The organism is Variovorax sp. 22077 (assembly GCF_052044195.1).
GTDB classification, from domain to species: Bacteria; Pseudomonadota; Gammaproteobacteria; order Burkholderiales; family Burkholderiaceae_C; genus Variovorax; species Variovorax atrisoli.
This window is the reverse complement of the sequence record NZ_JBQEQC010000023.1, coordinates 1-55,780: the sequence shown is the minus strand read 5'-3', so window position 1 is coordinate 55,780 and position 55,780 is coordinate 1. Positions and strand designations below refer to the sequence as shown.

53 protein-coding genes and 1 tRNA gene (1 of these 54 cut by a window edge) are annotated in these 55,780 nt (G+C 67.7%); 22 read left to right on the top strand and 32 right to left on the bottom strand.

Annotated elements, in window-relative coordinates:
* Together ACTJLF_RS27125 and ACTJLF_RS27120 are read left to right on the top strand one after the other, a co-directional pair.
* A protein-coding gene (locus tag ACTJLF_RS27125; protein ID WP_019656506.1) for a tripartite tricarboxylate transporter permease crosses the window boundary here: on the top strand, positions 1–639 show its final stretch. 873 nt of this gene lie to the left of the window's left edge; the window shows 639 of its 1,512 coding nt (coding positions 874–1,512); its start codon lies off the left edge, out of view; the stop codon is at positions 637–639.
* A gap of 148 nt (positions 640–787) precedes the next feature.
* On the top strand, positions 788–1,267 hold the full coding sequence (locus tag ACTJLF_RS27120; protein WP_244164374.1) for a hypothetical protein: 480 nt from the start codon (positions 788–790) through the stop codon (positions 1,265–1,267).
* 43 nt (positions 1,268–1,310) lie between these two features.
* On the opposite strand, the gene ACTJLF_RS27115 is transcribed toward ACTJLF_RS27120, so the two are convergent.
* Together ACTJLF_RS27115 and ACTJLF_RS27110 are read right to left on the bottom strand one after the other, a co-directional pair.
* A complete protein-coding gene (locus tag ACTJLF_RS27115) occupies positions 1,311–2,891 on the bottom strand; it encodes a hybrid sensor histidine kinase/response regulator (protein ID WP_440884282.1) in 1,581 nt (526 codons plus the stop codon).
* Entirely contained in the window at positions 2,888–4,369 is a 1,482-nt protein-coding gene (locus tag ACTJLF_RS27110) for an ATPase domain-containing protein (protein WP_440884281.1), read from the bottom strand. Before ACTJLF_RS27110 ends, ACTJLF_RS27115 begins: the two co-directional genes overlap by 4 nt.
* Positions 4,370–4,639: 270 nt before the next feature.
* On the opposite strand from ACTJLF_RS27110, the gene ACTJLF_RS27105 reads away from it, so the two are divergent.
* Positions 4,640–4,819, top strand: a complete 180-nt coding sequence (locus tag ACTJLF_RS27105; protein WP_019656510.1) for a DUF3606 domain-containing protein — start codon at positions 4,640–4,642, stop codon at positions 4,817–4,819.
* 56 nt (positions 4,820–4,875) lie between these two features.
* Here the strand turns inward: ACTJLF_RS27105 and ureG are convergent, their stop codons facing one another.
* From ureG to ACTJLF_RS27070, 7 genes are all read right to left on the bottom strand, one after another.
* A complete protein-coding gene (ureG, locus tag ACTJLF_RS27100) occupies positions 4,876–5,526 on the bottom strand; it encodes an urease accessory protein UreG (RefSeq protein ID WP_440884280.1) in 651 nt (216 codons plus the stop codon).
* A gap of 16 nt (positions 5,527–5,542) precedes the next feature.
* Positions 5,543–6,211 carry an urease accessory protein UreF gene (locus tag ACTJLF_RS27095; protein ID WP_019656512.1) on the bottom strand — a complete coding sequence of 223 codons (669 nt, stop codon included), beginning with the start codon at positions 6,209–6,211 and terminating at the stop codon, positions 5,543–5,545.
* 19 nt (positions 6,212–6,230) lie between these two features.
* Positions 6,231–6,869 carry an urease accessory protein UreE gene (gene ureE / locus ACTJLF_RS27090; protein ID WP_440884279.1) on the bottom strand — a complete coding sequence of 213 codons (639 nt, stop codon included), beginning with the start codon at positions 6,867–6,869 and terminating at the stop codon, positions 6,231–6,233.
* Between the two features lie 92 nt (positions 6,870–6,961).
* Positions 6,962–8,680: an urease subunit alpha gene (gene ureC, locus ACTJLF_RS27085; RefSeq protein WP_126183034.1), complete on the bottom strand. Its 1,719-nt coding sequence runs from the start codon at positions 8,678–8,680 to the stop codon at positions 6,962–6,964.
* A complete protein-coding gene (locus ACTJLF_RS27080; protein WP_019656515.1) occupies positions 8,680–8,985 on the bottom strand; it encodes an urease subunit beta in 306 nt (101 codons plus the stop codon). Before ACTJLF_RS27080 ends, ureC begins: the two co-directional genes overlap by 1 nt.
* A gap of 10 nt (positions 8,986–8,995) precedes the next feature.
* Positions 8,996–9,598, bottom strand: a complete 603-nt coding sequence (locus tag ACTJLF_RS27075) for a HupE/UreJ family protein (protein ID WP_126183036.1) — start codon at positions 9,596–9,598, stop codon at positions 8,996–8,998.
* Positions 9,599–9,627: 29 nt separating this feature from the next.
* Positions 9,628–9,930 (bottom strand): urease subunit gamma, encoded by a 303-nt coding sequence (locus ACTJLF_RS27070; protein ID WP_019656517.1) that lies wholly within the window; start codon positions 9,928–9,930, stop codon positions 9,628–9,630.
* 195 nt (positions 9,931–10,125) lie between these two features.
* On the opposite strand from ACTJLF_RS27070, the gene ACTJLF_RS27065 reads away from it, so the two are divergent.
* The 3 genes from ACTJLF_RS27065 (at position 10,126) to ACTJLF_RS27055 (ending at position 15,558) form a co-directional block, all read left to right on the top strand.
* A complete protein-coding gene (locus ACTJLF_RS27065) occupies positions 10,126–13,713 on the top strand; it encodes a hybrid sensor histidine kinase/response regulator (RefSeq protein WP_132799308.1) in 3,588 nt (1,195 codons plus the stop codon).
* A 20-nt stretch (positions 13,714–13,733) separates the two neighbouring features.
* The gene (locus tag ACTJLF_RS27060; RefSeq protein ID WP_026346573.1) at positions 13,734–14,741 is read left to right on the top strand and encodes a response regulator transcription factor; all 1,008 of its coding nucleotides are present in this window, start codon (positions 13,734–13,736) and stop codon (positions 14,739–14,741) included.
* A 166-nt stretch (positions 14,742–14,907) separates the two neighbouring features.
* Positions 14,908–15,558, top strand: coding sequence for a hypothetical protein (locus tag ACTJLF_RS27055; protein WP_440884278.1), 651 nt, complete (start codon positions 14,908–14,910; stop codon positions 15,556–15,558).
* Between the two features lie 13 nt (positions 15,559–15,571).
* On the opposite strand, the gene ACTJLF_RS27050 is transcribed toward ACTJLF_RS27055, so the two are convergent.
* Complete coding sequence (locus tag ACTJLF_RS27050) at positions 15,572–16,492, bottom strand: LysR substrate-binding domain-containing protein (protein WP_019656521.1); 921 nt, start codon at positions 16,490–16,492, stop codon at positions 15,572–15,574.
* A 95-nt stretch (positions 16,493–16,587) separates the two neighbouring features.
* Between ACTJLF_RS27050 and ACTJLF_RS27045 the strand changes: the two genes are divergently transcribed.
* Both ACTJLF_RS27045 and ACTJLF_RS27040 read left to right on the top strand, forming a co-directional pair.
* Positions 16,588–17,820: a threonine synthase gene (locus ACTJLF_RS27045; protein ID WP_440884277.1), complete on the top strand. Its 1,233-nt coding sequence runs from the start codon at positions 16,588–16,590 to the stop codon at positions 17,818–17,820.
* A gap of 19 nt (positions 17,821–17,839) precedes the next feature.
* Complete coding sequence (locus ACTJLF_RS27040) at positions 17,840–18,832, top strand: Bug family tripartite tricarboxylate transporter substrate binding protein (protein ID WP_019656523.1); 993 nt, start codon at positions 17,840–17,842, stop codon at positions 18,830–18,832.
* A gap of 16 nt (positions 18,833–18,848) precedes the next feature.
* Here ACTJLF_RS27040 and ACTJLF_RS27035 read toward each other — a convergent pair whose 3' ends face one another.
* The gene (locus ACTJLF_RS27035; protein ID WP_132799312.1) at positions 18,849–19,478 is read right to left on the bottom strand and encodes a helix-turn-helix transcriptional regulator; all 630 of its coding nucleotides are present in this window, start codon (positions 19,476–19,478) and stop codon (positions 18,849–18,851) included.
* Between the two features lie 117 nt (positions 19,479–19,595).
* On the opposite strand from ACTJLF_RS27035, the gene ACTJLF_RS27030 reads away from it, so the two are divergent.
* Positions 19,596–20,741: a threonine synthase gene (locus ACTJLF_RS27030; RefSeq protein WP_126183040.1), complete on the top strand. Its 1,146-nt coding sequence runs from the start codon at positions 19,596–19,598 to the stop codon at positions 20,739–20,741.
* Positions 20,742–20,849: 108 nt separating this feature from the next.
* Here the strand turns inward: ACTJLF_RS27030 and ACTJLF_RS27025 are convergent, their stop codons facing one another.
* From ACTJLF_RS27025 to ACTJLF_RS27010, 4 genes are all read right to left on the bottom strand, one after another.
* A complete protein-coding gene (locus ACTJLF_RS27025; protein ID WP_440884276.1) occupies positions 20,850–22,847 on the bottom strand; it encodes a YadA family autotransporter adhesin in 1,998 nt (665 codons plus the stop codon).
* A gap of 347 nt (positions 22,848–23,194) precedes the next feature.
* The gene (locus tag ACTJLF_RS27020; RefSeq protein ID WP_440884275.1) at positions 23,195–23,455 is read right to left on the bottom strand and encodes a hypothetical protein; all 261 of its coding nucleotides are present in this window, start codon (positions 23,453–23,455) and stop codon (positions 23,195–23,197) included.
* Entirely contained in the window at positions 23,452–24,438 is a 987-nt protein-coding gene (locus ACTJLF_RS27015) for an ornithine cyclodeaminase family protein (protein ID WP_440884274.1), read from the bottom strand. The genes ACTJLF_RS27020 and ACTJLF_RS27015 overlap by 4 nt, the downstream gene beginning before the upstream one ends.
* A gap of 57 nt (positions 24,439–24,495) precedes the next feature.
* Positions 24,496–24,804, bottom strand: coding sequence for a hypothetical protein (locus tag ACTJLF_RS27010; RefSeq protein ID WP_132799322.1), 309 nt, complete (start codon positions 24,802–24,804; stop codon positions 24,496–24,498).
* Between the two features lie 173 nt (positions 24,805–24,977).
* Between ACTJLF_RS27010 and secA the strand changes: the two genes are divergently transcribed.
* The 6 genes from secA to ACTJLF_RS26980 all read left to right on the top strand — a co-directional run bounded on the left by secA (position 24,978) and on the right by ACTJLF_RS26980 (position 34,571).
* A complete protein-coding gene (secA, locus tag ACTJLF_RS27005; protein WP_019656528.1) occupies positions 24,978–27,755 on the top strand; it encodes a preprotein translocase subunit SecA in 2,778 nt (925 codons plus the stop codon).
* 165 nt (positions 27,756–27,920) lie between these two features.
* Entirely contained in the window at positions 27,921–29,150 is a 1,230-nt protein-coding gene (gene argJ / locus ACTJLF_RS27000; RefSeq protein ID WP_440884273.1) for a bifunctional glutamate N-acetyltransferase/amino-acid acetyltransferase ArgJ, read from the top strand.
* A gap of 82 nt (positions 29,151–29,232) precedes the next feature.
* Complete coding sequence (locus ACTJLF_RS26995; RefSeq protein WP_019656530.1) at positions 29,233–30,108, top strand: ATP-binding protein; 876 nt, start codon at positions 29,233–29,235, stop codon at positions 30,106–30,108.
* Complete coding sequence (locus ACTJLF_RS26990) at positions 30,105–30,566, top strand: NUDIX domain-containing protein (protein ID WP_126183044.1); 462 nt, start codon at positions 30,105–30,107, stop codon at positions 30,564–30,566. Before ACTJLF_RS26995 ends, ACTJLF_RS26990 begins: the two co-directional genes overlap by 4 nt.
* A gap of 7 nt (positions 30,567–30,573) precedes the next feature.
* Positions 30,574–32,541 carry an acyltransferase family protein gene (locus ACTJLF_RS26985; protein ID WP_440884272.1) on the top strand — a complete coding sequence of 656 codons (1,968 nt, stop codon included), beginning with the start codon at positions 30,574–30,576 and terminating at the stop codon, positions 32,539–32,541.
* 50 nt (positions 32,542–32,591) lie between these two features.
* Positions 32,592–34,571: an acyltransferase family protein gene (locus ACTJLF_RS26980; protein ID WP_132799326.1), complete on the top strand. Its 1,980-nt coding sequence runs from the start codon at positions 32,592–32,594 to the stop codon at positions 34,569–34,571.
* A gap of 55 nt (positions 34,572–34,626) precedes the next feature.
* Here the strand turns inward: ACTJLF_RS26980 and ACTJLF_RS26975 are convergent, their stop codons facing one another.
* The 10 genes from ACTJLF_RS26975 to ACTJLF_RS26930 all read right to left on the bottom strand — a co-directional run bounded on the left by ACTJLF_RS26975 (position 34,627) and on the right by ACTJLF_RS26930 (position 44,191).
* The gene (locus ACTJLF_RS26975; RefSeq protein WP_019656534.1) at positions 34,627–34,839 is read right to left on the bottom strand and encodes a DNA gyrase inhibitor YacG; all 213 of its coding nucleotides are present in this window, start codon (positions 34,837–34,839) and stop codon (positions 34,627–34,629) included.
* Entirely contained in the window at positions 34,836–35,591 is a 756-nt protein-coding gene (gene zapD / locus ACTJLF_RS26970) for a cell division protein ZapD (RefSeq protein ID WP_019656535.1), read from the bottom strand. Before zapD ends, ACTJLF_RS26975 begins: the two co-directional genes overlap by 4 nt.
* Positions 35,592–35,621: 30 nt before the next feature.
* Complete coding sequence (locus ACTJLF_RS26965) at positions 35,622–36,656, bottom strand: hypothetical protein (RefSeq protein ID WP_019656536.1); 1,035 nt, start codon at positions 36,654–36,656, stop codon at positions 35,622–35,624.
* A 161-nt stretch (positions 36,657–36,817) separates the two neighbouring features.
* Positions 36,818–38,311, bottom strand: coding sequence for an MBOAT family O-acyltransferase (locus ACTJLF_RS26960; RefSeq protein WP_019656537.1), 1,494 nt, complete (start codon positions 38,309–38,311; stop codon positions 36,818–36,820).
* Positions 38,312–38,380: 69 nt separating this feature from the next.
* Positions 38,381–38,992: a dephospho-CoA kinase gene (coaE, locus tag ACTJLF_RS26955; RefSeq protein ID WP_165940874.1), complete on the bottom strand. Its 612-nt coding sequence runs from the start codon at positions 38,990–38,992 to the stop codon at positions 38,381–38,383.
* A 7-nt stretch (positions 38,993–38,999) separates the two neighbouring features.
* Positions 39,000–39,965 carry a prepilin peptidase gene (locus ACTJLF_RS26950; RefSeq protein WP_440884271.1) on the bottom strand — a complete coding sequence of 322 codons (966 nt, stop codon included), beginning with the start codon at positions 39,963–39,965 and terminating at the stop codon, positions 39,000–39,002.
* Positions 39,965–41,194 (bottom strand): type II secretion system F family protein, encoded by a 1,230-nt coding sequence (locus ACTJLF_RS26945; RefSeq protein WP_440884270.1) that lies wholly within the window; start codon positions 41,192–41,194, stop codon positions 39,965–39,967. The genes ACTJLF_RS26950 and ACTJLF_RS26945 overlap by 1 nt, the downstream gene beginning before the upstream one ends.
* 26 nt (positions 41,195–41,220) lie before the next feature.
* Positions 41,221–42,954, bottom strand: coding sequence for a type IV-A pilus assembly ATPase PilB (pilB, locus tag ACTJLF_RS26940; RefSeq protein ID WP_440884269.1), 1,734 nt, complete (start codon positions 42,952–42,954; stop codon positions 41,221–41,223).
* Between the two features lie 116 nt (positions 42,955–43,070).
* Positions 43,071–43,147: transfer RNA gene (locus ACTJLF_RS26935), tRNA-Pro, on the bottom strand.
* A 51-nt stretch (positions 43,148–43,198) separates the two neighbouring features.
* Positions 43,199–44,191: a polyprenyl synthetase family protein gene (locus ACTJLF_RS26930; RefSeq protein WP_019656542.1), complete on the bottom strand. Its 993-nt coding sequence runs from the start codon at positions 44,189–44,191 to the stop codon at positions 43,199–43,201.
* A gap of 195 nt (positions 44,192–44,386) precedes the next feature.
* Here ACTJLF_RS26930 and rplU point away from each other — a divergent pair, with 195 nt between their 5' ends.
* The 4 genes from rplU to proB all read left to right on the top strand — a co-directional run bounded on the left by rplU (position 44,387) and on the right by proB (position 47,357).
* Entirely contained in the window at positions 44,387–44,698 is a 312-nt protein-coding gene (gene rplU / locus ACTJLF_RS26925) for a 50S ribosomal protein L21 (protein WP_019656543.1), read from the top strand.
* A 21-nt stretch (positions 44,699–44,719) separates the two neighbouring features.
* Positions 44,720–44,980 carry a 50S ribosomal protein L27 gene (gene rpmA / locus ACTJLF_RS26920; RefSeq protein ID WP_019656544.1) on the top strand — a complete coding sequence of 87 codons (261 nt, stop codon included), beginning with the start codon at positions 44,720–44,722 and terminating at the stop codon, positions 44,978–44,980.
* Between the two features lie 71 nt (positions 44,981–45,051).
* Positions 45,052–46,128, top strand: a complete 1,077-nt coding sequence (cgtA, locus tag ACTJLF_RS26915) for an Obg family GTPase CgtA (protein WP_019656545.1) — start codon at positions 45,052–45,054, stop codon at positions 46,126–46,128.
* Positions 46,129–46,217: 89 nt separating this feature from the next.
* Positions 46,218–47,357 (top strand): glutamate 5-kinase, encoded by a 1,140-nt coding sequence (proB, locus tag ACTJLF_RS26910; RefSeq protein ID WP_019656546.1) that lies wholly within the window; start codon positions 46,218–46,220, stop codon positions 47,355–47,357.
* A gap of 62 nt (positions 47,358–47,419) precedes the next feature.
* Here proB and ACTJLF_RS26905 read toward each other — a convergent pair whose 3' ends face one another.
* Together ACTJLF_RS26905 and ACTJLF_RS26900 are read right to left on the bottom strand one after the other, a co-directional pair.
* Complete coding sequence (locus ACTJLF_RS26905; RefSeq protein ID WP_019656547.1) at positions 47,420–48,016, bottom strand: CNP1-like family protein; 597 nt, start codon at positions 48,014–48,016, stop codon at positions 47,420–47,422.
* A complete protein-coding gene (locus tag ACTJLF_RS26900) occupies positions 47,961–48,632 on the bottom strand; it encodes an RNA pyrophosphohydrolase (RefSeq protein ID WP_126024797.1) in 672 nt (223 codons plus the stop codon). The genes ACTJLF_RS26905 and ACTJLF_RS26900 overlap by 56 nt, the downstream gene beginning before the upstream one ends.
* 145 nt (positions 48,633–48,777) lie before the next feature.
* Between ACTJLF_RS26900 and ACTJLF_RS26895 the strand changes: the two genes are divergently transcribed.
* Together ACTJLF_RS26895 and ACTJLF_RS26890 are read left to right on the top strand one after the other, a co-directional pair.
* Positions 48,778–50,523, top strand: a complete 1,746-nt coding sequence (locus ACTJLF_RS26895; protein WP_132754009.1) for a proline--tRNA ligase — start codon at positions 48,778–48,780, stop codon at positions 50,521–50,523.
* Entirely contained in the window at positions 50,520–51,224 is a 705-nt protein-coding gene (locus tag ACTJLF_RS26890) for a lytic transglycosylase domain-containing protein (protein WP_132754007.1), read from the top strand. The genes ACTJLF_RS26895 and ACTJLF_RS26890 overlap by 4 nt, the downstream gene beginning before the upstream one ends.
* 27 nt (positions 51,225–51,251) lie before the next feature.
* On the opposite strand, the gene ACTJLF_RS26885 is transcribed toward ACTJLF_RS26890, so the two are convergent.
* The 5 genes from ACTJLF_RS26885 to prfA form a co-directional block, all read right to left on the bottom strand.
* Positions 51,252–52,562 (bottom strand): hemolysin family protein, encoded by a 1,311-nt coding sequence (locus ACTJLF_RS26885; protein WP_019656551.1) that lies wholly within the window; start codon positions 52,560–52,562, stop codon positions 51,252–51,254.
* A 141-nt stretch (positions 52,563–52,703) separates the two neighbouring features.
* The gene (locus ACTJLF_RS26880) at positions 52,704–53,225 is read right to left on the bottom strand and encodes a cupin domain-containing protein (protein ID WP_019656552.1); all 522 of its coding nucleotides are present in this window, start codon (positions 53,223–53,225) and stop codon (positions 52,704–52,706) included.
* A gap of 17 nt (positions 53,226–53,242) precedes the next feature.
* Positions 53,243–53,569 (bottom strand): Grx4 family monothiol glutaredoxin, encoded by a 327-nt coding sequence (gene grxD, locus ACTJLF_RS26875; protein WP_019656553.1) that lies wholly within the window; start codon positions 53,567–53,569, stop codon positions 53,243–53,245.
* A 29-nt stretch (positions 53,570–53,598) separates the two neighbouring features.
* The gene (prmC, locus tag ACTJLF_RS26870; RefSeq protein ID WP_354412449.1) at positions 53,599–54,453 is read right to left on the bottom strand and encodes a peptide chain release factor N(5)-glutamine methyltransferase; all 855 of its coding nucleotides are present in this window, start codon (positions 54,451–54,453) and stop codon (positions 53,599–53,601) included.
* Positions 54,450–55,538: a peptide chain release factor 1 gene (prfA, locus tag ACTJLF_RS26865; protein WP_019656555.1), complete on the bottom strand. Its 1,089-nt coding sequence runs from the start codon at positions 55,536–55,538 to the stop codon at positions 54,450–54,452. The genes prmC and prfA overlap by 4 nt, the downstream gene beginning before the upstream one ends.
* Here prfA and ACTJLF_RS26860 point away from each other — a divergent pair.
* Positions 55,539–55,780 (top strand): hypothetical protein (locus ACTJLF_RS26860; protein WP_440884268.1); only part of this gene is annotated, 242 nt, incomplete at its 3' end. It abuts the gene before it with no gap.

Here is a 55,780-nt window from a genome sequence, read left to right as displayed (position 1 = left end):
GAGACCGACTTCGGCAAGGGCAACATCCGCGGCGTGGCGGGCCCCGAGTCGGCCAACAACGCCGGTGCGCAGACTTCCTTCATCCCGCTGCTGACGCTGGGCATCCCGCCCAACGCGGTGATGGCGCTGATGGTGGGTGCGATGACCATCCACAACATCCAGCCGGGTCCCCAGGTCATGACCAGCAACCCCGAGCTCTTCTGGGGCCTGATCGCCTCGATGTGGATCGGCAACCTGATGCTGATCGTGCTGAACCTGCCGATGATCGGCATCTGGATCAAGCTGCTGACCATTCCCTACAAGTGGCTCTTCCCGTCGATCGTGCTGTTCTGCGCGGTGGGCGTCTACTCGGAGAACAACAACACCTTCGACGTGTGGATGGTGGCCATCTTCGGCATCGTGGGCTATCTGTTCCTCAAGCTGAAGTGCGAGCCCGCGCCGCTGCTGCTGGGCTTCATCCTCGGGCCGATGATGGAAGAGAACCTGCGCCGGGCGCTGCTGCTGTCGCGCGGCGACTGGAGCGTGTTCGTGTCGCGGCCGCTGTCGGCGGGCCTGCTGGTCGCGGCCGCGCTGCTGCTGATCGTGGTGCTGCTGCCCTCGGTGAAGGCCAAGCGCGAAGAGGCCTTCGTCGAGGACTGACGACCAGGCAAGGGCAGGGGTAGGGCAGGGGAAAGGTGGCGGACCGGAACTCCGCGCGATACTTGCGGTCCCACGCTGCCGCCGCCCCCTTCCTCCGATGCCCGACGTGAGACTTCCCCGCTTTCCGATCATTCTTCGCGCGCTCGCCATGAGCGCGGCCCTTCTCGCCGCAGGCGCCCTGCACGCGCAGGCCCTGCCGCCCGGCGTGCGCCTGGGCATGTCGGCGGAGGAACTGCAGGCCGCCTTGCCTGCCGCCGAACGCGTGCAGAGGCCGCAGCGCCTGGGTGGCGGCCTCGTGGGTTCGTGGCGTGCGGCGCCCGTCGAGATGGCCGGCCTGCTGTTCGAGCCGACCTTCTTCTTCGCCGCCTCGGAGCTGCGGCGCGTCGAGTACGTGGCCTCGGCGCAATCGACGCCCGATGCCGGTGCGGCAGCCTTCGCGGCGCTGGTGCAATGGGGCCGCGGTGCGTTCGGCAACGAGCTTTCGTCGCGCGACCCGGGCAGCGCGTATGCGGCATGGGTGAGCAACGACACCGACATCTACGTGCAGCAGCAGTCGGGCGACCCGCGGCGGGCGAGCGTGCGGCTGGTCTACAAGGCGCGGCAGCTGCGCGACGGCAGCGAGCTCTGAGGAAAAGGGAAGGGCTGCCAGAGCCCTTCCTTCGCGTAGCGTCTCAGCCCGCGGCGCGCCGCTCGAGCTTCTGCAGCGCCAACGTCAGTTCGTCGACATCGACCGGCTTCAGCAGGTGATGGTCGAAGCCTGCCTGCGCGATACGAAGCCGATCGTCGGGCTGGCCCCAGCCCGTGAGCGCGATCAGGCCGATGCCATGCAGCCGCGGATGCGCCCGCAGGCGGCGCGCCAGCTCGCAGCCATCCATGCCGGGCATGCCGATGTCGAGGATGGCGAGCGACGGATCGAAGAGTTCGGCCTTCGCCAGCGCGTCCGGGCCGTTGAACGCCACCGCGACCTTCGCGCCGAGCAGCCCCAGCAGCGTCTCCAGCGATTCGGCCGCATCGCGGTTGTCGTCCACCACCAGGATGCGATGGTTCACCGCCATCGCGGCTTCGGGCGTCGTCGACTCCGTACTGGTTCGCGCGCCGTGGCCGAGCAGGGGCAGGGACACGGTGAACTCGCTTCCGCGATCCGCCCCCTCGCTCCTGGCGCTGACCGTGCCGCCGTGCAGTTCCACGATGCTCTTCACCAGCGTGAGCCCGATGCCCAGCCCGCCCTGCGCTGCGCGCGCGGTGCCGCTGACCTGCACGAACATGTCGAAGATCGCGTCCAGCATGGCGGCCGGGATGCCGGTGCCGCTGTCCTTCACGCGCACCACCGCATGGCCGTGGCCGTCGTGCTCCAGGAAGACGTCGATGCGTCCGCCCTCGGGCGTGTACTTGGCGGCGTTGTTCAGCAGGTTCGAGAACACCTGGGTGAGGCGTACGCCGTCGCCTTTCACCGCCAGCGAGGCGTCGGCGATGTGCAGCCCGAGGGCGTGGCGGCCGGCGTCCATCAGGGGGCGGCTGAGCTCCACCGCGCCGCGGATCACCTTTTCCAGCGCGAGCTCGTCCAGCTGGAGTTCGATCTTGCCGCGCGTGATGCGCGAGACCTCCATCAGGTCGTTCACCAGCCGCACCATGTGGTCGAGCTGGCGGCCCATGAGTTCGTAGTAGGGCAGTGCGGCTTCCGACGTCAGCGGCTTGCGCTTGAGGATGGCCAGCGCGGTGCTCAGCGGCGCCATCGGGTTGCGCAGTTCGTGCGCCAGGGTGGCCAGGAACTCGGTCTTGCGCCTGTCTGCCTCGTTGAGCTCGTCCAGCATGCGGCGCAGTTCGTACTGCCGGCGGCGCGCACGCAGCGCGCTGCGCAACGCGCTGACCAGCGAGGCCACGCGCAGCGGACGCTCCAGCACGGTGACGTTGGCCATGCCTTCCATCGCGGTGGAGATGGCGCGCGAGTCGGCGCCCTGCCGCGCGAGTATCAGCACCGGCAGGTCGGACCACGGGGGCTGGGCCGCCACGGCCGCGGCGAGTTCGGCGGCGCCGCTGCCCGAGAGCAGTTCCTCGGACACCAGCAGCGCGCCGGCGCCCTCGGCCATTTCTCGCAGCACCTCGGGAAGATCGGCGCAGGTACGGGCCTCGATGCCGGCGCGCTCGAGCACGACCGCCGTCATCGCGGCGTCCTTCGCGGTCGCAGGTCTCATCAGCACGCGCAACTGCGGATCTCGCAGCTGCGGCAGCTGGATCGTCAGGCTCTCGGTCACGGCGGGGGTGTGGCGGGGCCGTCGATCGGCACCGGCACGCCGGTCAGGATGCCTCTGAAGCGGCGCAGCGGATCGCCCACGTGCAGGCCGTGCTGGTCCATCGAGAAAGCGCGGATGGAGCGCTCGTGCACGCCGCCGCGTTTCTTGAGCACCGAGATGGCCTGCCGCACTTCCCCCTCGGCCTCGTAGTAGCGCAGCAGCACCACCGCGTCGGCAAGGTAGCTGGCGTCCACCGCCGTCTGCATCTGCGCGCCGATGAGCCCGTGCTGCGCGCCGACCAGCAGCGTCGCCACGCCGGACTGCCCGAGGTAGGTGAGCAGCTCGTGCAGCTGCACGATGAGAAAGCGCTCGTCGGGCATCGCGTTGAGGTAGCCGTTCAGGCTGTCGATCACGATCACTTTCGCGCCGTGCTGGGTCACCGCCTGGCGGATCTCGTGCACCAGCTCGCCGGGCGACAGTTCGGCCGGGTCGACCTGCTTGAGGCGGATGAGGCCCGATCGGAGATGTGGCTCCAGCTTCATGCCCAGGCCGTTGCAGCGCGTGCGCAGGGTGTTGACGCTCTCGTCGAAGATGAAGAGGCCCGAAGCCTCGCCGCGCTCGGCCGCCGCGACGGCGAACTGCACCGCGACCGACGACTTGCCCGTGCCCGGCGCGCCGATGAACAGGGTGCTGGTGCCCTTCTCGAGACCACCGCCCAGCAGCGCATCGAGCGCCTCCAGGCCGCTGGGCAGCTTGGTCAGCGCGGTGTCGTTGAGGTGTTCGGCCGCCACCAGGCGCGGAAACACCTGCAGGCCGCCGCGGCCGATCTTGTAGTCGTGGTAGCCGCCGCGAAACGATTGACCGCGGTACTTCACGACCAGCAGGCGGCGGCGGGCGGCGCCGTAGTCGGAGTTCGACTGCTCCAGCCGCACCACCGCGTGCGCGATGCTCTGAACCTGCAGGTCGTGCTCGGTGGCGGTCATGTCGTCCAGCAGCAGAACTGTGCACTGGCGCCCTGCGAAGAACTGCTTGAGCGCCAGGATCTGCCGGCGGTAGCGCAGCGAGGTGCCCGAAAGCAGCCGCAGCTCGGAGAGCGAATCGAACACGATGCGCGAAGGCTTGATGGCCTCCACGTCGCGCAGCAGGCGCAGCGTGGTTTCGCTCAGCTCCACCTCCGAGGGGTGGAACATGGTGTACTGCTCCTCGGGCTGCAGGCTGTCCTGGGTGGGCAGCATCTCGCGCACGTGGACGCTGGAAATGTCCCAGCCGTGCGAGACGGCGACGCCGCGCAGTTCGTGCTCTGTCTCGGACAACGTCACGTAAAGCACGGACTCGCCGCGCGCCACGCCTTCGAGCAGGAACTGCATCGCGATGGTGGTCTTGCCGGCACCTGGCGTGCCTTCGAAAAGATAAAGCCGGTTCGGCTCGAGGCCGCCGCCGAGCACGTCGTTCAGGCCCGGCACGCCCATGCTTAGCAGCCGCTGGTCATGAGGCTCCATGTCGCTTCTCCGCGAATGAGTAAGGTCACGGGCGAATTCAAGCACCCCGGCCGGGGGCGGCTTGCAGGACGGCACCGCATGGCGCTCCCATGCGTTCGACTATGGCTGTTGTCCTGCAAGGGGGAGCGGATTCGTCCGGCCGGTCCGGCAAGGCAGGCGGAGAAACTCCATTTCCGGCCACCGAAGCGGGCACGCGGCGGCCATTGCAGCCGCGGCCCCTCACTCAGCCATCAACCGGTCAACCAATTTCTTGCTCTTCAGGAGAAGACAATGCGCGAAGACACCGAGATCCGCATTCCAAGGGACGATGAACGGATCGACGTCACCGACCTCAAGGAGGTCGACTACTGGACCCAATGGTTCGGTGTGAGCGAGGAGCGCCTGCGCACCGCCGTGGCCTCCGCCGGCACTGTGAAGGACGACCTGCGGGTCTATCTCGGCCTTCCTTGACTCGATACCGCTGCTTCGGGGCAGGCGCGCGGCCGGCCCGCAGCCGGCCCGATGGCTCAGGCGGCGGTGAGCATGCCCCGCTCCTCGATGAACGCGACCACGTCGGCCACGCCCGAGAGCGTCTTGAGGTTCGTCATCACGTAGGGCCGCTGGCGGCGCATGCGCTGCGTGTCCTGCTCCATCACCTCGAGGTTGGCGCCCACGTAGGGCGCGAGGTCGGTCTTGTTGATCACGAAGAGGTCGCTCTTGGTGATGCCCGGGCCGCCCTTGCGCGGGATCTTCTCGCCGGCCGCCACGTCGATCACATAGATAGTGAGGTCCGACAACTCGGGGCTGAAGGTGGCCGCGAGGTTGTCGCCGCCCGACTCGACGAACACCACGTCGGCGTCCGGAAAGTCTTCAAGCATGCGGTCGATGGCCTCGAGGTTGATCGAGGCGTCTTCGCGGATCGCAGTGTGCGGGCAGCCGCCCGTCTCCACGCCCATGATGCGCTCGGCCGGCAGCGCGCCGGCCACCGTCAGCAGGCGCTGGTCTTCCTTGGTGTAGATGTCGTTGGTGATGGCGATCAGGTCGTACTTGTCGCGCATCGCCTTGCACAGCATCTCCAGCAGCGTGGTCTTGCCCGAGCCGACCGGGCCGCCGATGCCCACGCGCAGCGGCGGAAGTCTCTTGGTGCGGTTGGGAATGTGGTGCAGGGCGGAAGTCATGGCAGTGGTGTCCGGTTCAGCTTCTGAAAAGGCGGGAATATTGTGTTTCATGGCGGGCCGACAGCACCGCCAGCGAAGGCGCGAAGGCCTGGCGCTCGTCGTCGCCCAGGGCCATGGCGCGGGTCACGGCATCGGGAATCTCCTGCGCCAGCCGCCCCAGGATGCGCTGGCCCGCGCTCTGGCCCAGCGGCACGGCCTTGACGGCGGCGGCGACCATGTTCTCGGCCCAGCCGAAGGCGAAGGCCAGGCAGCCGTCGTGCACCGTGGCGCCCGCGCGACTGGCGGCGAAGGCGAAGGCGACGGGATAGCTCGCATCCATGCCGGCGAAGACTTCCGCCGTGTCGGCATGGTGCAGCTTCAGCCATTCGACGAAGGAGCGGCCCATCTGCTCGGTCTGCAGCAGGAACTCGGCCGATTCGCGGGTGGCCATCACCCAGCGGTTGAGCTCGCTGATGCGCGGCAGGTCGCCGGCGCTCCAGGCCGCGATGGCCTGGGCGAAGACGGCGAGGTCGCCGCGGGCGAAGCTCAGGTGCAGCTGGTCGGACAGCCACTCGGCCGCACGCGCTTCGGAATCGATGCCGGCCCACTCGACCGCGGCTTCGACGCCCTCGGAGTAGGAGAAGCCGCCGACCGGCAGCGCGGGAGACGCGAGCCAGATCAGCTGCAGCAGGCTTTGGGCGGACACTTCGGTGGGAGCGGTGGCGTCAGTGGGAATGGCCGCGGTGTCCGTGGCCGTGATCGTGACCGTGCGAATGGCCGTCGTCGTCCAGCAGCTCCGGCGCGAGCACCAAAGGCTTCGGGCCGCTGCCGTGGTCGTGCGAGTGGCCGTGGTCGTGCGAATGCCCGTGGTCGTGGCTGTGGCCGTGACCGCCGCCGTGCGAATGCTCGTGCGACCCGTACGCGCCGCCCTCGGGTTCGAAGGCTTCCTCCGCCGTCACGACGATCAGGTGCATCGAGCGCAGCATGTCGGCCAGCACGTGGTCGGGCTCGATCTTCAGGTGGTCGGGCTTCAGCTCGATCGGCACATGCCGGTTGCCCAGGTGGTAGGCCGCACGCGTCAGGTCGAAGGGCGTGCCGTGGGCGGTGCAGTGCGTGATGCGAAGCACGGGCTGCGGCGCGGCGATCACGCGCACCAGCGAGCCGTCTTCGGCCACCAGCACGTCGCCGCCGCGCACCAGCGTGCCGCGCGGCAGGAACACGCCGATCTGGCGGCCCTGCGAATCGGTGGCGTCGAAGCGGCTCTTCTGGCGGATGTCCCAGTCGAGTTCGATGGTGGCGGCACGCTTGAGCAGCACGGGCGCAAGGCCACGGCCCTGGGGCATGAGTTTGTTGGCGGTGAGCATGGTGCAAATGGAGCGCCCCGGAGGGCGCCCGCTGGCTGGATGAATACCTTCGAGGATACGCAGCCTGTCAAGCAGCCGCGTTCCCCAGGGCTTCAGAACAGGAAATACCGCTGCGCCATCGGCAGCAGCTTCGCCGGCTCGCAGGTCAGCAGGTTGCCGTCGGCGCGCACCGCGTAGGTCTGGGCGTCGATCTCCATCTTCGGCGCGTAGCCGTTGTGGATCAGGTCCTTCTTGCGCACGCCGCGCACGTTCTTCACCGCGCTGAGCTGCTTCTTCAGGCCATAGCGCTCGCCCACGCCCGCGGCCAGGCCGGCCTGCGAGACGAAAGTGAGCGAGCTCTTCGCGAGCGAGCCGCCGTAGGCGCCGAACATCTGGCGGTAGTGCACCGGCTGCGGCGTGGGGATCGATGCGTTCGGGTCGCCCATGGCGGCCAGCGCGATGCTGCCGCCCTTGAGGATGGTGAATGGCTTCACGCCGAAGAAGGCCGGCTTCCAGATCACGATGTCGGCCCACTTGCCGACTTCGAGCGAGCCCACCTCGTGCGCGATGCCGTGCGCGATGGCGGGGTTGATCGTGTACTTGGCGACGTAGCGCTTCGCGCGGAAGTTGTCGTTGCGCGCGCTGTCCTCGGGCAGCGTGCCGCGCTGCAGCTTCATCTTGTGCGCGGTCTGCCAGGTGCGGATGACCACCTCGCCGACGCGGCCCATAGCCTGGCTGTCGGAGCTGAACATGCTGATCGCGCCCAGGTCGTGCAGCACGTCTTCGGCCGCGATGGTCTCCTTGCGGATGCGCGACTCGGCGAAGGCCAGGTCTTCGGCGATGCCGGCGTCGAGGTGGTGGCACACCATGAGCATGTCGACGTGCTCGTCGAGCGTGTTCACGGTGTAGGGCATCGTCGGGTTGGTCGACGACGGCAGGAAGTTCTCCTCGCCCACCACGCGCAGGATGTCGGGCGCATGGCCGCCGCCCGCGCCTTCGGTGTGGAAGGCGCAGATGCCGCGCCCGCCCACGGCGGCGATGGTGTTCTCGACAAAGCCCGATTCGTTGAGCGTGTCGCTGTGGATGGCAACCTGCGTGTCGGTGGCGTCGGCCACGTCCATGCAGTTGCTGATGGCCGCGGGCGTGGTGCCCCAGTCTTCATGCAGCTTCAGGCCGATGACGCCGGCGTCGATCTGCTCGTGCAGCGCGTGCGGCAGGCTGGCATTGCCCTTGCCGAGGAAGCCCAGGTTCATCGGGAAGGCGTCGGCCGCCTGCAGCATGCGCTCGATGTGCCAGGGTCCGGGCGTGGAGGTGGTGGCGAAGGTGCCGGTGGCGGGGCCGGTGCCGCCGCCGAGCATGGTGGTCACGCCGGAGGAGAGCGCCTCCTCGATCTGCTGCGGGCAGATGAAGTGGATGTGGCTGTCGATGCCGCCCGCGGTGACGATGTTGCCCTCGCAGCTGATGATCTCGGTGCCCGGGCCGATGACGATGTCCACGCCCGGCTGCACGTCGGGGTTGCCGGCCTTGCCGATGGCGGCGATGCGGCCGTCCTTCAGGCCGATGTCGGCCTTCACGATGCCCCAGTGGTCGAGGATGAGGGCGTTGGTCAGCACCGTGTCGACCGCGCCTTGCGCCCTGGTGCGCTGCGATTGCGCCATGCCGTCGCGGATCGTCTTGCCGCCGCCGAACTTCACCTCTTCGCCGTAGCCGCCGGCGCGAAGGGTGTAGTCGGCCTCGACCTCGATGACGAGCTCGGTGTCTGCAAGACGAACGCGGTCGCCCACGGTGGGGCCGAAGATTTCTGCGTAGGCGCGTCTGCCGATGGTCGCCATCAGAGTTTTCCTTGGATGAGGCCGCGAAAGCCGTAGACGATGCGATCGCCCGAAAAGTCGACCAGCTCGACCGTGCGCTGCTGGCCCGGCTCGAAGCGCACCGCGGCGCCCGAGGCGATGTTCAGCCGCATGCCGCGCGCGGCCTCTCGGTCGAAGCCGAGCGCGCCGTTGGTCTCGGCGAAGTGATAGTGCGAGCCGACCTGGATCGGCCGGTCGGCGGTGTTCTGCACCACCAGCGTGAGGGTGCGGCGGCCGGGGTTGAGCGTGTGCTCGCCCTCGTCGGTGAAGAGTTCTCCGGGGATCATGCCGGCCGCCTCAGATGGCCTGCGCCAGCAGCGTTGCGCCCAGGCCGACGACCGCGGCGCCGGCCACGCGCGGCAGCCACGCGTTGGCATGGCGCAGCGCCCAGCCGATCGCGATGCCCGCAGCGTGCAGCAGCACCGTCGCGCAGACCATGCCGGCCAGCGTGAGGGCGGCGCCTTGCTCGCTCGCCAGCTCGTAGCCGTGCGCCACGCCGTGGAAGACGGCGAACACGCCCACCACCACCATCGCCGCCACGGCCGGCAGGTGCACGCGCGTGACCACCAGCAGGCCCAGCACCAGCAGCGAGGCCGCGATCATCGGCTCGACCGCCGGCAGCTGCACGCCCGCCAGGCCCGCCAGCGCGCCCGCGAGCAGCATTCCGGCGAAGGCCAGCGGCGCCCAGAGCAGGTCGGGCCAGGCACGGCGCGCGGCCAGCGCGCTCCACAGGCCGACCGCGACCATGGCGGCCAGGTGGTCGGCGCCGGTCAGCGGGTGCATGAAGCCGGTGACGAAGCCGTGGTGCATGCCGCCGTCGACGCCGGTGTGGGCGCTGGCCGCCAAAGGCAGCAGCAGGGAGGCGAGCAGGGCAAGGGTACGGGAGGCGTTGTGACGCATGAGGGCTCCTGTTGTTCTTCGAGTGGAATTCAGACGATGGGCTGATGGACGGTCACGAGCTTGGTGCCGTCCGGAAAAGTGGCTTCGACCTGGATGTCGGGAATCATCTCGGCGATGCCCTCCATCACGTCGGCGCGGGTCAGCACGCTGCGGCCGTCGCTCATGAGCTCGGCGACGCTCTTGCCGTCGCGCGCGCCTTCCATGACGGCGGCGGAGATCAGGGCGACGGCTTCGGGGTAGTTGAGCTTGAGGCCGCGGGCCTTGCGGCGTTCGGCCAGGAGTGCCGCGGTGAAGATCAGCAGCTTGTCTTTTTCGCGCGGGGTCAGTTCCATGGGGTCGGGGTCGGGTGGCAGGAAGAGGCGGCCATTATGGGCAAGCCGGCTTCTTTGCAACAGTCGTGCCGTTGAACGTCCCAGCGGCCGCCGCGCACGGCCGCCCGAAGCGGCCGGCCCGCCCCCGGTTGGGGGTTGGCGCAGCGACACGAAGTGCGCGCAGCCTGGGGGCGAGCAACAGTTCAGGCATGAAAGATGCACCGAAACGGTGTGAACCCTGAAGCCACGACCGCCACCCCCGACGACGCCCCCCAGCGCATCGTCAAGGTGCGGCGCGACTACAACAGTTGGGTGGCCAGCGAGACGCTGGAAGACTACGCACTGCGCTACACGCCGCAGCGCTTCCGCAAGTGGTCCGAATGGCGGGTGGCCAACACGGCGTTCGGGGCGGCATCGTTCCTGATCCTGGAGGCGGTGGGCGCGACGCTGCTGGTGCAGTACGGCTTCGCCAACGCCTTCTGGGCGATCCTGGCGACGGGGCTCATCATCTTCCTGGCCGGCGTGCCGATCAGCGTTTACGCGGCGCGCTACGGCGTGGACATGGACCTGCTCACGCGCGGCGCCGGCTTCGGCTACATCGGCTCCACGCTCACCTCGCTGATCTACGCGAGCTTCACCTTCATCTTCTTCGCGCTCGAGGCGGCGGTGATGGCCTACGCGCTGGAACTGGCGCTGGGCATTCCGCCGGTCTGGGGCTACCTGGTGTGCGCGCTGGTGGTGATTCCGCTGGTCACGCACGGGGTGTCGGCCATCAGCCGGCTCCAGCTGTGGACCCAGCCGCTGTGGCTGCTGATGCTGGTGGTGCCCTTCGCCTATGTGCTCGTGCGCGATCCTGGTGCGTTTGCGGGCATAGTGCACTACAACGGCGTGCGCTCGGGCACGAAGGGCTTCGATCTGCACCTGTTTGGCGCAGCCCTCACGGTCGGCATCGCGCTCATCACCCAGATGGGCGAGCAGGCCGACTACCTGCGCTTCATGCCCGCGCGCACGGCGGCCACGGCGCGCCGCTGGTGGGCCGGGGTGCTGGCCGGCGGGCCGGGCTGGGTGGTGCTGGGGGTGCTCAAGATGCTGGGCGGCGCGCTGCTGGCCTACCTCGCGATCACGCACATGGTGCCGGCCGACCGGGCGGTCGATCCGAACCAGATGTACCTGGCGGCCTACGAGTACGTGTTCCCGCACTACGGCTGGGCGGTGGCGGCCACGGCATTGTTCGTGGTGATCTCGCAGCTCAAGATCAACGTGACCAACGCCTACGCCGGCTCGCTGGCCTGGAGCAACTTCTTCTCGCGCGTGGCGCACAGCCACCCGGGGCGGGTGGTGTGGGTGGTGTTCAACGCGCTGATCGCCTTCATGCTGATGGAGATGAACGTGTTCGAGGCGCTGGGCGACGTGCTGGGCCTGTTCGCCAACATCGCCATCGCCTGGATGATGGCCGTGGTGGCCGACCTGGTCATCAACAAGCCGCTGGGCCTGTCGCCGCCGGGCATCGAGTTCAAGCGCGCGCACCTGTGGGACATCAATCCGGTGGGCGTGGGCGCGATGGCGCTGGCCTCGGGGCTGTCGATCACCGCGCACCTGGGCGTTTTCGGTCCGCTGGCGCAGGCCTTCTCGGCGCTGATCGCGCTGGGCACGGCGCTGGTGGCCTCGCCGCTGCTGGCCTGGGCCACCGGCGGCAAGTACTACCTGGCGCGCGGCGTGCCTTCTTCCGGTGCCGGTGCGGTGCGCTGGGCCAGGGTCGAGCACGAGGGCAGCTACCAGCGGCTGAAGGTGCAGCACTGCGTGATCTGCGAGCGCGAGTACGAGGGGCCCGACATGGCCCATTGCCCCGCCTACCAGGGCCCGATCTGCTCGCTGTGCTGCACGCTGGATGCGCGCTGCGGCGACCTGTGCAAGCCGCACGCGAGCCTGTCGTCCCAGTGGTCGGCGGTGCTGCGCTGGCTGCTGCCGCGGCGCAGCTGGCGCTACCTCGACACCGGGCTGGGGCACTTCCTGCTGCTGATGCTGGTGATCGTGCCGCTGCTGGCGGTGGTGTTCGGCGTGCTCTACCAGCAGGAGCTGCGCGCCTTCGCCGAAGGCGCGCTGGAGCTTGCGACCGAGCCCGACGCGGCGGCCGCGCTCGCGGGCGTGCAGAAGCTTTCGCTGCGCTCGGGCTTCCTCAAGGCGTACATGGCGCTGCTGGTCATCGCGGGCATCGTCGCGTGGTGGCTGGTGCTCGCGCACCAGAGCCGCAAGGTGGCGCAGGAGGAGTCGAACCGGCAGACCCACCTGCTGGTGCGAGAGATCGAGCTGCACCGCGAGACCGACCGCGCGCTGCAGGCCGCCAAGCAGTCGGCCGACGAGGCGCGCGAGATCGCGGAGCAGGCCAAGCTCGCGGCCGAGCTCGCCAAGCAGGCCGCCGACCAGGCCAACCAGGCCAAGAGCCGCTACATCAGCGCCATCAGCCACGAGCTGCGCACGCCGCTCAACAGCATCCTGGGCTACGCACAGCTCATGGGCGAAGACCATTCCGTGCCGCCGCACCGGCAGCAGGCGGTGGCCGTCATCAAGCGCGGCGGGGAGCACCTGCTGTCGCTCATCGAGGGCACGCTGGCCATCGCGCACATCGAGGCGGGCAAGCTCACGCTGCATGCGCGGCCGATGCGCTTTGCCGACACGCTGCGCGAGCTGGCCGACATGTTCGAGCTGCAGGCGGCCGAGAAGGGCCTGCAGTTCCGCTTCGAGGCCGCGGGGCAGCTGCCCGAGGTGGTGCGCGCCGACGAGAAGCGCGTCTGCCAGATCCTCATCAACCTGCTGGGCAACGCGATCAAGTTCACGGCGGCGGGGCAGGTCACGCTGCGGCTGGCCTACGCGCGCGAGTTCGCCTCCATCGAGATCGAGGACACGGGCCCCGGCATGCCGGCCGAGGACATCGAGCGCATCTTCGAGCCCTTCGCGCGCGGCAACGCCACGGGCATGGCCGCCGCGCCGGGGGCGGGGCTGGGCCTGACCATCGCGAAGATGCTCACCGACCTGATGGGCGGCGAGATGAAGGTGAGCAGCACGCCGGGCGTGGGTTCGCTCTTCTGCGTGCGCCTGTTCCTGCCGCGCGTGCACGACACCGTGGCCGGTGCCGGGCGCGCGCTGCCCGTCGCCCGCGCGCGGCGCGGCTACGAGGGTCCGCGCCGGCGCCTGCTGGTGGTCGACAACGAGGAGGCCGACCGCGACCTGCTCGGCCACCTGCTCGCACCGCTGGGCTTCGAGCTGCGAAGCGCCGCCAGCGGCCACGACGCGCTCGACCTCGTCGCCGCCGGCTACCGGCCCGATGCGATGTTCGTCGACCTCGCGATGCCCGGCATCGACGGCTGGGAGACCATCCGCCGCGCGCGCAAGCTGGGCCTGACCGAGGCTGCCGTGGCCATCGTCTCGGCCAACGCCTTCGACAAGGGGCTGGACAACGACGTGGGCATCGCGCCCGAGGACTTCTTCGTCAAGCCGGTGCGCCACACCGAGCTGCTCGACTGGCTCGAGCGCAGGCTCGGCCTGCGCTGGACCGAGACCGCCGCGAAGCCCGCTGCCGTGGCCGAGCCGCGTGCGATGCTGGCGCCCTCGCTGGCACGCCTGCGCGCGCTGGAGGAGGCGGTGGGCCTGGGCTACTTCCGGGGCATCATGAACCAGCTCGACGACATCGACGCCGCGCAGCCCGAGTGCGCGGCATGGACCGAAGCGCAGCGCGTGCTGGCCCGCCAGTTCCAGTTCGAAGCCATGAGCCGCGCGCTGGCCGAGGCCGTCGAGAGCGCAGCATGACCACGAAGCCATCTGCAGCCATGGAAACCTCATCGCTCGCCAGGACCCTGCGCGAACAGCAGGGCGCCAACAGCGACCTCGTGCTCATCGTCGACGACGTGCCCGACAACCTCGCGGTGCTGCACGACGCGCTCGACGAGTCGGGCTACACCGTGCTCATCGCCACCAACGGCGAGCAGGCGCTGCAGCGCGCGGTGCAGGCCAAGCCCGACATCGTGCTGCTCGACGCGATGATGCCGGGCATCGACGGCTTCGAGGTCGCACGGCGGCTCAAGGCCGATGCTGCGACGGCGCACATCCCGATCGTGTTCATGACGGGGCTCACCGAGACCGAGCACCTGGTGGCCGCGCTGGAGGCCGGCGGCGTCGACTACGTCACCAAGCCCATCAAGCCGAAGGAGGTGCTCGCGCGCATGAACGTGCACCTGCAGGGCGCGCGCCGCGCGAGGCAGGACGCGCGGCAGGCCGGCCAGGCGCGCAATGCGCTCGACGCCTTCGGCTATGCGAGCATCACGGTGCGACTGCCCGAAGGGAAGCTGATCTGGCAGACGGCGCTCGCGCGCGACCTGCTGCAGCGCTACTGCGAGACCCGCGCGCCCGAGACGCCGCCGGCGGTGCTCGAATGGCTGCGCAGCCACACGCCCGATGCGCGCGAGCGCGGCATCGAGCCGCCGCCGCTGTCCATCGTGCAGGGCGCCGGCAGCCTCACGCTGCGGCTGCACCAGCAGACCGGCGGCGACGACGACGGCGACGAGTGGATGATCATCATGCGCGAGGTGTCCGACACCGCGGTGATCGAGGCCATGAGCCTGAGCCTGAAGCTCACCGCGCGCGAGGCCGAGGTGCTGTACTGGGTGGTCAAGGGCAAGACCAACAAGGACATCGGCGAGATCCTCGGCAGCAGCCCGGCCACGGCCAAGAAGCACCTGGAGCGGGTGTACGTGAAGCTGGGCGTGGAGACGCGCACGGCGGCGGCGGGCGTGGCCATCAAGCGCATCCGCGAGCTGCAGCCGCAGTTCGAGATCTGAAGGGTACCCATCGCGCGGCGCCGCGTCACGGCGCCTACTTCCCGCGTCCCTAGAATGGTTCGAGGCCCCGGGGACGCGAGCGATGAAGAACACCAGGCACAGCACAACAAGGACCCGACCGCCGTCGCGCGGCCGGATGCTGGCGGCTTCCTGCTTGAAGGCGGGAATGTTCGCAGGACTGCTCGCGGGGCCGGCCGCCCACGCGGCGGGCCATTTCGACGTGGACGACGCCAGCACCCTCGACCCCGGCCAGTGCCAGTACGAGACCTGGTGGGGCCGCACCGGCGTCGAGCCCGTCACGGGCTTCCACTTCGGGCCGGCCTGCCGCGTGGGGCCCTTCGAGCTGGGCCTGAACCTCGACCGCAGCTCGGTGGGCGGCGTCCATTCGGTCACCGGCGGCCCGCAGCTCAAGTGGAACTTCTACGGCCAGGCGGCCGACGCGCCCTTCAGCGCCGCGGTGTCGATAGGCGCGGTGTTCGACTTCAAGCGCGGCGGCCGCGCGGGCGGGCAGTTCGTCGTTCCCGTCACCTGGCGGCCGCTCGGCAGCCTGCAGGTCCACGCGAACGTCGGCGCCGACTGGGCGACCGGGACCGGCGTGCGTACGTCGCGCGGCGGCGTCGGCGTGGAGTGGGCGTTGAACGACACGGTGTCGCTCATCGCCGAGCGCAACCGCGCATCGAACGTCTGGACCTCGCGCGTGGGCGGGCGCTTCAGCATCACGCCGCTGATCAGCGTCGATGTGAGCGCATCGCGCACCGGTCCGCAGGGCGTGCGCGGCTTCGTGATCGGGCTGAACCACGAGTTCAGCTGGAAGTGAATGTCGATTCACCCTAGCGCAGGTGGCGCTGGATGCGCTTCTCGTCCTCGGCCAGCTGCTGGCGCATGAGCGAGATGAAGTCGCGCGCGGTGGCCGAAAGAACCTTGCCCGCAGGCAACGCGAGAAGGCAGGTGAAGTACACGTCGACCGAGAACCGCCGCGCCACCAGGCCGCGCTCCACGTAGTCGAGCGCGGTGATCGGGTTGACCAGGCCCACGCCCAGGCCGCGCAGCGCCATCTCGCACACGCTGGCCGCGTAGGGCGTCTGCACCAGCACGCGCAGCGCCACGCCATGGGGCGCCAGCGCGGCCTCGAGCCGCTGGTGCGAGGGGTCTTCGGGGTTCAGCGAGATGAAGGGCGCCTCGGCAAGCTGCTCGGGCTTGATCGTCTTGAAGCGCGCCAGCGCGTGGCCCTGCGGCATCACCACCACGCCGGGAAAGCGCGAGAAGGTGGAATGGTCGATGCCCTCGAGGGATAGCTCGTCGGCCATCAGCCCGAAGTCGGAGATGCCCATGGCCACGCGGTCGCGCACGTCCTTGGAGCTCAGCACCTGCAGCGACACCTGCGGCCAGGGGCTCGCGCCGCGGTGGGCCTTCAGCCGTGCCAGCGCGCGCGGCATGAAACCCAGGCCGTAGGCCGGAAAGCAGCTGAGCTCGAGCTGGCTCACGCCGAAGTCGCGCAGGCTGCGCATCCGGTGCTCGATGGCGTCCATGCCGATGAAGACCCGTTCCACCTCCACCCACAGTGCGCGGGCCTCGGGCGTCGGCACCAGTCGCCCGCCGGTGCGCTGGAACAGCAGCATGCCGGCCTGAGCCTCCAGCCGCTTGAGCGACTGGCTGATGGCGGGCTGCGTCACGTGCAGCAGGGCCGCGGCCTTGCGGGTGGAGCTGCTGCGCATGAGCGCCCGGAACGTTTCGATTTCGCCGAATCGCATCGATAAGTTTTGTTATCGGTTGAGTATCTGGGGCTGCATAATTTTATTTCCGATTGAATAAGATTTAGTCACAACTTCATCAGACGCTGACCCCCGTGACGACATCGCCCGTTCTGGACTTCAAGTTCGCCGCTCTCCCGCAGGATCCGCCCGGCCATTCCGCAGCGCTGGGCCACCCCCTCGGGCTGGTTCGCGACCGCACCCCCAAGCCCGTGCGCAATCCGAACCTGCGCGGCCTGCAGTGCCTGCGCTGCGATGCGCTCTACCCGGTCACGCTGACGCACGACGGCTGCCCGGCATGCAGGCGCGAAGGCATCCACGTGGCCCTGCGCGCCAGCTACCTGCCCGACAGCGCCGAGCTGATGCCCATGCCCTATACCTCCAGCTTCGCGCTGGGCGAAGGGCAGACGCCGCTGCAGGACATGCCCGAGCTGGCCAGCCAGTTCGGCGTGGCGCGACTGGCCATCAAGGACGAGTCGTGCAACCCCACCGGCTCGCACAAGGACCGCATGACCGCGGTGGGCGTGGCGCAGGCGCTCGACTTCGACGCCCACACGCTCGTGCTGGCCTCCTCGGGCAACGCGGCCGTCTCCGCCGCGCACTACGCCTGGGCGGCCGGGCTGGGCTGCGAGGTCGCGACCTACGAGGGCATGCCGGCCACCTATGCGCGGCAGCTCGACGCGCTGGGCGCGCGTCGCTACGTGTTCTCCGACAACGCCGGCCGCTGGGCCTTCGTGCGCGAGCGCTCTCAGCACCCCGGCTATTTCGCGCTCACCAACTACCGCCTGCCCGCGCTGGGCAGCGCCCCGCTGGCGATCGAGGGCTACAAGCCGATCGCGCTGGAGTGCGTGAACGAGGGCGGCCTGCCCGACCATGTCGTGATCCCGACCGCGCGCGGCGACCTCGCCTGGGGCATCTACGCAGGCTTTCGCGCCCTGCTGGCGGCCGGGCGCATCGCGCGCCTGCCGAAGCTCTGGCTGGTGGAGCCGTTCCCGCGCCTGGCGCGCGTGTTCGCGGGCGGCGCCATCAACGGCAGCTACCCGGGCCACACGGCGCAGTTCTCCACCGCGGGTGCCACCGTCACCTACCTGCAGTGGCAGGCGGCCACCGCCACCGGCGGCGGCGCCGTGGTGGTGAACGACGACGAGGCCCGCGCCGCACGGCGCGTGCTCACGGCAGCCGGCGTGAGCGCCGAGCTGTGCGCCGCAGGCGGCCTCGCCGCATTGCGCCAACTGCGGGAAAGCAACTCCATCGCTGCGGACGCGCATGTGGTGCTGATGCTGACGGCCAATGCGACCGGCGACCCGAGCTGGCCCGATCGCGCGTAAACCCTTCCAGGAACTGAACATGCCGACGATGAATCGCCGGGCCTTCGCGGCCTCCGGCTCTGCAGCCCTGCTCGCTTCTTTTCTCAGCCCGGCTTGGGCGGCCTATCCCGACAGGCCTGTGAAGCTCGTCGTGCCGTGGGCGGCCGGCGGCAGCACCGACGCGATCGCCCGCGCCATGGCGCAGCGCATGAGCCAGACCATTGGCAGCCCGGTGATCGTGGACAACCGGCCCGGCGCCGCCGGCATGATCGGCACCGACGCGGTGGCCAAGGCCGCGCCCGACGGCTACACGCTTGCCATCGTCGAGCTGCCGCACGCCATCGCGCCGGCGGTGACGGCGAAGCTGCCCTACGACCTGCTGCGCGACTTCACGCCGGTGACCATGATCGGCACCTCGCCGCTGGTGTTCTTCTCGGGCATGGACGAGGGCAGCAAGGACTTCAAGACCTTCCTGAAGACAGCGGCTGCGGCCGCGGCGAAGGGCGCGCCTCCGGCCATCGCGCACAGTGGCGCCGGCACCGTGAGCCACCTGGCGGCCGAGCTGCTGGCGAGCCGCACGAAGATCAGGTTCAACATGGTTCCGTACCGCGGCTCGGCGCCCGCGCTCACCGACGTGGCGGCCGGCACGGTGGCAGGCCACTTCGCGACCCTGGCGAGCGGCTCGAGCCTGCTGGGAGGCAACCGCATCCGCCCGCTGCTGGTGACGAGCACGCAGCGCGTGAACCTGCCGGGCCTGCAGAACGTGCCGGCCCTCGCGGAGAGCGGACTCAGGGGCCTGGAGATCGACCAGTGGTGGGCCCTGGTGGCGCCGGCCACCACGCCGCTGGACGTGATCGAGAAGCTGCGCCGCGAGGCCGTCGCCGCGCTGGAGCATCCCTCGGTGAAGGAGCGGCTGTCGGTGCTCGGCGTGCAGATGAAGGGATCGACGCCGACCGAGCTGCGCGCCTTCCTGCGCTCGGAGGCCGAGCGCTGGCAGAAGGCCGCGCAGGAGATCGGGCTGCAGCCGCAGTAGGAGGTCGGCTGCCGGGCTACTTCGCGTCGCTGTAGACGGTGGCGCGCGACACGCCCATGTGCGCTGCCGCGATCTCTGCGCCGCGGCGCACTTCCAGCATTCCCGCCTTCTTCAGCTCCTGCACCAGTTGCTTGCGGTCGGCGGGCTTCAGCGAGCGCGGCGTGGTCGCGCGTGCGGCCGCGAACTCGTCGATGCGCGCGTGGATGCGGTCGGAGTGGCTGCCGCCCCCGGCTTCCAGGTGCTCGTGCACTTCCTGGTCGTCGATGCGCATGAACTGCGAGATCGCGCCCTGGAAGCTCTGGAACAGCGTCAGGTCGACGTTCAGGCACAGCGCGGCCACGTACTCGCCGCTCTCGTCCTTGATGCCGATGGAGGTGCTCTTGACCTTGCGCCCGTCGGGAAAGGTGTTGGCGTAGTTCGCGATCACCGCCGGGAACTCCGGGTCGCGGATGCGCGCGAGGCCCAGCTCGGTGACCGAATCGCCGACCTCGCGGCCGCTCAGGCCGTTCTCGATCGCGTGGATCGCGTTCTTCGGATTGCTCAGGTCGTGCACCACCACCTCGCAGAACGGCGCGAAGGTCTGGCCCAGGCCCTCGGCGATGTTGCTGAGCATGTCGAGCATCTGCTTGTTCGGCTTCTTCTTCATACCGGGGAATGTATCGGGTACGTATCCAGCTCTGGACGAACAATCTGATTTGTACAAAAAGTACAGTATTGGATGTATTATCCAATCCTGTTCGCTTTGATGATCCAGGAGCCACGAATGACAGAACGCGCACGCTACGTCGACCCTCGCACCGGCAGGCACCATGAGCTGTCGGAGCGCCGTTGGCGTTCGGACGACGGCAACCCGATGCTGGTCACGCCGCTGCCTGGCATCGGGCGAGACGACATCGATTCACGCACGCGTTCGCTGTGGCGCTATCGCGCGGCGCTGCCGGTGGCCATCGACCGTCCCGCGAGCATGGGCGAGGGCTGTACGCCGCTGGTGCAGAAGCGCTGGGGCGGCTTCGAGCCGTACTTCAAGCTCGAGTGGTTCAACCCGACCTGCAGCTTCAAGGACCGCGGCGCGGCGGTGATGATGTCCTTCCTGCGCCAGATCGGCGTCGACGCGGTGCTGGAGGACAGCTCGGGCAACGGTGGCGCGGCCATCGCGGCTGCGGGCGCGGCGGCCGGCATGCGGGTGAAGGTGCTTGCGCCGAGCTACACGCCCGCGCCGAAGGTGGCACAGATCCGCGCCTTCGGCGCCGAGGTGCAGCTGGTGCCCGGGCCGCGCGAGGAGTCCGAGTACGAGGCGGTGCGGCAGTCGGAGTCGATCTTCTACGCGAGCCACAACTGGCATCCGTTCTTCCTGCAGGGCACGAAGACGCTGGCGTACGAGCTCTGGGAAGACCTGGGCTTCGAGGCGCCGGACAACGTCGTGATCCCGACCGGCGCGGGCAGCAACGTGCTCGGCTGCTGGATCGGCTTCAAGGAGCTGCTGGCGGCGGGGCAGATCGCGAAGCTGCCGCGCATCTTCGTCGCCCAGCCGCTGAACTGCTCGCCGATCGACGCAAGCTTTACCGCGGGCGTCGACACCCTGGTGGAGCGCGCCGTGCAGCCGACGATCGCCGAAGGCACGGCGATCAAGCGGCCCGTGCGGCTGCCGGAAATCATGCAGGCCCTGCGCGAGACCAACGGCAGGACCGTCGCACTGACCGAGGAGCAGATCGCGGCGGCGGTGCGCCGGCTCGCAGCCTGTGGCCTCTATGCCGAGCCCACTTCCGCATCCGCCGCGGCGGCCATCGACGTGCTGGCGCAGCGCGGCGACATCGAAGGCACGGAGACGACGGTGGCGCTGCTGACGGGCACCGGGCTCAAGTCGACGCAGTTCATGACCGGGCTCTTCGCGGACGCTGCAGCCGGGTAGGGTCGCTTAAAAAAAATGGCCCCCACGCCAATCGGCATGGGGGCCATCCTCTTGCTTGCCGATTCGTTGCCGGCTCGCTCCCTGATTGGCTCTATTTCCTCCGAGCCCTCATTTCCATTTCCAGCCCACGCCGGCGTTCAAACCCCATTCCTTGCCGGTGGTCGAAATGCCCGCGCCCCAGGACGTCCTTCCGTCGCCGGCCAGCGCCTTGAAGGTGAGCGCCACGGCGCTGTAGCCCTTGTAGCTGCCCACCCCGACGCCCACCGTCTTCTCGCCCGGGGCGAGCGTGGGCAGGTAGGTGCCCGACATGGCCATGGCCATTGCCGTGCCCGTGTAGGCGATGCGCGCGACGTCGGCGACCTGGCTGCGCAGCTGGTTGAGCTGGTTCACGTTGACCGCGTCGGTGGGAAGCACGCCCGGCGCCACATTGGAGATGCGCGTGCCGCCCGGTGCCTGACCGTTGCCCAGCACGAGCTGGCTGTGGTCGACCGAGCCATCGGGGTTGGTCGCGTACTGCGCGCTGCTGGCCCGCGAGGCGGCTTCGGATGCCTTGAGCTGTGCCACGTTCGCCGCATCGCTGTCCGCCGTGCCGGCAGCCAGGCCGGTGATCTGGCGGAGCCGGCCGCCGGACGCGTCGCCGACCGAGACCGCCGCCTGCGTGCTGGTCGTCGCCTTCACGGCAGCCTGATGCTGCGCCGATGCATTGCGAGACACGTATCCGGCCACGCCGGCACCGGTGGCGGCCACCGAGCCGGCGCCCAGCGCCACGCCCTCGCTCTGCTGCACCACCGCGCCGAAGCCGATGGCGGTGCCCCTGGCGATCCGCGGTGCCTGGCTCAGCGAGGTTCCACCGGCATCGGCACCATCGCCCAGAGCGGTGCCGCCGCCCCCTGCGCGCGAATCCGCGCCGATGGCCTGCGAGCCCGCGGCCAGCGCGCCGGTGCCGATGGCGATCGCGTTCGCGCCCGTCGCGAGGGCGTGGGAGCCCACGGCCACTGCGCTGTTGGCTGCTGCCTTGGCACCCGTGCCGGCCGCAAGGGAGTTGGAACCGCTGGCTTCCGACTGCGGGCCGATCGCCACGGAACTGTCGCCGCTGGCCATCGAGTCGCCCGCCGTCGACCTGGTGTGGAAGTACCTGGTGCCCGTGTTGTAGATGGTGCTGACCGAGGTGCTCAGGCTGCGCAGGTTGCCGTTGGTGGTGGACAAGCCGGTGGAGAGGCTTCCGATGCCGGCCGCAGTGGACGTCGACAGGCTTGCGAGGGCGCCGTTGGTCGTGTTCAGGCCGGTCGAGAGGCTGCCGATGCTGCCTGCCGTGGATGTGGACAGGCTCGCGATGGTCCCGTTGGTCGTGTCCAGGCTGGTCGACAGCGAAGCGGTGGCGGTCGAGAGCTGGCTGACGTTGACCGCGTCGGTCGGGGCGCCGCCGGCGGCGACATTGGTGACCCTGCGCTCGCTGCCGCTGCTGCCTACCGACAGCTCGCCGGACGGTGTCGCGGCTGCGACCGCGGTTCCTGCGGCTGGCGCGTAGGTGGGTGATCCCTGCAGGCTCGCCAGCGAGTTGGAGGTGGTGCTGCCGGCGCCGATGGCGGCGGAGTTGTCGTACTTCGCGGAGGCGCCGCTGCCCAGGGCCACGGCACCTTGGCCGTTTGCAGTGGACGCCGCGCCGATCGCGGCCGAGTTCAGCCCCTGCGCCTGCGCGTCGTAGCCGAAGGCGGCGCTCCCGGTTCCCGACGCGTTGCTCGAGAGCCCGGTCGCGGTGGCCCATTTGCCCGCGGTGCCGGAGAAGCCGATGGCGGTGGACCCGTCTCCCGTGCCCTGCGAATAGCTGCCATACACCGTCACGCCTTCGAGGTTGTTGCCGCTCGAGTTGCAGCCGGTGATGTTGGACCAGGGACCGGTCCCGTCGACCGGCATGCTGTTCGTGCCGGTGACGGTCACGCGCCCGATGGTCGCGGTGCCCGTGCTGTTGCAATTGGCAGGGGCATAGGTCGAGGCGTTGGCTGCGAGCGGCGAGAACTGCAGCCCGCTGGCGAGAACTGCCGCGGTGACGGCTGACAGCCTGAAGCTCATGCGGCCGGCGCGTGTGTTTCTGTAGGAATTGCTCATGGCTTTTTCTTTGAATTGATCTTCCAAAAAGGAAATGCGGACTCGATGCGCGTGACGAGACGGCCTGATTCCAGTGCCGGAATCGGGCGTAATTCGGTTTGCGGGTGAAAGATGGATTTCCCGGCTTCGGGAAATCGGCCTCGCCGACGGCTGCTTGCCGGCGCCGTTCAGCGGGCGAGTGGCGAGGCGTGAGCTAGCTACAGGGCTCGAGTGAAATCATTCCAACCTCTCTGTGTTTATTCGGCGATGAAACTCGCGGAGAGGTGCGTTGCCAAGCTCCGTCAAGACTTCGAGGCTGCGGAATGTATCGGGTGGAAATCGGCTCGGACAATGACCATTAATGTCAATTAATGGCATTCTTCCGCGCTTGAAGTATTTCCAGATTGCGGCCTTCTTTTTTTGAGCGAGAAGAAGTCCGCGATTTCGATTTTTCTCTTCAGAGGAATCTCGCCGTCAAAACAGTCGTGCAGCGCATTGATGACAAAAAATGCCAAGAGGGAGTCGGCGCACAGGGGCTGAAATGTTCTTGTGTCTGCAACAAAAATCACGCTTTTAAGACGCGCTGCACACGGGGCGCGGCATTGCGCGCGCCCTTTGAACAGCTTCACCAGGGCCAGGCGATGCGCGTGCCTGTCTGGGTCTCGGCAGCGCGCGCATGAAGAAGGCGCGCGACGGTCAGGTCCTGCAGCGCGAGGCCCGTCATGTCGAAGACGGTGATGTCTTGCGGCGCCCGCTCGAAGGCAGCCTTGCCGCTGAGCAGGTCGCCCAGCTCCACGCATTCGGTGCCGGGCGCCCACTGCGTCTCGCCGATCTGCCGGGCCTGCATGCGGTCGTCGACGAACAGGCGCGCGCGTTCCAGCAGGCCTTCCGGCAGCTCCCGCTTGCCGCGGGTGTCGGCGCCGACACAGTTCAGGTGCGTGCCGGGCCGTACGGCATCGAGCTCGAACAGGGCTCCTGCGCCCGGCGTGGCAGTGATCACGATGTCGCTTCCCGCCACGGCCGCGTTGCGGTCGTGCGCCGGCGCGATGCTGCAGCGGCCGGCGAAGCGGGCTTCGAAGGCGGCGTTGCGCCCGCCGTTCGCACCCACATAGAGAACCTCGCGCAGCGAGGGGATCAGCCGCAGTGCGAAGTCGAGCTGGATGTGCGCCTGCACGCCGGTGCCGAAGAGGCAGAGCCGCGCACTGTCGGCCCGCGCGAGACGCTGCAGGCCGAGTCCGCCGGCTGCGCCCGTGCGAACGGTCGTCACCGTGTTGCCGTCGATGACGCACAGCGGCCGGCCTGTCGCTGGGTCGATCAGCATGATCGTCGCCTGATGGGGTTCGCCGCCGCGCTGCCGATTGGCCGGCCAGAAGCCCGCCGCCTTGAATCCGAGCAGCCCCTGGGCCTGCACGTCGCCGGACTTGATGCCGAACACGCCGCCGGTCCCCAGCGCCTCGCGCACCACCGGGAATACGCGGCCCTCGCGGTCGCTGTGCAGCATGAAGGCCTCGCGCACCGCACCGAGCACGTCGTCGTGGAAGAGGAGGGCGTCGACCTGGTTCTTGTCGAGCAGCAGGAGCCGGGCGTCGGCGGGCGCGATGGAGGATGTCATCTGGAAATACTATCTATCTCCAGACAAAAAATCAAAAATGAGCGAGAGGCGATCCGGTCAGCGCCCCGTGTGCACCTTGATCCGGATCGTCGCCACGTTCCAGCCCCGGTTTCTCAGGCGGGTCACGAGCATCGGCGAGAGCTGGCGCAGCTTGGCAGCGGCGGCGCTGCCCTTGACCAGCAGGCACCAGACGTCGCCCTCGGCCGGCCCGGCCTGCACGGCCGGGCGCATGGCCGGCGGGATCAGGCCTTCCACGGCCTTCAGCCGTTCGGCAGTGTCGCGCGCACGTGCCATCAGGCTGCCCAGCGTGGGGGCGCCTTCCGCAGCTTCCTGCAGTGAAATGGCGGGGGGAAGTCGGCGATACATCGGTAATCCAGGGGTTAGAAACAAGACAGCTAAAATGCCCGGTTTGCCGGTGCTTGCGCCGGGAAAAGGCTGCTTGCTTTCATGGAAAGCGCGCCCAACTGCTTTCACCATATCTTAGGGAATCCGGTCGAAGTGCCTGCCGTACCTCATCAGGCGCCCGCCCATCTCCACCCATGGCAACCAACTTCCTGACCCAGATTTTCGGCAGTCGCAACGACCGGCTGCTCAAGCAGTATCGCAAGACGGTGGAACGCATCAATGCGCTCGAACCCGCGTTCGAGAAGCTCAGCGACGACGCACTGCGCGCCAAGACCCAGGAGTTCAAGGACCGCATCGCCAAGGGCGAGACCCTCGACGCCCTGCTGCCCGAAGCCTTCGCCACGGTGCGCGAGGGCTCCAAGCGCGTCATGAAGATGCGCCACTTCGACGTCCAGCTGCTCGGCGGCATGGCGCTGCACAACGGCAAGATCTCCGAAATGCGCACCGGCGAAGGCAAGACGCTGACCGCCACGCTGCCGGTGTACCTGAATGCGCTGTCCGGCAAGGGCGTGCACGTGGTCACGGTGAACGACTACCTCGCCAACCGCGACGCGACCTGGATGGGCCGCCTCTACAACTTCCTCGGCCTGACGGTGGGCATCAACCTGCCGCAGATGCCGCGCGAGGAAAAGCAGGCCGCCTACCGCAGCGACATCACCTACGGCACGAACAACGAGTACGGCTTCGACTATCTGCGCGACAACATGGTCTACGAGCCGGGCGACCGGGTCCAGCGCGGGCTGAACTACGCGATCGTCGACGAGGTGGACTCGATCCTGATCGACGAGGCACGCACGCCGCTGATCATCAGCGGCCAGGCCGAAGACCACACCGATCTCTACCTCGCCATCAACAAGGTGGTGCCGCTGCTCAAGAAGCAGGAAGGCGAAGCCGACCCGCGCACCGGCGAGGGCGTCACGGTGCCCGGCGACTTCACGGTCGACGAGAAGACGCACCAGGTGTTCCTGACCGAGGACGGCCACGAGAACGCCGAGCGCCTGCTGAGCGAATTCAAGCTGCTGCCCGAAGGCGCGTCGCTCTACGACCCGGCCAACATCACGCTGATGCACCACCTGAACGCGGCGCTGCGCGCCCGTCACCTCTACCACCGCGACCAGCACTACGTGGTGCAGCAGGGCGAGGTGGTGATCGTCGACGAGTTCACCGGCCGCCTCATGAGCGGCCGCCGCTGGAGCGACGGCCTGCACCAGGCCGTGGAAGCCAAGGAAGGCGTGGAGATCCAGGCCGAGAACCAGACCCTGGCCTCCATCACCTTCCAGAACTACTTCCGCCTGTATTCCAAGCTCGCCGGCATGACCGGCACGGCCGACACCGAGGCCTACGAGTTCCAGGAGATCTACGGCCTCGAGACCGTCATCATCCCGCCGAACCGCACGAGCAAGCGCGAGGACCAGCTCGACCGCGTCTACAAGACCACGCGGGAGAAGTACGAGGCGGCGATCCAGGACATCCGCGAGTGCTACGAGCGCGGCCAGCCTGTGCTGGTGGGCACCTCGTCCATCGAGAACTCCGAGATCATCGACGGCCTGCTCACCCAGGCGGGCCTGCCGCACCAGGTGCTCAACGCCAAGCAGCATGCGCGCGAGGCCGACATCGTGGCGCAGGCCGGCCGCACGAAGATGATCACCATCGCGACCAACATGGCCGGCCGCGGTACCGACATCGTGCTGGGCGGCAACATCGAGAAGATGATCGAGGCCATCGAGAACGACGAAGGCCGCGACGAGGCGGCCAAGCAGGCCGACATCGCCCACATCCGCGCCGAGTGGACCAAGGACCACGAGTTCGTGAAGTCGCTCGGCGGCCTGCGCATCATCGCCACCGAGCGCCACGAGTCGCGCCGCATCGACAACCAGCTGCGCGGCCGTTCGGGCCGCCAGGGGGACCCCGGCTCCTCGCGCTTCTACCTGAGCCTGGACGATCCGCTGATGCGCATCTTCGCGGGCGACCGCGTGAAGGCGATCATGGACCGCCTGAAGATGCCCGACGGCGAAGCGATCGAGGCCGGCATCGTCACGCGCAGCATCGAGAGCGCGCAGCGCAAGGTCGAGGCGCGCAACTTCGACATCCGCAAGCAGCTGCTCGAGTACGACGACGTGTCGAACGACCAGCGCAAGGTGATCTACCAGCAGCGCAACGACATCCTCGACGCGGGCGACCTCACGGCGCAGATCGCCGCGCTGCGCGAAGGCTGCTTCACCGACCTCGTGCGCCAGTACGTGCCGGCCGAGTCGGTCGAGGAGCAGTGGGACCTCGAAGGCCTGGAGAAGACGCTCTTCAACGAGTGGGGCATCGACATGCCGCTCAAGAAGGAGGTCGAGGCTTCCGAGGCCGTCTCCGACGAGGACATCGTCGAGAAGGTGCTCAAGGCCGCCAACGAGACCTTCGACGCCAAGGTCGCGCTGATCGGCCAGGAGAACTTCACCCAGTTCGAGCGCATGGTGCTGCTGCAGAGCATCGACACCCACTGGCGCGAACACCTGGCATCGCTCGACTACCTGCGCCAGGGCATCCACCTGCGCGGCTACGCGCAGAAGCAACCCAAGCAGGAATACAAGCGCGAGGCCTTCGAACTCTTCGGCCAGCTGCTCGATTCGGTCAAGAACGAAGTCACGCGCCAGCTCATGACGGTGCGCGTGCAGTCGAGCGAGCAGCTCGAGGAGGCTGCCGAAGCGCTGGAGAGCCGCGGCGAGAACGTCTCGAACATCACCTACTCGGCGCCGACCGAGACGGGCGAGGTCGAAGTCCGCGTCGACGAGGAGAGCCAGCGCCGCGCCGCCGCCACCGGGCTTGCCGCGGGTGCCGCCGCCTTCGCCCGCGTCGGCCGCAACGACCCCTGCCCCTGCGGCAGCGGTAAGAAGTACAAGCAGTGCCACGGCAAGCTCACCTGAAGTAGGGATACTCCCGCAGGCGCGCCGCACTCCGTGTGGCCGCCGGCCCCTCGCGGGGGGCGATGCCGGCGGACCGGCAAGGCCGGCTCCGCGGTATCCCGGGCGACGAAGAGTGCGTCGTGTCGGTGCCGATGAAAGATTGATACGCCAGAAGGAATAAGTGCCATGCCCGTGAACCTGTCCGCTCCCGATCCTGCCGCCCTGTTCGCGGTGCCCGGCGTCCGCATCGGCGTGGCCGAAGCCGGCGTGCGCAAGGCCAATCGCAAGGACCTGACGGTCGTGCTGATCGACGAGGGCTCGGCCGTCGGCGGCGTGTTCACGCAGAACCGCTTCTGCGCCGCGCCCGTGCAGGTCTGCCGCGACCACCTGACCGCGAACCACGGCATCCGCGCGATGGTCATCAACACCGGCAACGCCAATGCAGGCACCGGTGAAGACGGACTGATGCGCACCCGCTCCACCTGCATCGCGCTGGCGCGCAAGCTGGAGATCTCGCCCGAGCAGATCCTGCCGTTCTCCACCGGCGTGATCATGGAGCCGCTGCCCGTCGACCGCATCGAGGCCGGCCTTCCCGCCGCCCTGGCCGATGCCAGGGAGGACAACTGGGCGCGCGCGGCCGAAGGCATCATGACCACCGACACGATTCCGAAGGCATTCAGCCAGCGGGTGCAGGTCGGCGGCGCCACCGTCACCATCACCGGCATCAGCAAGGGCGCCGGCATGATCCGCCCGAACATGGCGACCATGCTGGGCTTCCTGGCGACCGACGCGAAGATCGATCCCTCGCTGATCCAGCCGCTGGCGAAGCAGCTGGCCGATGCCTCTTTCAACCGCGTGACCATCGACGGCGACACCTCCACGAACGACTCGTTCGTGGTCATCGCGACCCAGAAGGCCGCCCACGCGGCCATCACCTCGCTCGACTCCGCCGACGGCAAGGCCCTCGTGGCCGCCATGCAGGAGGTTGCCCGAAAGCTGGCGCAGGCCATCGTTCGCGACGGCGAGGGCGCGACCAAGTTCATCACCGTGCAGGTCGAAGGCGGCAAGGACGCCGCCGAGTGCAGGCAGGTGGCCTATGCCGTGGCGCATTCGCCGCTGGTCAAGACGGCCTTCTACGCCAGCGACCCGAACCTGGGCCGCATCCTGGCGGCCGTGGGCTACGCGGGTATCGCCGACCTCGACCAGACTGGCATCGACCTGTTCCTCGACGACGTGCACGTGGCCGTCAAGGGCGGGCGCAACCCGTCGTACCGCGAGGAGGACGGCCAGCGCGTGATGAAGCAGAGCGAGATCACGGTGCGCATCGGCCTGGGCCGCGGCAAGGCCAGCGAAACCGTGTGGACCTGCGACTTCAGCCACGAATACGTGACGATCAACGCCGATTACAGATCCTGATGACCCCCACGCTCCGCACTTCGTGTCGTCGCTGCCCCCCGAGGGGGCGCTCTACGCCCTTCGGGCGGTCGGGCGGGCGCAGATGAACGAGCAGTTCCAACGGCTGATCGAACGCGCCGAGCAGCTCATCACCCGCATCGAATCGATCCTTCCGCAACCGCTGGCGGAGCCCGCCGACTGGAACGCGTCCATCGCCTGGCGCTATCGCCGCCGCAGCTCGGGCCACGGCGTGCTCGAGCCCGTGAAGCACGTGGCGGCGATGTCGCTCGATTCGCTGAAGGAAATCGACGTCCAGAAGGAAAAGATCGCGCGCAACACGCAGCAGTTCGTCGAGGGCAAGCCCGCCAACAACGTGCTGCTGACGGGCGCGCGCGGCACGGGCAAGTCGTCGCTGATCCGCGCCTGCCTGCAGACCTACGCGCCGCAGGGGCTGCGCCTGATCGAGGTGGACAAGGCCGAGCTCACCGACCTGCCCGACATCGTCGAGGTGGTCTCGCAGCGGCCCGAGAAATTCATCGTGTTCAGCGACGACCTGAGCTTCGACGAGGGCGAGCCGGGCTACAAGGCGCTGAAGTCGATCCTCGACGGCTCCATCGCGGCCTCGACGCCCAACGTGCTGATCTACGCGACCAGCAACCGGCGCCACCTCCTGCCCGAGTACATGAAGGACAACCTCTCGTACACCCACACCGAGGACGGCGAAGTCCACCCCGGCGAGGTGATCGAGGAAAAGATCTCGCTGTCGGAGCGCTTCGGCCTCTGGGTGAGCTTCTATCCCTTCAGCCAGAACGAATACCTGACGATCGTGGGCCAGTGGCTCTCGTCGTTCGGCATGGACGACGCCACCATCGCGGCGGCGCGGCCCGAGGCGCTCGTGTGGGCGCTGGAGCGCGGCTCGCGCAGCGGCCGCGTGGCCTACCAGTTCGCGCGTGACTACGCGGGGCGGAGCAAGGCGTGAGCGAACAGGCCCGCAAGCACACGGAGGTCGCGGTCGGCGTGCTGATCCGCCTGTCCGACGATGCGCTGCTGCTTTCCACCCGGCCCGAGGGCAAGGCCTACGCGGGCTTCTGGGAGTTTCCCGGCGGCAAGATCGAGGCGGGCGAGACGGTCGAGGAGGCGCTGCGGCGTGAGCTGCAGGAAGAGCTCGGCATCACCATCGACGGCGCCGAGGTCTGGAAGGTGACCGAGCACGACTATCCGCACGCGCTGGTGCGTCTGCACTGGTGCAAGGTCACGGCCTGGAGCGGCGAGTTCGAGATGCGCGAAGGCCAGCGCATGGCCTGGCAGCAGTTGCCGCTGGACGTGGCGCCGGTGCTGCCGGGCGCGTTCCCGGTGCTGCAGTGGCTGTCGGAAGAGCGCGGCCTGCCGTTCGTGGCGCCGCCGGTGGTCGCGCCTGCCGACGCGCCGGCCAGCTGATCGCTTGATGCATCCCAAGTACCGTCCGGACATCGACGGCCTGCGGGCAATCGCCGTGGGCTCGGTACTGGTCTACCACGCCTTCCCGACGGCGCTGATGGGCGGCTTCATCGGGGTCGACATCTTCTTCGTGATCTCGGGCTTCCTGATCACGACCATCATTCTCCAGAGCCTCGCGGCGGGCGACTTCAGCTACCGCGACTTCTACGCGCGGCGCATCCGGCGGATTTTCCCGGCGCTGATCGTGGTGCTGTTCGCCACGCTGTGCGCGGGCTGGTACCTGCTGCTGTCCGACGAGTTCGCCGAGCTCGGCAAGCAGACCGTGGGCGGCGCCGCCTTCGTCGCCAACTTCGTGTTCTGGGGCGAGTCGGGCTACTTCGACACGGCGGCCGAGACCAAGCCGCTGCTGCACCTGTGGTCGCTGGGCATCGAGGAGCAGTTCTACATCTTCTGGCCGCTGCTGCTGGGGCTCGCCTGGCGCAAGCGCTGGCCGATCGTGCGCGTGGTGCTGGCGGTGGCGGCGGTCTCGTTCCTGGTGAACGTGACCACGGTGCATCCGCTGCCGGCAGCGTCGTTCTACTCGCCGGCTTCCCGTTTCTGGGAGCTGATGGTGGGCGGCATCCTGGCCTGCATGCGGCTGAAGCCGCCGGCGCCGAGCGCGTGGCGCAGCCACCTGCAGTCGGCGCTGGGCGTGGGGCTGATCGTCCTGGGGCTGGTGATGATCCGCAGCAACAAGTCCTTCCCGGGCTGGTGGGCGCTGCTGCCTACGCTGGGCGCGGTGAGCTGCATCGCCGCCGGGCCGAACGGCGTGCTCAACAAGTACCTGCTGTCGAACCGGGTGATGGTGTGGATCGGCCTCATCAGCTATCCGCTGTACCTGTGGCACTGGCCGCTGCTGGCCTTCGTGCGCATCGTCGAGGCCGACCCGCTGCATCCCTCGCCGGTCTACCGCGCCTGTGCGATGGTGGCCGCCGTGCTGCTGGCCTGGGCCACCTACCGCTTCGTGGAGCGGCATACCCGAAGTCGCTCAGGCACGGGCGTCCTCAAGGCGCTGGGCGCGGGCATGGTGCTGATCGCCGCGCTGGGCACCGCGATCTTCTTCGGCGTGCCCGGACCCCGCAACGACAGTGAGCGGCTGCAGATCGTCGCCAACGCCACGCTGGACGCCGACTACTACGCCGGCTTCAAGCTCGACCAGATCGGCGAGCAGCTGGTCTACAAGACCGGCGGTGGGCCGAAGCGCGTGCTCTTCCTGGGCGACAGCCACGTGCAGCAGTACGCGCCGCGCATCATGGAGCTGTCCCGCACGCTGTCGATGCCCGACAGGTCGGCCTGGTTCGTGACCCAGGGCGCCTGCCCCGCGGTGCCGGGCGTGCAAGCCGACAAGAACATCGGCTGCGCCGAGCGGCGCGACGCGATGCTGGCCTATGCCCTGACGCCCGAGGTCGACTCGGTGGTGATCGGCGGCTGCTGGAACTGCTACTTCGTCGGCCACGGCGCGCTGGAGTACTACTTCCGTGGACCCGACAACAAGGTCCATCCGTTCCAGGGCGGCGACGGCATCGAGCGCTCGCTGGCCTCGCTGGAAGCCACGCTGCGCGAGCTGGCACGGCACAAGAAGGTCTTCCTGCTGCTCGACAACCCCGGCGGCCCCGAGTTCACGCCCAAGCGCCTGATCGAAGGCAGCCGCCTCACTCACATGGAAGCCATGACCTCCGCGCCGACCGCGCCGCTGCCGGCCGACCAGAAGGCGCTCAACGACAGGCTGCGCGCCATCGCCGAGGCGAGCGGCGCGGAGCCCATCGATGCGATGGCGGTGCTGTGCAGGGACGGCAGCCATTGCCTTGTCACGCTGCCCGACGGCGCGCCTGCCTACAAGGACGCCGACCACCTGCGGCCGCGCTACACGCGCGAAGAGGCGAGCTACTTCGACCGCACCGTGCGCAGCGCCCCGGCGCAGCAGCCGTCGCGCTGATCGGCCCTTCGCCCGCAGCCGACCGACCGATCGAAGAAGACCCAGCGACCATGCATCCCAAGTACCGCCCGGACATCGACGGCCTGCGAGCCATCGCGGTCGGCTCGGTGCTGGCGTACCACGCCTTCCCGAGCCTGCTGCCGGGCGGCTTCATCGGCGTCGACATCTTCTTCGTGATCTCGGGCTTCCTGATCACGACCATCCTCCTGCAGAGCCTGGCGGCGGGCGACTTCAGCTACCGCGACTTCTATGCGCGCCGCATCCGGCGGATCTTCCCGGCGCTGGTGCTGGTGCTGCTGGCGACGCTGGCCTTCGGCTGGTACGTGCTGCTGCCGGGCGAGTTCTCGCAGTTGGGCAAGCAGACGACGGGCGGCGCCGCCTTCTTCGCCAACCTCGTCTTCCTGGGCGAGGCCGGCTACTTCGACGCCACGGCCGAGACCAAGCCGCTGCTGCACCTGTGGTCGCTGGGCATCGAGGAGCAGTTCTACATCTTCTGGCCCCTGCTGCTGGGGCTGGCCTGGCGCAAGCGCTGGCCGATCCTGCGCGTGACGCTGGCGGTGGCGACGGTTTCCTTTCTCGTCAACGTGCTGACGGTGCAGCCGCACCGCGCTGCCGCCTTCTATTCGCCGCTGTCGCGCGCCTGGGAGCTGATGGCGGGCGGGCTGCTGGCGGTCATGCAGCTGCAGGCCGCCGCGGCGGCCGGCCAGGGGCAGGCGGGCGGCCGCGTGTGGAAGAGGCACCTGCAGTCGATCGTCGGCATCGCGCTGATCGTGCTCGGCCTCTTCATGACGCGCAGCACGAAGGCGTTCCCGGGCTGGTGGGCGCTGCTGCCGGTACTCGGCGCGGCGAGCTGCATCGCGGCGGGGCCGGGCGGGGTGCTGAACAAGTACCTGCTGTCGAACCGGGTGATGGTGTGGATCGGCCTCGTCAGCTATCCGCTTTACCTTTGGCATTGGCCGCTGCTGTCCTACGCGCGCATCGTGACCGGCGGCGAGCCGCCGCTGCAGTTGCGCATCGTGCTGGCGGTGGCCTCGATCGTGCTGGCCTGGGCCACGTATCGCTTCCTGGAGCGCTTCGTCAAGCTGCACCTCTCGCAGGCGATACTGCGCGGGCTGGCGGGTGCGGGCGCGGCGCTGGCGCTGGCCGGCGTCATTGTTTTCCTGGGCACGCCGACGCCGCGCCACGACAGCCCGGCCCTGCAGGCGGTGGCCGACGCGACCCGCGAGGACAACTACTACGACGGCTTCGAGGAAGCCGCGCTGGGCAACCAGTTCGTCTACCGTGCCGGCAGCGGCAAGCGCAACGTGCTGCTGATCGGCGACAGCCACGTCGAGCAGTACGCGCCCCGCGCGCTCGAGCTGGTGCGTACGCAGCCCGACAAGGCGCGCACCATCTACTTCGCGACCAAGGGCTCGTGCCCGCCGGTGCCGGGCCTGTTCAGCGGCCTGGACACCGGCTGCGACGAGCGGCGCACCGCGGTGCTCGAGCTGGCGCTCAAGCCCGAGATCGACTCGGTCGTGCTGGGTGCGTGCTGGAGCTGCTACTTCACCGGCGCCGGTCCGACGGTGAACTACTTCGTCGACGACCGCAAGGCCGTGCACCCGTTCATCGGCGGCGACGGGATCGAGCAGTCGCTCAGGTCGCTGGGCGAGGTGCTGAAGCGGCTGTCGGCGGTCAAGCCGGTCTACCTGGTGCTCGGCAACCCGGTGGGAATGGATTTCGATCCGCTGCGGCAGATCGAGGGAAGCCGCCTGGGACGCATGACAGCGGAATCCGGACGGCTCAGGGCACCGATGCCGCAGGACCAGGCGCAGTTCAATGCACGCCTGAAGCAGGTGGCCGAGGCCAACGGCGCGCGGGTCATAGAGCCCTTCGCCAGCCTGTGCGCTGGCGGCGAATGCATCCGCAGCATGCCCGACGACGGTTCGCCGGCCTACAAGGACATCGGCCACCTGAGGCCGCGCTATGCGCGCAGCTTCGCGACGTACATCGATCCGGCGCTGCTGGACGATGGCGTGGCCGGCAAATAACCAGCCGCTGCACCGTGCGGCCTCATCGGCCTGCCGGTCCGCCGTTTCTTTCTGCTTACTGGATCTTGGGATCGCCGAAAGGCTCGTCGTCCGGCGGCGCTTCGGCCGGCATGCGGAATTCCTCGCTGGCCCAGGCGCCCAGGTCGATGCCCTTGCAGCGCGCGCTGCAGAAGGGCCGGTAGGCATTGCTGGGGGCGTAGATGCTGTCGCCGCCGCAGGTCGGGCAGCGCACGATGCGCTCGCCCCTTTCATTCACGCCAACGGTCATGCGCAGAGGGTGAGCTCGAAGGGCGCGTCTTCCGAGCTCTGTTGCAGGCGGTCGTCCTTGTCGTGGCGCATCAGGCGCACCGAGACCATGAGGCGGTTGCCGCTGATTTCAGGAATGAGCCCCAGCTTGGGGTCGATGCGCAGGCGCAGCAGCTGGAAGCTGCGGCCCTGGGGCAGGTTCTGCTGGAACTGGCCGTTGACCGCGATCACCTTGTAGGGCACGTCGGCGTCGCGCAGCAGCTTGAGCAGCAGGTAGATCGACGAGGCCAGCGGCGACAGCGTGTTCGACCAGCGCTCCAGGTCGGCGCGCCGGCTGGCGGCCGGGCGGTGCTGCCAGGCGTAGTAGGCAGGCAGGTCGAATTCACAGGTGCCGCCCGGAATGCCGGCGCGGCTGCGGATGCTCATGAGCCACTCGTTCTCGGTCAGCGCCTGGCCGGCCTTGCCGGCGACGCTGTTGAGCGCGGCGAAGTTGCCTTCGAGCTGGCCGATGACCTGGTCGAGCACGGCCTCGGCGATCGCCGGATTGCCCCGGTAGCCGTTGAAGACGTTCTTGTGCTTGTCCAGGTCGCGCAGCACGTCGGCCTTGAGGTCGGCGCGCGCAGCGACGTCCATGATCTCGAAGATCGTGACCAGGGCGTAGTGGTGCGACAGGGGAGATTCGGCCGGCACCAGCTCGCCGAGGCGGCGGAACAGGTGCTCGAGCCGCAGGTACGTGCGGATGCGCTCGTTGAAGGGGTACTCGTAGAGGATCACGCGTATCGGTTTTTCACGTCGGGTTCGGGCTCATTGCGTCTTGGGGGCCGGTGGCGGGAACACCTCGCGCACAGCCTCCAGCATACGCTCCCCGAAAAGAATGTAACCCCGGGTCGACACATGTGTCTCGTTGGCAGGAAAAAGATCCTTCATCTTGAAGCGATTCTGTTCCGCCAGCGCGAACAGGTCCGGTCCGATATTTTGCGGGTTGAACGCAGCCCGGAACTCGTCGGCATGGTTTTGTTGCAAATACACGCTGGTCTTGTTGGGCACGACCATCCACACCACCTTGTAGGGCGCTGCGGTGCTCTCGAAGCGCTTCATGAACTTCGCGGATTCGGCCGTCAGCGCCGGATTGACGCGGTCCTCGGCGGTCATCAGCAGCTTGTCGCAGGCGCGATGGCTGAACTGCTTGCAGCCGTCGGGCACCACGCGTGCGTCGATCAGCGGGCCCCAGCGCTCGGGCGTGTTGGTCCAGCTGTCGGAGGCCAGGATCTCCTTCGTGTTCTTGTAGGTCAGCCAGCCGCTGAGCAGCTGAGCGTCCCAGTTGAGCTGGAAGCCGGGGGCTGGCCTGGACGGGTTCTCGAAGGGCGGCGGCGTCGGCTTGAACGCGTGCTTCATGGTCCTGCACGACTCGGACTTCTCGATGCGGTCGGAAAGCAGCCGCTCGATGCTCTCGACGATCACCACCTTGCCCTTGAAGCCTGACTTCTGGAGCCAGCCCGAGAAGTCGTCGCAGAGCACGCCGCCCAGGTTGTCCCAGTGCGTGGTGGTGACCTTGTAGCCCGCACCCACGAGCTTCGACTGCCAGGCGTAGCGTACCGAGAAGCTGTCGCCGATCACCAGGATGTCGGATTCGGTGATGGGCCAGGTCTTGACGTCGGCGTCGGGAATGGGCGGCGGCGGCTCGTGCCAGCCGAACTCGCGCTCGGAAATGCGCCCGATGCGGGTCAGGTCGCCGTACGGAATGGGCGTGAGCAGGCTGACGAGCAGCAAGGCGCAGCACACCAGGTAGCCCGCGGCGAAGATGCGAAGCCAGGTCTTGGCCGATTTCGTGTCTTCCATCTCAGCCCCCCACCGCGCTCCGCCTGATCTGCGCTGCATGAATCGAGCGCGCTCCACTCGCGGGACGCCGTGGAACCGGCTTTGCCGGGCCACCGGCGTCGCCCCCGGCGAGGGGGTTGGAGAAGCGACACGAATTGCGCGAAGCCTGGGGGAGTTTCATTTCAGAACTGGAAATAGAGGAAGGGGCTGTAGCTGCCGAACTTCGACACGCACAGGCCAAACAGGTAGACGCAGCCCAGGCCGGTGACCCAGGTGGCCAGGCGCTGCAGGCGCGGGCGACCGGCCAGGCCTGCGACCGCAGGAATCCAGCGGTCGAGCGTGATCGTGGGCGGCAGCGCCAGGCAGATCACGATGGCCACGAGCAGAGTCTGGAAGAACTCGGGCTTGCGGAACGGCACGCGGAATTCGCTGAAGGCCGACACAGGGGCACCGTGCATGCCCAGCATGCCCTTGTAGATCTCGATGGCGGCCGACATGCTGTCGGCGCGGAACACCACCCAGGCGATCATCACGCAGACGAAGGTGATGAACCATCCGATCACGCGGCCGTACCAGGTGGTCTCGGTCCTGCCGCGCCGCACCTTGGCGTTCCAGAAGTGGTTGACCATCAGGTAGAAGCCGTGCAGCGCGCCCCAGATCACGAAGGTCCAGGCGGCGCCGTGCCACAGGCCGCCCAGCAGCATCGTCAGGAACAGGTTGATGTAGCGCCGCGCCGGGCCCTTGCGGTTGCCGCCCAGCGGCACGTAGAGGTAGTCGCGCAGGAAGGTCGACAGCGAGATGTGCCAGCGCCGCCAGAACTCGATCATGTTGGTCGACTTGTAGGGCGAGCGGAAGTTGAGCGGCAGCTGCACCCCGACGCACAGCGACAGGCCCACGGCCATGTCGGAGTAGCCCGAGAAGTCGAAGTAGATCTGCATCGTGTACGCCAGCACCCCGAACCACGCCGTGTACAGGGAAGGCATCACGCCTTCGTGCACGCCCTTGAACATCATGTCGGCGTACTGGCCCATCGGGTCGGCGATCAGCATCTTCTTGCCCAGGCCGAAGACGAAGATGCCCAGGCCCAGCGCGATGTTGTTGGCGTTGATCCGGTAGGTGGCCGGGTTGTTGAACTGCGGCATCATCTGCGCGTGATGCAGCACCGGGCCCGCGATCAGGTGCGGGAAGTAGGTCACGAACAGCACGTAGTGGATGAAGCTGCGCTCGTGCACCTTGCCCTGCCAGCAGTCGACCAGGAAAGCGATCTGGGTGAAGGTATAGAACGAGATGCCGATCGGCAGGACGATGTGCACCAGGTCGATCTGCGGCAGGCCCGCAGCGGCCAACCCGGCATCGATGTTCTCGAGGAAGAAGTTGGCGTACTTGAAGACCGCCAGCACCCCGAGGTTGACCACCAGCGCGACGATCAGCAGCGTCTTGCGGTACTTGTCCTCGCGGCTGGGCGAGGGGGTGAGCCGCAGCCCGAACCAGTAGTTGACGCAGATCGACCCCAGCAGCAGCGGAAGCGCCTTGACGCTCCACCAGCCATAGAAGAAGAGGGAGGCCAGTGCCAGGAACCCCGCCGCCGACCGGGGGCTGCGCGCACCGATCAGGAAGAAGCCGATCAGGACCAGCGGGAAGAAAACGAAGATGAAGGGGTACGAATTGAAAAGCATCGTGAGGGGCGCTTGGGCATGCGCCGTTTGACGTGATCGTCCTTTTGCCGTCGCGGCGTCAACCCCAAATTATCGCGTGCCCGACTTAGCCCACCTTTCCCAGAAACCCCGGACCTCCTGAGCGAGTTCCTCCAGGGTCAGGGACTCGTTGTAGATCACGGCATCCGCCGCCGCCCGGCGCGCCCGTCGGGTGGCCTGCTGCGCGATCACCGCCTTGACCGCCTCCGGCGCCCAGCCGGAGCGTGCAACGACGCGTTCCAACTGCGTTTCCTCGGTGGCGTCGACCACCAGCACCCGGTCGACGATGGCGCGCCAGCGCCCGGACTCGACCAGCAGGGGAACGTCGAACACGACGACCGCATCCTCGCCGGCGGCCGCGGCCTGCCGCTGGGTTTCGGCTCCGATCAGCGGATGGAGGATGGATTCGAGCCGGGCCTTGGCGCCTGCGTCCGCGAACACGATCTGACGCATGGCGGCACGGTCCAGGCCGCCGGCCGCGTCGATGACGCCAGGGCCGAAGGCGGCCTCCAGCGCGGGCATCGCGATGCCGCCCGGCAGTGCGATGGACCGCGCGATGGCGTCCGTGTCCACGAGAACCGCTCCCTGGGCCACCAGGAGCCCGGCGACGGTGCTCTTGCCGCTGCCGATACCGCCCGTCAGGCCGATGCGCCGCACCACCATGCGGATGTCAGCGGATCAGTGCGCCCAGGGGGAAGGCGAACGGAATCCACTGCCTCACGACTTCCGGGCCTGCCGCCAGGCAGACGAGGCCCGCGCCGGCCAGGAAGGGGCCGAAGGCGATCGGGATGTCCTTGTGCGCCAGCTTGCCGGCGACGCGCAATGCGATGCCGATCACCGCGCCCACCAGCGAAGAGACGAGGATGATCGCGATGAGGTAGTCGGCACCGAGCCATGCACCCAGCGCAGCCAGCAGCTTGAAGTCTCCATAGCCCATGCCTTCCTTGCCCGTGACCAGGCGAAAGGCATGGTACACAAGCCACAGGCTCAGGTAGCCGAACACGGCGCCCCAGACGGCGGAACCCAGGGAGACGCCGGTCCAGCCCATGGCCGCGCCGATCAGCCCAAGCCACAGCAAGGGGTAGTTGAGCGAATCGGGCAGGAACTGCGTGTCGAAATCGATCAGGAACTGGCAGATCAGGAGGGCCCCGAACGCCGCCCACAGCGCCCCGGCGGGCGTGATGCCGAAACGCCAGGCGCACAGGGCGAACAGGGCGCCGGAGATCAGCTCGACCAGCGGATAGCGCAGGCTGATCGGAGTCTTGCACGAAGAGCAGCGCCCGCGCAGCACGGCGTAGCTCAGCACGGGGATGTTCTCGTACCAGCGGATCCGGTGGCCGCAGGCACCGCAGCGCGAAGCAGGGCGCATCAGGTCGAAAGGAGGCTGCTTCTCTACGAGGTCGGCGGCCTTGTCGGCCGCGGCCTCCAACCCCGCGGGTGCCACGACCTTCGGCCCGAAGGCGAGCGTCCACAGCGACGGCGCCTCCTTGGAGGACATCAGATTGGCGACTGCGTCGGCGAGCCATTCCCGATACATCATCACCGGCACGCGGTAGATGACGACGTTCAGGAAGCTTCCGATCAACAACCCCAGGACACCGGCGAAAGCGGTGTCGAACTCCCGCGAAACCAGCATCAAACGACCTGGCCGAGCTTGAAGATGGGCAGGTACATGGAGACCACGATGCCGCCGATGATCGTGCCGAGGAAGACGATGATGATCGGCTCCATCAGGCTGGAGAGACCGGCGACCATGTCGTCCACCTCGGATTCATAGAAGTCGGCGGCCTTGCCGAGCATGTGGTCGATGGAGCCGGATTCCTCGCCGATGGCGGTCATCTGGATCACCATGGACGGGAACAGGTTGACGTTGGTCATGGCGGCCGTGAGGCTGGTGCCGGTGGACACCTCCTGCTGGATCTTCGCCGTGGCGTCGCCGTAGACGGTGTTGCCCGAAGCGCCGCCCACGGAGTCGAGCGCTTCGACCAGCGGGACGCCGGCAGCGAACATGGTGGCCAGGGTGCGGGTCCAGCGGGCGACGCAGGATTTTTCGATGAGGACGCCGAAGACCGGGATCTTCAGTAACAGTCGGTCCATGAATCTTTGTACGCGCTCGTTGCGCTTCCACGCTTGTAGGAAGAAGTAAATACCACCACCTAGGCTACCGAAGATAAGCCACCAGTAAGCAACAAAGAATTCACTAACACCCATCACGAACAGCGTAGGTGCAGGAAGGTCGGCACCGAACGATGTGAACACTTCCTTGAACGCCGGGATCACGAAGATCATGATGATCGCCACTACCACGAAGGCCACGACGATCACGGAGGTGGGATACATCAGCGCCGACTTGATCTTCGACTTGATCGCCTCGGTCTTCTCCATGTAGGTGGCCAGCCGGTCCAGCAGTTCTTCCAGAATACCCGCCGCTTCGCCAGCCTCCACCAGGTTGCAATAGAGGTTGTCGAAGTACTTCGGAAACTTGCGGAACGCGGATGAGAGCGACGTACCGGTTTCCACGTCGCTGCGGATGTCGTTGAGCAGCTTGGCAACGCTCGCGTTGGCATTGCCGCGACCCACGATGTCGAACGACTGCATCAGCGGCACGCCTGCCTTCATCATCGTGGCCAGTTGGCGCGTGAAGATCGCGATGTCCTTCGGCTTGATCGCCTTGCCCGAGCGCATGCGGCGCTTCTTGATCTTGGAGGCGAGCACGCCCTGGCGACGCAGCGCGGCCTGCACCTGGTTCTCGCCGGCCGCACGAAGTTCGCCACGTACCAGCTTGCCGTTGCGGTCCTTGCCTTCCCACTCGAAGACATATTCCTTGTGGGTGGGCTGGGTGCGGGAGGATGCCACTGTAGCCATTCGATCTCCGGTGTTCGGTATGTTCGTTATTCGTTGGTGCAGGCCACCACTTCTTCCAGCGAAGTGAGACCTTGCATGACCTTGCGCAGGCCCGACTGCCGCAGGGAGCGCACGCCCTCGGCCTCGGACTGCAGGGCGATGTCGAGCGCGCTGCCGTCGCGCAGGATGATTTCCTGGATGGCTTCCGAGATCGGCATCACCTGGTAGATGCCGACGCGGCCCTTGTAGCCGCTGTTGCAGGCGGAGCAGCCGACGGGGCGGTAGGGCTTCCAGGATCCGTCCAGCTCCTCTTCCTTGAAGCCGGCGTCCAGCAGCGTTTCACGCGGAATGTCGGCCGGGAGCTTGCAGACCGTGCACAGGCGGCGCGCGAGGCGCTGGGCGGTGATCAGGATCACGCTCGACGCGATGTTGAACGGTGCGATGCCCATGTTGCGCATCCGCGTGAGCGTGGTGGGCGCGTCGTTGGTGTGCAGCGTGGATAGCACGAGGTGGCCGGTCTGCGCAGCCTTGATCGAGATGTCGGCGGTTTCCAGGTCGCGGATTTCGCCGACCATGATGATGTCGGGATCCTGGCGCAGGAAGGCGCGCAGCGCGGCCGCGAAGGTCAGGCCCGCACGCTCGTTGACGTTCACCTGGTTGACGCCGGGCAGGTTGATTTCGGACGGGTCTTCGGCCGTCGCGATGTTCACGCCCGGCTGATTCAGCAGGTTCAGACAGGTATAGAGCGACACCGTCTTGCCCGAGCCCGTGGGGCCGGTGACGAGCACCATGCCATAGGGACGGCCGATCGCATGCAGCAGTCGCGCCTTCTCGTCCGCGTCGTAGCCCAGGGCGTCGATGCCCAGCCGTGCGCTGCTCGGGTCGAGAATACGCACGACGATCTTCTCGCCGAAGAGCGTGGGCAGCGTGCTCACGCGGAAATCGATCACGCGGTCGGGCCCGATCTTCAGCTTCATGCGGCCGTCCTGCGGCACGCGCTTCTCGGAGATGTCGAGCCGGGAGATGACCTTGATGCGCGAGGCCAGCTTGTCCTTGATGACGGTCGGCGGGCTGGCCACCTCGCGCAGTTCGCCGTCGATGCGGAAACGCACGCGGTAGCTGTGTTCGTACGGTTCGAAGTGGATGTCCGATGCCCGCATGCTGACGGCGTCCAGCAGCATCTTGTGCAGGAAACGCACGACCGGTGCGTCTTCGACTTCGGCGATGGCCTGGTCGTTGCTCTCGTTCGCGGTCTCGGCGGAGACCTCGTCGAACTCGAACTCGCTGCCCACGATGCTGTTGATGGTCTCCGCTGCGCTGACCGCGGCGGCCTCGATCATTCGCGACAGCTTGTCGTACTCGGCGATGACCCAGTCGACGCCCATCTGCGAGGCGAACTTGATCTTCTCGGCCGCCTGTTGGTCTGAAGGATCGGCCGTCGCGACGATCAGGCGATTGTTGCGCTTGCTGAGGACGACGATGCGATACGCCTGGCACAGCTTCGGGTCGACCAGGTCCTTCGGCAGGCGCTGCGGATCGATGGCGTCCAGATCGAGCAGCGGGGCGCCGAAGGCGGAGGAAAGCGTATGGGCGAGGTCGGCTGCCGAAACGGCGCCGGAGCCGGTCAGCTCGGCGATGAAGCTGGTGCGAGCAGTAAGAGACTTCTGATAGATGTCCTCGGCAGCCTTGGCGGGAAGCTTGCCGGCCGAAACCAGGGCGCGCGCAAGCCCTGGCAGGGCTATTTGCGAAGGTTCTTTAACAGGAAGTTCGGCTGCAGCCATTCAGCGAGTGAAAAAGATGTGAAAAATTGCTTCACGATCATCGCTGAACAGTCCTGTGCTGTAAATCGCTACACAGCAACAGGCTGGCCATTTGTCGATTAATGCCAGCCAAAGGCTGGTCGGGGTGAGAGGATTCGAACCTCCGGCCTCTACGTCCCGAACGTAGCGCTCTACCAGGCTAAGCTACACCCCGATGGTTGCAAGAAAGAAGAAGTCGTCCTAGATGCCAACTCAGGAGAGGTGTTCAGGCACGTCGCTCAAGCAACTGAGCCGCTAATTGTAGCAAACCTGAAGCGTGCAAATTCGACGGAAAGTTTTTTAATGCATGAATCGCACGCTGCGCCTCTGCTGCAGCGGCGGCGCGCGATGCATCCAGTGCGCCGGTTTCCTGGACGATCTCGATGACCTTGCCCAACTGGGTGGTGTCCCCGGCCTCGATGGCGGCGCGCACGAGTTCGCTCTGGGCGGAGGTGCCTCGCTGCATTGCGAAGATGAGCGGCAGCGTCGTCTTGCCTTCACGCAGGTCGTCGCCGACGTTCTTGCCGGTTTCGCTGGCATCGCCCGTGTAGTCGAGGACGTCGTCGATCACCTGGAAGGCGGTGCCCAGTGCCTGCCCGTAAGTGGCGCAGGCTTCTTCCAGTTCGGGCGATGCGTCGGCCAGCACGGCTGCAAGGCGGGTGCTGGCCTCGAAGAGCTTCGCGGTCTTCGAGCGGATCACGCGCAGGTAGGCCGCTTCGTCCAGCGAGGCGTCGTGCATGTTCATCAGCTGAAGCACCTCGCCCTCGGCGATGATGTTCGTGGCCTCGGCCAGGATCTGCATCACGCGCATGTTGTTTGCGTCCAACATCATCTGGAACGCGCGCGAATAGAGGAAGTCGCCGACCAGCACGCTGGCCGGGTTGCCGAACGACTCGTTGGCCGTCGCCCGGCCGCGCCGCAGGGTGGATTCGTCTACGACGTCGTCGTGCAGCAGCGTGGCGGTGTGGATGAACTCCACCACGGCCGCCAGGTTGAAGCGCTGCTCGCCGGCATATCCCAGTGCCCCCGACATCAGAAGCAGCAGTGCCGGCCGCAGGCGTTTGCCGCCTGCGGAGATGATGTATCTGGAAACCTGGCTGACCAGTGGCACGCCCGTGTCGAGGCGACGAGCGATCACGCGGTCGACTTCGACCATGTCGCCGGCAATCAGGTCCAGCACGGTGGCGGTGGGGGAGGTGTCGGCGGCGGGAACTGGCAAAGCGAAGGCGCGGGGCGCTGCTGAGTGTTGGTGGTGGGCGGCCCAGGCGGGGCAAGGCCGGAAGGCGCAAATTATAGGGAGCCGAAGAGGCTTGCCAGCGGGGCCTGCGCCCGGGAGTGGCTAGCAGGCGCGAACCGCGCTATAATCTTGGGCTCTGCGGAATTCGCCGCGGAGACTCATTTCTAAGAGGTTTACATGTACGCGGTCATAAAAACCGGTGGCAAGCAGTATCGCGTTGCTTCCGGCGAGAAAATCAAAGTAGAACAGATTGCTGCGGACGTAGGCCAGGAAATCGTGATCGACCAGGTTCTGGCCGTCGGCAACGGCGCTGAAATCAAGGTTGGCACGCCCCTGGTGTCCGGTGCAACGGTGACGGTCACGGTGCTGTCGCACGGCAAGCACGACAAGGTTCGCATCTTCAAGATGCGCCGTCGCAAGCACTATCAGAAACGTCAAGGCCATCGCCAGCAGTTCACCGAGCTGCAAATCGGCGCGATCGCCGCTTAACACGGCACAGGAGCAGATTCCATGGCACAGAAAAAAGGCGGCGGCTCAACGCGAAACGGGCGCGATTCCAAGCCCAAGATGCTCGGCGTGAAGGCTTTCGGCGGCGAACTGATCAGCGCAGGCTCGATCATCGTGCGTCAGCGTGGCACTCAGTTCCACCCCGGCGTGAACGTCGGCGTGGGCAAGGACCACACGCTGTTCGCCCTGGTCGACGGCCACGTGTCGTTCGCTACCAAGGGTGCGCTGAACAAGCACACGGTCAACGTGACTCCCGCGGCTTAAGCCCCGAGTCAGACCGACCATCCCGAGGCCCCGCATTGCCGGGGCTTCTTCATTTGTAAACTAGGTATCCCATGAAGTTCGTCGACGAAGCCTTCATCGACGTCGCCGCTGGCGACGGCGGGAACGGCTGCGTGTCGTTCCGTCATGAGAAGTACAAGGAATTCGGCGGCCCCAACGGTGGCGACGGTGGCCGCGGCGGTCACGTGTTCGCGGTGGCCGATTCCAACCTCAATACCCTGGTCGATTTCCGCTATTCGCGCCGCCACGAGGCCAAGCGCGGCGAGCACGGCATGGGCTCCGACATGTTCGGAGCCGCCGGCGACGACATCACGCTGAAGATGCCGGTCGGAACGATCATTTCCGACGCGGAAACCGGCGAAGTGCTGTTCGAGCTGCTGAAGGAGGGCGAGGTCATCACCATCGCCAAGGGCGGCGACGGCGGCTTCGGCAACATGCGCTTCAAGAGCGCGATCAACCGCGCCCCGCGCCAGAAGACTCCGGGCTGGCCCGGCGAGAAGCGCAGCCTCAAGCTCGAACTCAAGGTGCTTGCCGATGTGGGTCTGCTCGGCATGCCGAATGCCGGCAAGTCGACGCTGATCAGCGCCATTTCGAACGCCCGTCCGCGCATCGCGGACTACCCCTTCACCACGCTGCACCCGAACCTGGGTGTCGTGCGCGTCGGCCCCGAGCAGAGCTTCGTCGTGGCGGACCTGCCCGGCCTGATCGAGGGCGCATCCGAAGGCGCCGGCCTCGGCCATCTGTTCCTGCGGCACCTGCAGCGCACGCGCCTGCTGCTGCACGTCGTCGACATGGCTCCCTTCGACGACAGCGTAGATCCGGTGGCGCAGGCCAAGGCCATCGTGGGCGAACTGAAGAAATACGACGCCGATCTCTACGAGAAGCCGCGCTGGCTCGTGCTGAACAAGCTCGACATGGTGCCCGCCGACGAGCGCGCGGCCCGCATCAAGGACTTCGTGAAGCGCCTGCGGTTCAAGGGCCCGGTGTTCGAGATCTCGGCGCTCACGCGCGAAGGCTGCGAGCATCTGGTGCAGGCCATCTACCAGCAGGTCAAGGCAGAGCAGGTGGCGGAGCACCAGACGGTCGAGGTCGACCCGCGTTTCGCGCCCCTGCCTCCCGAAGGCTCCTGAGCGGCATCCGCCGCAGCATCGACGGCCGGTCCTGCCGGCCGCAACACAGCCAACCCAGCAGCATCCAAAGACCTCCACTCCCTCCCAAGATGACCTCGAACTCCGGATCCACTGCCTTGCGGGATGCCCGCCGTATCGTCGTCAAGGTGGGCTCCAGCCTCGTGACCAACGAGGGGCGCGGTCTCGACGAGGCCGCCATCGGCGAGTGGTGCCGGCAGCTGGCTGCGCTGGTGCGCGACGGGCGCGAGGTGGTGATGGTGTCGAGCGGCGCCATTGCCGAAGGCATGAAGCGCCTCGGCTGGCGCACCCGGCCGCATGAAATCAACGAGCTCCAGGCCGCGGCCGCGGTCGGCCAGATGGGCCTGGCCCAGATGTACGAGACCAAGCTGCGCGAGAACGAGATCGGCAGCGCCCAGGTGCTGTTGACGCACGCCGACCTGGCGGATCGCGAACGCTATCTCAACGCCCGCTCGACATTGGTCACGCTGCTCAAGCTGGGCGTGGTGCCGGTCATCAACGAGAACGACACGGTCGTCAACGACGAGATCAAGTTCGGCGACAACGACACGCTCGGCGCCCTCGTGGCCAACCTGGTCGAAGCCGATGCGCTGGTCATCCTGACCGACCAGAAGGGCCTGTACACGGCCGATCCGCGCAAGGACCCGGACGCGAAGTTCGTGCACGAGGCCGCCGCCGGCGACCCGGCGCTCGAGGCGATGGCCGGGGGCGCGGGCTCCAGCATCGGCAAGGGCGGCATGATCACCAAGATCCTCGCGGCCAAGCGCGCGGCGGGCTCGGGCGCCTCCACGGTCATCGCCTGGGGCCGCGAAGCCGACGCACTGCTGCGACTGGCGAAGGGCGAATCCATCGGTACGCTGCTGGTGGCGCAGACCGCCAAGCACCAGGCCCGCAAGCGCTGGATGGCCGACCATCTGCAGCTGCGCGGCTCCGTCGTGGTCGACGCGGGCGCTGCCGCCAAGGTGCGCGCCGAGGGCAAGAGCCTGCTGCCGATCGGCATGACCGGCGTCTCGGGCGAGTTCTCGCGCGGTGACGTGATCGCGGTGCGCGACGCCGACGGCGTCGAGCTGGCCCGGGGTCTTGCCAACTACTCGAGCGTGGAGGCGCGGCTGCTGTGCCGCAAGCCCTCGTCCGAATTCGAGCGCCTGCTGGGCTATGTGGCGGAGCCGGAAATGGTCCACCGCGACAACATGGTGCTGATGCCGGGCTGAGAGGCCCCAGAAACGAAAACGGGGCCCATGGGCCCCGTTTCTTCATCTTTCGGCGCGGACGCCTACTGCACTTCGCGCACCGGGTTGCGGAGGTTCTGGACCATGTCGCCCACCGATGCACGCGGCGCGTTGCCACGGCACAGGGCCTGGTTGGCCAGCTTGCGGGTGTAGCTGGAGTTCATGTCGCTCAGGCGCTTCCACTCCGGCTTCGCCACGTCCTGCCAGGTCCCGCTGTTGTAGCGGGCGTAGCTCTTCATCTCGGCCGTGGAGCAGCGGATGCCTTCGTAGAAGGCATTGGTCGCGCCGCCGCTGCGGTTCTGGGCCACCACCACGTAGCGGACGATGCCGTCGCCGGTGATGGCGATCGTCTGCGGATCGATGCCGAACTTCAGGCTCATGTAGGGCGGCATTTCGATCGGCAGCAGGCGGCTTTCGCTGAAGGCCGGCGGGGGCGGGGTGGCCGTTTCTTCCCACTCCTTGTCCGTCTCGTATCGCTTGGGCGGGGGCGGCAGGCCTGCCTGTGCCCAGTCGGGGTTGTCGGTGTCGTGCGGACCCGAGGCGCACCCGGCGAGGATGCCGAAGCAGGCCAGCAGGAGAACGCGCTCAGCGCTGCGTCGGAAGGGGCGGGGGTGCCTTGTTGTCTTGGACAGGAGGTTCATTGCTCGCGGAAGGAATGTCGGGATGCGGATCGAAGCTGCCGCCGGGCGGCAGATCGAGTCCGGGCGGCGCCCCGGCGTCCGGCGAGTGGCGCTCGAATTCTCGGGCGCGCACGTTGCTGCGCAGGAAGCGGTTGCGGAAGTCCTGCCTCGGCAGGTAGCGAGCGAGCTCGGTGAGCGCCATCTCGTAGACGCCGCGCTTGAACTCGACGACCACGTCGAGTGGCACCCAGTAGTCGTGCCAGCGCCAGGCGTCGAATTCGGGATGGTCGGTTGCACGCAGGTTGAGATCCCAGTCGTGGCCGATGAGTTGCAGCAGGTACCAGATTTGTTTCTGGCCTTTGTAGTGGCCCCGTGCGTCACGGCGAATGAACCGATCCGGCACCTCGTAGCGCAACCAGTCGCGGGTACGGGCCACGATGCGCACGTGCTCCGGGTGGAGCCCCACTTCCTCGTGCAGTTCCCGGTACATGGCCTGCTCGGGACTTTCGCCGCGGTCGATGCCGCCTTGCGGAAACTGCCAGGAGTGAGTACGTATGCGTTTGCCCCAGAAAACCTGGTTTCTCTGGTTGAGCAGGATGATGCCGACGTTGGGCCTGAAGCCGTCCCGGTCGAGCATAATCAAACCCCAATTTTTGAACTGAGTCGATTATGCATGCCGGGTTGCCCTCGGCAAGCTGCCGATGCCAGGCTCTCAGGGTCTCTCCGGGGAGCAGTTCCCCACTTCCGAACCTCGAATCCAGCGAACCCTCACCGCAATCCCGATGAAAGCTTCCCGTTTTTTCGTCTCCACCCTCAAGGAAGCGCCCGCTGACGCCGAAGTGGCGAGCCACCGTCTCATGATGCGGGCCGGCATGATCAAGAAGCTCGGCACGGGCATCTACACCTACATGCCCATGGGGCTGCGCGTGATCCGCAAGGTGGAAGCCATCGTCCGCGAGGAGATGAACCGCGCCGGCGCCGTCGAGATGACCATGCCCGTGGTGCAGCCCGCCGAGCTCTGGCAGGAGACCGGCCGGTTCGACAAGATGGGCCCCGAGCTGCTGCGCATCAAGGACCGCCACGACCGCGACTACGTGGTCCAGCCGACCAGCGAGGAAGTGGTGACCGACATCGCCCGCCAGGAGATCCGCAGCTACAAGCAGCTGCCGAAGAACTTCTACCAGATCCAGACAAAGTTCCGCGACGAACGACGTCCGCGCTTCGGCCTCATGCGCGGGCGCGAGTTCATCATGAAGGACGCCTACAGCTTCGACCGCGACCTCGACGCCGCCAAGGCGAGCTACCAGGTCATGGCGCAGGCCTATCGCAACATCTTCGACCGCTTCGGCCTGCGCTATCGCGCCGTGGCGGCCGACAGCGGCGCCATCGGCGGTGACCTGAGCGAGGAGTTCCAGGTGATCGCCGCCACCGGCGAGGACGCCATCGTCTACTGCCCCGACAGCGACTACGCCGCCAACATGGAGAAGGCCGAGGCGCTGGCCCCGGCCGGTCCGCGCCCCGCCGCCGCCAAGGCGCTCGAGAAGACGCCGACCCCGGGCAAGAGCACCTGCGCCGACGTGGCCGAGCTGCTCGGCGTGCCGCTTTCCACCACCATCAAGTCGCTGGTGCTTGCCACCGACGTCGTCGACGAGGCCGGCGACATCAAGGGTTCGCAGGTCTGGCTGCTGCTGCTGCGCGGCGACCACGACATGAACGAGATCAAGGTCGGCAAGCTGCCCGGCCTCAACCAGGGCTTCCGCTTCGCGACCCTGGCCGAGATCGAGGACCACTTCGGCTGCAAGCCCGGCTACCTGGGTCCGCTGAACCTGAAGAAGCCCGTGAAGCTGGTGGCCGACCGCGAAGCCGCCGTGATGGCCGACTGGATCACCGGTGCCAACGAAGTCGACTTCCACATGACCGGCGTCAACTGGGGCCGCGACCTGCCCGAGCCCGATCTGGTGGCCGACATCCGCAACGTCGTCGCCGGCGATCCGTCGCCCGACGGCAAGGGCGTGCTGGCCATCGAGCGCGGCATCGAGGTGGGCCATGTGTTCGTGCTGGGCACCAAGTACAGCAAGGACATGAACGCCACCTACCTCGACGAAGCCGGCAAGCCGCAGCTTCTGGAGATGGGCTGCTACGGCATCGGCATCACCCGCCTGCCGGCGGCCGCCATCGAACAGAACCACGACGAGCGCGGCATCATCTGGCCGGACGCGATCGCGCCCTTCACCGTGGTGGTCTGCCCGATCGGCATGGACCGCAGCGCCGAGGTCAAGGCGGCTGCCGAGGCGCTTTATGAAGAGTTGCTGGCCAAGGGCGTCGACGTTCTGCTCGACGACCGCGGCGAGCGCCCCGGCGCTATGTTCGCCGACTGGGAGCTGATCGGCGTGCCGCACCGCGTCGTCATCTCCGACCGCGGCCTCAAGGAAGGCCAGCTCGAATACCAGCATCGCCGCGACACCGCGGCCACGAAGGTGCCGGCTGCCGGCATCGCCGAGTTCATCGTCGGCAAGCTCACCCAATGAGCCTGGAGGGCGGCCTCTCGCGACGCCAGTGCCTGGGCGGCGCCGTGACCGCAGGCGCCCTCACGATGCTGTCGCTGCCGCGGGCCGCCATGGCAGGCGCGCAGATCGAGGAGCCGCTGATCGACTCGGTGCGCACCGCGCTGAGTTCGGCCATCCACAACAAGGCGCCGCCGGTGCCGGAATTCGCGAACACCGAGGCCCGGCTGGCCTACCTGCGCTGGCTCGGGGAGATGAGCGGGCGCCTGTCGAGGAAGGTGGCCGATGCGCCCACGCGCATCGAGTTCCTGCAGACGGTGTGGTACGAGGCCAAGCGCTCGGGGCTCGAGGTGAGCCTGGTGCTGGGGCTGATCCAGGTCGAGAGCAACTTCCGCAAGTTCGCGGTGTCGAGTGCCGGCGCGCGCGGCTACATGCAGGTGATGCCGTTCTGGACACGCGTGATCGGCGATGGCGACCCGGCCAAGCTCTTCCACATGCAGACCAACCTGCGCTTCGGCTGCGTCATTCTTCGCCACTACCTGGACCGGGAGAGCGGCGACCTGTTCATGACGCTGGGGCGCTACAACGGCAGCCGCGGCAAGTCGCCGTATCCGAACGCGGTTTTCTCCAACCAGCGGCTGTGGGCGTTCAACGAGAAGGAACGCGAGAAGGAACTGCTGCAACAGCAGCAACAACAACAGCAGCGCGACCGCTCGCCGGCCTGAGGCGTCGCCGCCTCCGCGCTCTCCTGCTCAGTTCGCCGGCGCCTTCGCGATGCCGGAACCCTTGGTGACCATCACCTGGTCGATGCGGTAGCTGTCGACGTCCATCACCTCGAAGGTGTAGCCGCCCCAGCTCACGTTGTCGGTCCGCTTGGGCACGCGGCGCAGCATCACCATCAGGAAGCCGGCCAGCGTCTCGTATTCCTCGGCGTGCGGCATCTCGTCGATGTGCAGCGCGCGCTGCACGTCCTGGATGGGCGTGACGCCGTCGATGAGCCATGAGTTCTCGTCGCGCTGGACGATCTGCTCCTCGTCGGGCGTGGACACCAGGTCGCCCATCACCGTGCTCATCACGTCGTTGAGCGTGATCACGCCCACCACCAGGCTGTATTCGTTCACGATGATCGCGAAGTCCTCGTGCGCCTGCTGGAACTGCTCCAGCACCTCGGTGAGCGAGAGCCGGTCGGGAATGACCAGCGCCTTGTGCAGCGGCAGCCCCTGGTCGAAGGCCAGCGGCTGGCCGCTGAGCACGCGCTGGAACATGTCCTTGGCGTCGACGTAGCCCAGAACGTGGTCGATGTCGCCGTCGCACACCGGGTACGCCGAGAAGGGCTCGGCGATGATGCGCGCGCGCAGCACCGATTCGGGGTCGTCGTGCAGGAACCAGGTGATGTTGTCGCGCACGGTCATCACGCTGCTGACCAGCCGCGTGTCGAGCTCGAACACATTGGCGATCACCTGCTGCTCGCGTGCCGCGAGCACGCCCGCCTGCGCGCCGGCCTCGGTCATCGCGAGGATGTCGGCCGACGTGATCTTGTCGTCGCGCGCCAGTGGCATGCCCAGCAGCTTGAACAGCAGGTCGGTGCAGCGCGTGAAGAACCACACCAGCGGCTTGAAGGTGGTGATCAGGAGCAGCATCGGCCCCACCATGCGCACCGCCAGCCGCTCGGGGTTGCTCATGCCCAGCCGCTTGGGGAACAGGTCGGCGAACACCAGGAACACCGCGATGATGATCACGAACGAGCACAGGAAGGCCGCGCTGGCCGATGCCTCGGGACTGAGCCACCGCTCGAAGACGACAGCGAAGTACGGGCTCAGCGAGCCTTCGCCGACCACGCCGCCGAGGATCGCCACCGCGTTCAGCCCGATCTGCACCACGGTGAAGTAGTGGCCCGGCTGCTCCTGCACGCGAAGCACCTTCTCCGCCCGGGGATCGCCCTCGTCGGCCATCTGGCGCAGGCGCAGCCGGCGCGAGGCGGCCAGCGTGATTTCGGCGAGGGAGAAGAAGGCGCTCAGCGCGATCAGCAACGCGATGATGAGCAGGCTTTGGGTGAGGGTCATGGTGGAAGGTCGAAGATCGCCATGGTGCCATGACTGGAGAGCATTCCAGCGAGGCCGCGGGACCGGCTCTGCCGGGCGGCCGATGTGCCACTGGAAGCGGGAGGTGGGGCGGCGCGAAGTGCGCGCAGCCTGCGGGCAGGACTATGTTCCGCCGTGCGGGTGGGTCGGGTCGATCCAGAGCACCGATTCGGGCCTTTCAACGGGCTCGATGTCGAGGTTGACCGCCACCGCCTCGCCGTCGCTGCGGCACAGCACGCATTCGAGCGTCTCGGTCGCGCTGGCGTTGATCTCCTGGTGCGGCACGTAGGGCGGCACGTAGATGAAGTCGCCCGGTCCGGCCTCGGCCGTGAATTCGAGCTTCTCGCCCCATCGCATGCGCGCGCGGCCCCGCACCACGTAGATCACCGATTCGAGGTGCCCGTGATGATGGGCGCCGGTCTTCGCGTCGGCGTGGATGGTCACGGTGCCGGCCCAGAGCTTGCGGGCGCCCACGCGGGCGAAGTTGATGGCGGCGGCCCGGTTCATGCCGGGCGTCTGGGCGGTGTTCGTGTCGAGCTGGCCGGCCGGGATCACGCGCACGCCGTCGTGCTTCCAGGCCGGGGCGGCACTGTCGTTGCCGCTGTCTTCATGGGAATGGTCGTGATCCGCGTGATCGTGGCTCATGACCGTTCCCTCGGGCTTCAGGCGCTGGCGCCGTTCACCACCTGCTGCAGTTCGCCCGATTCGTACATCTCCATCATGATGTCCGAGCCGCCGATGAACTCGCCCTTCACGTACAGCTGCGGGATCGTGGGCCAGTTGCTGTATTCCTTGATGCCCTGGCGGATGCTGTCGTCCTCGAGCACGTTGACGGTCTTGAGCGTCTTCGTGTCGACGCCGACCGCCTTCAGGATCTGGATCGCGCGGCCCGAGAAGCCGCACATCGGAAAGCTGGCGTTGCCCTTCATGAAGAGCACGAGGTCGTTGGTCTTGACGAGGTCGTCGATGCGTTGCTGGGCGTCGGACATGGGGACTCCTGAAAAATAGGCTGAGGGGATTATTTCACCGTGCGCCAGATTCCGCCGGAGCAGCGCTGGATGCCGGCAAGGTCGTCGCGGCTTTGGACTTCGGCGAAGCCGCGCGCGGCGAGCAGGCCGCGCACGGCCGCGGCCTGGTCGTGGCCGTGTTCCAGCAGCAGCCAGCCGCCCTCGGCGAGGTGGCCGGGGGCGTCCTGCACGATGCGGCGGATGTCGTCGAGGCCGTCCGCGCCCGAAACCAGGGCGCAAGAGGGCTCGTGGCGCAGGGCGGGCAGGTGCGGGTCGCCGGCGGCGATATACGGCGGATTGCTGGCGATGACCGTGTAGCCCGTGCCGGCGCCGTCCAGCCAGTCGGCCTGGGCGAAGCGCACGGGCAGGCCGAGCCGGCCGGCGTTGGCCCGGGCGACGGCCAGCGCGTCGGCGCTGGCATCGACCGCATCGACCTGCGCGTCGGGCCGGGCGTGCTGCAGTGCGAGGGCGATCGCGCCGCTGCCGGTGCCGAGGTCGAGCACGCGCGGCGCGGCCTGGCCCTCTAGGCACTGCAGCGCCCATTCGACCAGCGTTTCCGTGTCGGGACGCGGCACCAGCACGCGGGCGTCGACCTGCAGGGCGAGTCCATGAAATTCTTTTTCACCCAGCAGGTACGCGACAGGCTCTCCGGCCCGGCGGCGCGAGAGATGCGCGGCCAGCGCGGACCACGCGGCATCGGGCATCGCGTCGGTGTCGTGCGCCAGCAGCCAGGCGCGGTCGTGCGGCGCGCGGCCCAGGGCGTGCAGCAGCAGCAGCTGGGCATCGAGCCGATCCACGCCGAGGGCGATGGATGCGGCCAGCGCCTGCGCCACGGTGGCCGGCTTCGGGTCTTCCACTGCGCTCATGCCGGCAGGCTCGATTCCAGCTCGGCCAGCTGCTCGGCTTCGCGTGCGGCGCGAAGGGCGTCCAGCACGTCACCGAGGTCGCCTTCCATGATGGCTGTCAGCTTGTAGAGCGTGAGGTTGATGCGGTGGTCGGTGAGCCGGCCCTGCGGGAAGTTGTAGGTGCGGATTCGGTCGGAACGGTCGCCGCTGCCGATCAGGCCCTTGCGCATGGCGGCGTCCTTGGCGGCGCGCTCGCTGCGTTCCTTCTCCTGGATGCGCGCCGACAGCACCTGCAGCGCCTTCGCCTTGTTGCGGTGCTGGCTGCGGTCGTCCTGGCACTCGGCCACGATGCCGGTCGGGATGTGCGTGATGCGCACGGCCGAATCGGTCTTGTTGATGTGCTGGCCGCCGGCGCCGCTCGCGCGGTAGGTGTCGATGCGCAGGTCGGCCGGGTTGATCTGCACCGCGACGGTTTCGTCGGGCTCGGCCAGCACGGCGACCGTGCAGGCGCTGGTGTGGATGCGGCCCTGCGTCTCGGTGGCCGGCACGCGCTGCACGCGGTGGCCGCCCGATTCGAAGCGCAGCCGTCCGAACACGTCGTCGCCCACGATGCGCACCACCACTTCCTTGTAGCCGCCGAGCTCGCTCTCGCTCTCGCTCACGATCTCGCAGCGCCAGCCGGCGCGGTCGCAGTAGCGCGTGTACATGCGCAGCAGGTCGCCCGCGAACAGGGCCGACTCGTCGCCGCCCGTGCCCGCGCGGATTTCGAGGAAGGCGTTGCGCGCGTCGTCCGGGTCCTTGGGCAGCAGCAGGCGCTGGAGTTCTTCCTCGAGCTGCACCAGCTCGGCCTCGGCACCGGCGATCTCCTCCTTCGCCATCTCGGCCATGTCGGGGTCGTCGAGCATCTCCCTGGCAGCGGCGATGTCGGACTCGCGCTGCCTGTAGCGCTCGTAGCGGCCCGCGACCTGCGTGACCTCGGCGTGCTCGCGCGAGATGGTGCGGTACTGGGCCATGTCGCTCATGATGTCTTCGCGCGAGAGCAGGAAGTCGAGCTCGCCCAGGCGTTGGGCATAGCGTTCGAGTTGGTGGCGGAGGAAAGGCTTCACGTGGATGGGGTACTGGAAAACTGGGAGCGGGAACCGAACGCAGGGGGCGCGAAGGTTTCGCAGAAAACGCAGAAGGGAGAGAAGTTCTTTTCTCGAAGGTTTCTTTTGCGTTCTTCGCGAAACCTTCGCGCCCTCTGCGTCCGGACGTCCGCATTCAGCGGACCGGAACGCAAGCCAGCGTCGCTAACGCTCTTTGCGCAGGAACAGGCGCGAGATCGTCTGCGCCGTCTGCTCGCGCGAGG

Excerpts from the sequence above, each read along its gene's own strand:
- ACTJLF_RS27120 (WP_244164374.1), top strand. The coding sequence starts at position 788 with ATGAGCGCGGCCCTTCTCGCCGCAGGCGCCCTGCACGCGCAGGCCCTG.
- ACTJLF_RS27110 (WP_440884281.1), bottom strand. The coding sequence starts at position 4,369 with ATGGAGCCTCATGACCAGCGGCTGCTAAGCATGGGCGTGCCGGGCCTG.
- ACTJLF_RS27105 (WP_019656510.1), top strand. The coding sequence starts at position 4,640 with ATGCGCGAAGACACCGAGATCCGCATTCCAAGGGACGATGAACGGATC.
- ureG (WP_440884280.1), bottom strand. The coding sequence starts at position 5,526 with ATGACTTCCGCCCTGCACCACATTCCCAACCGCACCAAGAGACTTCCG.
- ureE (WP_440884279.1), bottom strand. The coding sequence starts at position 6,869 with ATGCTCACCGCCAACAAACTCATGCCCCAGGGCCGTGGCCTTGCGCCC.
- ureC (WP_126183034.1), bottom strand. The coding sequence starts at position 8,680 with ATGGCGACCATCGGCAGACGCGCCTACGCAGAAATCTTCGGCCCCACC.
- ACTJLF_RS27080 (WP_019656515.1), bottom strand. The coding sequence starts at position 8,985 with ATGATCCCCGGAGAACTCTTCACCGACGAGGGCGAGCACACGCTCAAC.
- ACTJLF_RS27075 (WP_126183036.1), bottom strand. The coding sequence starts at position 9,598 with ATGCGTCACAACGCCTCCCGTACCCTTGCCCTGCTCGCCTCCCTGCTG.
- ACTJLF_RS27070 (WP_019656517.1), bottom strand. The coding sequence starts at position 9,930 with ATGGAACTGACCCCGCGCGAAAAAGACAAGCTGCTGATCTTCACCGCG.
- ACTJLF_RS27065 (WP_132799308.1), top strand. The coding sequence starts at position 10,126 with ATGCACCGAAACGGTGTGAACCCTGAAGCCACGACCGCCACCCCCGAC.
- ACTJLF_RS27060 (WP_026346573.1), top strand. The coding sequence starts at position 13,734 with ATGGAAACCTCATCGCTCGCCAGGACCCTGCGCGAACAGCAGGGCGCC.
- ACTJLF_RS27055 (WP_440884278.1), top strand. The coding sequence starts at position 14,908 with ATGTTCGCAGGACTGCTCGCGGGGCCGGCCGCCCACGCGGCGGGCCAT.
- ACTJLF_RS27050 (WP_019656521.1), bottom strand. The coding sequence starts at position 16,492 with ATGCGATTCGGCGAAATCGAAACGTTCCGGGCGCTCATGCGCAGCAGC.
- ACTJLF_RS27040 (WP_019656523.1), top strand. The coding sequence starts at position 17,840 with ATGCCGACGATGAATCGCCGGGCCTTCGCGGCCTCCGGCTCTGCAGCC.
- ACTJLF_RS27035 (WP_132799312.1), bottom strand. The coding sequence starts at position 19,478 with ATGAAGAAGAAGCCGAACAAGCAGATGCTCGACATGCTCAGCAACATC.
- ACTJLF_RS27030 (WP_126183040.1), top strand. The coding sequence starts at position 19,596 with ATGACAGAACGCGCACGCTACGTCGACCCTCGCACCGGCAGGCACCAT.
- ACTJLF_RS27025 (WP_440884276.1), bottom strand. The coding sequence starts at position 22,847 with ATGAGCAATTCCTACAGAAACACACGCGCCGGCCGCATGAGCTTCAGG.
- ACTJLF_RS27015 (WP_440884274.1), bottom strand. The coding sequence starts at position 24,438 with ATGACATCCTCCATCGCGCCCGCCGACGCCCGGCTCCTGCTGCTCGAC.
- ACTJLF_RS27010 (WP_132799322.1), bottom strand. The coding sequence starts at position 24,804 with ATGTATCGCCGACTTCCCCCCGCCATTTCACTGCAGGAAGCTGCGGAA.
- secA (WP_019656528.1), top strand. The coding sequence starts at position 24,978 with ATGGCAACCAACTTCCTGACCCAGATTTTCGGCAGTCGCAACGACCGG.
- argJ (WP_440884273.1), top strand. The coding sequence starts at position 27,921 with ATGCCCGTGAACCTGTCCGCTCCCGATCCTGCCGCCCTGTTCGCGGTG.
- ACTJLF_RS26995 (WP_019656530.1), top strand. The coding sequence starts at position 29,233 with ATGAACGAGCAGTTCCAACGGCTGATCGAACGCGCCGAGCAGCTCATC.
- ACTJLF_RS26985 (WP_440884272.1), top strand. The coding sequence starts at position 30,574 with ATGCATCCCAAGTACCGTCCGGACATCGACGGCCTGCGGGCAATCGCC.
- ACTJLF_RS26980 (WP_132799326.1), top strand. The coding sequence starts at position 32,592 with ATGCATCCCAAGTACCGCCCGGACATCGACGGCCTGCGAGCCATCGCG.
- ACTJLF_RS26975 (WP_019656534.1), bottom strand. The coding sequence starts at position 34,839 with ATGACCGTTGGCGTGAATGAAAGGGGCGAGCGCATCGTGCGCTGCCCG.
- ACTJLF_RS26965 (WP_019656536.1), bottom strand. The coding sequence starts at position 36,656 with ATGGAAGACACGAAATCGGCCAAGACCTGGCTTCGCATCTTCGCCGCG.
- ACTJLF_RS26960 (WP_019656537.1), bottom strand. The coding sequence starts at position 38,311 with ATGCTTTTCAATTCGTACCCCTTCATCTTCGTTTTCTTCCCGCTGGTC.
- coaE (WP_165940874.1), bottom strand. The coding sequence starts at position 38,992 with ATGGTGGTGCGGCGCATCGGCCTGACGGGCGGTATCGGCAGCGGCAAG.
- ACTJLF_RS26950 (WP_440884271.1), bottom strand. The coding sequence starts at position 39,965 with ATGCTGGTTTCGCGGGAGTTCGACACCGCTTTCGCCGGTGTCCTGGGG.
- ACTJLF_RS26945 (WP_440884270.1), bottom strand. The coding sequence starts at position 41,194 with ATGGCTACAGTGGCATCCTCCCGCACCCAGCCCACCCACAAGGAATAT.
- pilB (WP_440884269.1), bottom strand. The coding sequence starts at position 42,954 with ATGGCTGCAGCCGAACTTCCTGTTAAAGAACCTTCGCAAATAGCCCTG.
- rplU (WP_019656543.1), top strand. The coding sequence starts at position 44,387 with ATGTACGCGGTCATAAAAACCGGTGGCAAGCAGTATCGCGTTGCTTCC.
- rpmA (WP_019656544.1), top strand. The coding sequence starts at position 44,720 with ATGGCACAGAAAAAAGGCGGCGGCTCAACGCGAAACGGGCGCGATTCC.
- cgtA (WP_019656545.1), top strand. The coding sequence starts at position 45,052 with ATGAAGTTCGTCGACGAAGCCTTCATCGACGTCGCCGCTGGCGACGGC.
- proB (WP_019656546.1), top strand. The coding sequence starts at position 46,218 with ATGACCTCGAACTCCGGATCCACTGCCTTGCGGGATGCCCGCCGTATC.
- ACTJLF_RS26905 (WP_019656547.1), bottom strand. The coding sequence starts at position 48,016 with ATGAACCTCCTGTCCAAGACAACAAGGCACCCCCGCCCCTTCCGACGC.
- ACTJLF_RS26900 (WP_126024797.1), bottom strand. The coding sequence starts at position 48,632 with ATGCTCGACCGGGACGGCTTCAGGCCCAACGTCGGCATCATCCTGCTC.
- ACTJLF_RS26895 (WP_132754009.1), top strand. The coding sequence starts at position 48,778 with ATGAAAGCTTCCCGTTTTTTCGTCTCCACCCTCAAGGAAGCGCCCGCT.
- ACTJLF_RS26890 (WP_132754007.1), top strand. The coding sequence starts at position 50,520 with ATGAGCCTGGAGGGCGGCCTCTCGCGACGCCAGTGCCTGGGCGGCGCC.
- ACTJLF_RS26885 (WP_019656551.1), bottom strand. The coding sequence starts at position 52,562 with ATGACCCTCACCCAAAGCCTGCTCATCATCGCGTTGCTGATCGCGCTG.
- ACTJLF_RS26880 (WP_019656552.1), bottom strand. The coding sequence starts at position 53,225 with ATGAGCCACGATCACGCGGATCACGACCATTCCCATGAAGACAGCGGC.
- grxD (WP_019656553.1), bottom strand. The coding sequence starts at position 53,569 with ATGTCCGACGCCCAGCAACGCATCGACGACCTCGTCAAGACCAACGAC.
- prmC (WP_354412449.1), bottom strand. The coding sequence starts at position 54,453 with ATGAGCGCAGTGGAAGACCCGAAGCCGGCCACCGTGGCGCAGGCGCTG.